Annotated in this window: 59 protein-coding genes and 1 tRNA gene (2 of these 60 only partly in view); 36 read left to right on the forward strand and 24 right to left on the reverse strand. The window is 72.9% G+C overall.

What is annotated here, in order from left to right; translation table 11 throughout:
- The 17 genes from PIR53_02780 to sodN all read right to left on the reverse strand — a co-directional run.
- Positions 1-105 carry the beginning of an RNA polymerase sigma factor SigF gene (locus PIR53_02780; protein WZH52927.1) on the reverse strand. It extends 852 nt beyond the left edge of the window, so the window shows 105 of its 957 coding nt (coding positions 1-105); the start codon lies at positions 103-105; its stop codon lies beyond the left edge, outside the window.
- Between the two features lies 1 nt (position 106).
- A complete protein-coding gene (locus PIR53_02785; protein WZH52928.1) occupies positions 107-517 on the reverse strand; it encodes an anti-sigma factor in 411 nt (136 codons plus the stop codon).
- Positions 518-757: 240 nt separating this feature from the next.
- Entirely contained in the window at positions 758-1966 is a 1209-nt protein-coding gene (serA, locus tag PIR53_02790; protein WZH52929.1) for a phosphoglycerate dehydrogenase, read from the reverse strand.
- A gap of 119 nt (positions 1967-2085) precedes the next feature.
- Positions 2086-2886 (reverse strand): ABC transporter permease, encoded by an 801-nt coding sequence (locus PIR53_02795; GenBank protein WZH52930.1) that lies wholly within the window; start codon positions 2884-2886, stop codon positions 2086-2088.
- Positions 2886-3842 carry an ATP-binding cassette domain-containing protein gene (locus PIR53_02800; protein WZH52931.1) on the reverse strand — a complete coding sequence of 319 codons (957 nt, stop codon included), beginning with the start codon at positions 3840-3842 and terminating at the stop codon, positions 2886-2888. The genes PIR53_02795 and PIR53_02800 overlap by 1 nt, the downstream gene beginning before the upstream one ends.
- Positions 3843-3895: 53 nt before the next feature.
- On the reverse strand, positions 3896-4543 hold the full coding sequence (locus PIR53_02805) for a helix-turn-helix domain containing protein (protein WZH52932.1): 648 nt from the start codon (positions 4541-4543) through the stop codon (positions 3896-3898).
- 99 nt (positions 4544-4642) lie between these two features.
- Positions 4643-5236, reverse strand: a complete 594-nt coding sequence (locus PIR53_02810; protein ID WZH52933.1) for a VTT domain-containing protein — start codon at positions 5234-5236, stop codon at positions 4643-4645.
- Positions 5233-6012, reverse strand: coding sequence for an MBL fold metallo-hydrolase (locus tag PIR53_02815; GenBank protein WZH52934.1), 780 nt, complete (start codon positions 6010-6012; stop codon positions 5233-5235). The genes PIR53_02810 and PIR53_02815 overlap by 4 nt, the downstream gene beginning before the upstream one ends.
- Positions 6009-8168 carry a phage holin family protein gene (locus PIR53_02820; protein WZH52935.1) on the reverse strand — a complete coding sequence of 720 codons (2160 nt, stop codon included), beginning with the start codon at positions 8166-8168 and terminating at the stop codon, positions 6009-6011. The genes PIR53_02815 and PIR53_02820 overlap by 4 nt, the downstream gene beginning before the upstream one ends.
- A 39-nt stretch (positions 8169-8207) precedes the next feature.
- Positions 8208-8612 (reverse strand): hypothetical protein, encoded by a 405-nt coding sequence (locus tag PIR53_02825; protein WZH52936.1) that lies wholly within the window; start codon positions 8610-8612, stop codon positions 8208-8210.
- A gap of 81 nt (positions 8613-8693) precedes the next feature.
- Positions 8694-9494, reverse strand: coding sequence for a hypothetical protein (locus PIR53_02830; GenBank protein WZH52937.1), 801 nt, complete (start codon positions 9492-9494; stop codon positions 8694-8696).
- 45 nt (positions 9495-9539) lie between these two features.
- Positions 9540-10214, reverse strand: coding sequence for a TetR family transcriptional regulator (locus PIR53_02835; GenBank protein ID WZH52938.1), 675 nt, complete (start codon positions 10212-10214; stop codon positions 9540-9542).
- A complete protein-coding gene (locus PIR53_02840; GenBank protein WZH52939.1) occupies positions 10180-10596 on the reverse strand; it encodes a DCC1-like thiol-disulfide oxidoreductase family protein in 417 nt (138 codons plus the stop codon). The genes PIR53_02835 and PIR53_02840 overlap by 35 nt, the downstream gene beginning before the upstream one ends.
- An 11-nt stretch (positions 10597-10607) precedes the next feature.
- The gene (locus PIR53_02845) at positions 10608-11045 is read right to left on the reverse strand and encodes a hypothetical protein (protein WZH52940.1); all 438 of its coding nucleotides are present in this window, start codon (positions 11043-11045) and stop codon (positions 10608-10610) included.
- Between the two features lie 156 nt (positions 11046-11201).
- A complete protein-coding gene (locus PIR53_02850) occupies positions 11202-11594 on the reverse strand; it encodes a hypothetical protein (protein WZH52941.1) in 393 nt (130 codons plus the stop codon).
- Between the two features lie 7 nt (positions 11595-11601).
- Positions 11602-12066, reverse strand: coding sequence for a DUF5709 domain-containing protein (locus PIR53_02855; protein ID WZH52942.1), 465 nt, complete (start codon positions 12064-12066; stop codon positions 11602-11604).
- Between the two features lie 117 nt (positions 12067-12183).
- A complete protein-coding gene (gene sodN, locus PIR53_02860; protein WZH52943.1) occupies positions 12184-12579 on the reverse strand; it encodes a superoxide dismutase, Ni in 396 nt (131 codons plus the stop codon).
- A 99-nt stretch (positions 12580-12678) separates the two neighbouring features.
- Here sodN and PIR53_02865 point away from each other — a divergent pair, with 99 nt between their 5' ends.
- The 4 genes from PIR53_02865 to PIR53_02880 all read left to right on the forward strand — a co-directional run bounded on the left by PIR53_02865 (position 12679) and on the right by PIR53_02880 (position 16148).
- Complete coding sequence (locus PIR53_02865; GenBank protein WZH52944.1) at positions 12679-13047, forward strand: S24/S26 family peptidase; 369 nt, start codon at positions 12679-12681, stop codon at positions 13045-13047.
- Positions 13048-13121: 74 nt separating this feature from the next.
- The gene (locus PIR53_02870) at positions 13122-14321 is read left to right on the forward strand and encodes an NADP-dependent malic enzyme (GenBank protein WZH52945.1); all 1200 of its coding nucleotides are present in this window, start codon (positions 13122-13124) and stop codon (positions 14319-14321) included.
- A 127-nt stretch (positions 14322-14448) separates the two neighbouring features.
- Positions 14449-15417: a zinc-binding dehydrogenase gene (locus PIR53_02875; protein ID WZH52946.1), complete on the forward strand. Its 969-nt coding sequence runs from the start codon at positions 14449-14451 to the stop codon at positions 15415-15417.
- A 2-nt stretch (positions 15418-15419) separates the two neighbouring features.
- Positions 15420-16148, forward strand: a complete 729-nt coding sequence (locus PIR53_02880; protein WZH54391.1) for an SDR family oxidoreductase — start codon at positions 15420-15422, stop codon at positions 16146-16148.
- A 9-nt stretch (positions 16149-16157) separates the two neighbouring features.
- Here PIR53_02880 and PIR53_02885 read toward each other — a convergent pair whose 3' ends face one another.
- Positions 16158-16814 carry a TetR family transcriptional regulator gene (locus tag PIR53_02885; GenBank protein WZH52947.1) on the reverse strand — a complete coding sequence of 219 codons (657 nt, stop codon included), beginning with the start codon at positions 16812-16814 and terminating at the stop codon, positions 16158-16160.
- A 175-nt stretch (positions 16815-16989) separates the two neighbouring features.
- Here PIR53_02885 and PIR53_02890 point away from each other — a divergent pair, with 175 nt between their 5' ends.
- From PIR53_02890 to PIR53_02910, 5 genes are all read left to right on the forward strand, one after another.
- A complete protein-coding gene (locus PIR53_02890; protein WZH52948.1) occupies positions 16990-18084 on the forward strand; it encodes an iron-sulfur cluster-binding domain-containing protein in 1095 nt (364 codons plus the stop codon).
- Between the two features lie 43 nt (positions 18085-18127).
- On the forward strand, positions 18128-19327 hold the full coding sequence (locus PIR53_02895; protein WZH52949.1) for a fatty acid desaturase: 1200 nt from the start codon (positions 18128-18130) through the stop codon (positions 19325-19327).
- Between the two features lie 10 nt (positions 19328-19337).
- Positions 19338-19583 (forward strand): hypothetical protein, encoded by a 246-nt coding sequence (locus tag PIR53_02900; protein ID WZH52950.1) that lies wholly within the window; start codon positions 19338-19340, stop codon positions 19581-19583.
- A gap of 81 nt (positions 19584-19664) precedes the next feature.
- Positions 19665-22007 carry a bifunctional serine/threonine-protein kinase/ABC transporter substrate-binding protein gene (locus PIR53_02905; GenBank protein ID WZH52951.1) on the forward strand — a complete coding sequence of 781 codons (2343 nt, stop codon included), beginning with the start codon at positions 19665-19667 and terminating at the stop codon, positions 22005-22007.
- Between the two features lie 106 nt (positions 22008-22113).
- Positions 22114-24492, forward strand: coding sequence for a protein kinase (locus PIR53_02910; protein ID WZH52952.1), 2379 nt, complete (start codon positions 22114-22116; stop codon positions 24490-24492).
- 25 nt (positions 24493-24517) lie between these two features.
- Here PIR53_02910 and PIR53_02915 read toward each other — a convergent pair whose 3' ends face one another.
- The gene (locus PIR53_02915) at positions 24518-24694 is read right to left on the reverse strand and encodes a DUF6104 family protein (protein WZH52953.1); all 177 of its coding nucleotides are present in this window, start codon (positions 24692-24694) and stop codon (positions 24518-24520) included.
- A gap of 108 nt (positions 24695-24802) precedes the next feature.
- Positions 24803-28621: a multifunctional oxoglutarate decarboxylase/oxoglutarate dehydrogenase thiamine pyrophosphate-binding subunit/dihydrolipoyllysine-residue succinyltransferase subunit gene (locus PIR53_02920; GenBank protein ID WZH52954.1), complete on the reverse strand. Its 3819-nt coding sequence runs from the start codon at positions 28619-28621 to the stop codon at positions 24803-24805.
- A gap of 207 nt (positions 28622-28828) precedes the next feature.
- Here PIR53_02920 and PIR53_02925 point away from each other — a divergent pair, with 207 nt between their 5' ends.
- Positions 28829-29323, forward strand: coding sequence for a DUF427 domain-containing protein (locus tag PIR53_02925; GenBank protein WZH52955.1), 495 nt, complete (start codon positions 28829-28831; stop codon positions 29321-29323).
- Positions 29324-29332: 9 nt separating this feature from the next.
- Here PIR53_02925 and purT read toward each other — a convergent pair whose 3' ends face one another.
- Together purT and PIR53_02935 are read right to left on the reverse strand one after the other, a co-directional pair.
- A complete protein-coding gene (gene purT, locus PIR53_02930; protein WZH52956.1) occupies positions 29333-30541 on the reverse strand; it encodes a formate-dependent phosphoribosylglycinamide formyltransferase in 1209 nt (402 codons plus the stop codon).
- Between the two features lie 81 nt (positions 30542-30622).
- Positions 30623-30695 (reverse strand) — tRNA-Arg (locus tag PIR53_02935).
- A 126-nt stretch (positions 30696-30821) separates the two neighbouring features.
- On the opposite strand from PIR53_02935, the gene argS reads away from it, so the two are divergent.
- The 22 genes from argS (at position 30822) to PIR53_03045 (ending at position 52557) form a co-directional block, all read left to right on the forward strand.
- Positions 30822-32504 (forward strand): arginine--tRNA ligase, encoded by a 1683-nt coding sequence (argS, locus tag PIR53_02940; GenBank protein ID WZH52957.1) that lies wholly within the window; start codon positions 30822-30824, stop codon positions 32502-32504.
- A 4-nt stretch (positions 32505-32508) separates the two neighbouring features.
- Positions 32509-33921 carry a diaminopimelate decarboxylase gene (lysA, locus tag PIR53_02945; GenBank protein WZH52958.1) on the forward strand — a complete coding sequence of 471 codons (1413 nt, stop codon included), beginning with the start codon at positions 32509-32511 and terminating at the stop codon, positions 33919-33921.
- A 172-nt stretch (positions 33922-34093) separates the two neighbouring features.
- Entirely contained in the window at positions 34094-35398 is a 1305-nt protein-coding gene (locus PIR53_02950) for a homoserine dehydrogenase (GenBank protein ID WZH52959.1), read from the forward strand.
- Positions 35395-36474, forward strand: a complete 1080-nt coding sequence (gene thrC, locus PIR53_02955) for a threonine synthase (protein WZH52960.1) — start codon at positions 35395-35397, stop codon at positions 36472-36474. Before PIR53_02950 ends, thrC begins: the two co-directional genes overlap by 4 nt.
- Position 36475: 1 nt before the next feature.
- Positions 36476-37483 (forward strand): homoserine kinase, encoded by a 1008-nt coding sequence (gene thrB, locus PIR53_02960; protein ID WZH52961.1) that lies wholly within the window; start codon positions 36476-36478, stop codon positions 37481-37483.
- Positions 37484-37709: 226 nt separating this feature from the next.
- Positions 37710-39752: a transcription termination factor Rho gene (gene rho, locus PIR53_02965; GenBank protein ID WZH52962.1), complete on the forward strand. Its 2043-nt coding sequence runs from the start codon at positions 37710-37712 to the stop codon at positions 39750-39752.
- A gap of 155 nt (positions 39753-39907) precedes the next feature.
- The gene (gene rpmE / locus PIR53_02970; protein ID WZH52963.1) at positions 39908-40132 is read left to right on the forward strand and encodes a 50S ribosomal protein L31; all 225 of its coding nucleotides are present in this window, start codon (positions 39908-39910) and stop codon (positions 40130-40132) included.
- Positions 40133-40230: 98 nt separating this feature from the next.
- Positions 40231-41316 carry a peptide chain release factor 1 gene (gene prfA / locus PIR53_02975; GenBank protein ID WZH52964.1) on the forward strand — a complete coding sequence of 362 codons (1086 nt, stop codon included), beginning with the start codon at positions 40231-40233 and terminating at the stop codon, positions 41314-41316.
- Positions 41317-41324: 8 nt separating this feature from the next.
- Entirely contained in the window at positions 41325-42179 is an 855-nt protein-coding gene (gene prmC, locus PIR53_02980) for a peptide chain release factor N(5)-glutamine methyltransferase (GenBank protein ID WZH54392.1), read from the forward strand.
- 83 nt (positions 42180-42262) lie between these two features.
- Complete coding sequence (locus tag PIR53_02985; protein WZH54393.1) at positions 42263-42910, forward strand: L-threonylcarbamoyladenylate synthase; 648 nt, start codon at positions 42263-42265, stop codon at positions 42908-42910.
- A gap of 11 nt (positions 42911-42921) precedes the next feature.
- Entirely contained in the window at positions 42922-44112 is a 1191-nt protein-coding gene (locus PIR53_02990; GenBank protein WZH52965.1) for an MraY family glycosyltransferase, read from the forward strand.
- 81 nt (positions 44113-44193) lie between these two features.
- Positions 44194-44667 carry a hypothetical protein gene (locus PIR53_02995; GenBank protein ID WZH52966.1) on the forward strand — a complete coding sequence of 158 codons (474 nt, stop codon included), beginning with the start codon at positions 44194-44196 and terminating at the stop codon, positions 44665-44667.
- Positions 44668-44754: 87 nt separating this feature from the next.
- Complete coding sequence (locus PIR53_03000) at positions 44755-44961, forward strand: hypothetical protein (protein WZH52967.1); 207 nt, start codon at positions 44755-44757, stop codon at positions 44959-44961.
- A 76-nt stretch (positions 44962-45037) separates the two neighbouring features.
- Entirely contained in the window at positions 45038-45829 is a 792-nt protein-coding gene (gene atpB, locus PIR53_03005; protein WZH52968.1) for a F0F1 ATP synthase subunit A, read from the forward strand.
- Positions 45830-45893: 64 nt separating this feature from the next.
- On the forward strand, positions 45894-46103 hold the full coding sequence (gene atpE / locus PIR53_03010) for an ATP synthase F0 subunit C (protein WZH54394.1): 210 nt from the start codon (positions 45894-45896) through the stop codon (positions 46101-46103).
- 35 nt (positions 46104-46138) lie between these two features.
- Positions 46139-46681: a F0F1 ATP synthase subunit B gene (locus PIR53_03015; GenBank protein WZH52969.1), complete on the forward strand. Its 543-nt coding sequence runs from the start codon at positions 46139-46141 to the stop codon at positions 46679-46681.
- On the forward strand, positions 46681-47487 hold the full coding sequence (locus tag PIR53_03020; protein ID WZH52970.1) for a F0F1 ATP synthase subunit delta: 807 nt from the start codon (positions 46681-46683) through the stop codon (positions 47485-47487). Before PIR53_03015 ends, PIR53_03020 begins: the two co-directional genes overlap by 1 nt.
- A 67-nt stretch (positions 47488-47554) precedes the next feature.
- Complete coding sequence (gene atpA / locus PIR53_03025) at positions 47555-49195, forward strand: F0F1 ATP synthase subunit alpha (GenBank protein WZH52971.1); 1641 nt, start codon at positions 47555-47557, stop codon at positions 49193-49195.
- 3 nt (positions 49196-49198) lie between these two features.
- Positions 49199-50125, forward strand: coding sequence for a F0F1 ATP synthase subunit gamma (locus PIR53_03030; protein WZH52972.1), 927 nt, complete (start codon positions 49199-49201; stop codon positions 50123-50125).
- Between the two features lie 5 nt (positions 50126-50130).
- Positions 50131-51588: a F0F1 ATP synthase subunit beta gene (gene atpD, locus PIR53_03035; GenBank protein ID WZH52973.1), complete on the forward strand. Its 1458-nt coding sequence runs from the start codon at positions 50131-50133 to the stop codon at positions 51586-51588.
- Between the two features lie 2 nt (positions 51589-51590).
- Positions 51591-51983 carry a F0F1 ATP synthase subunit epsilon gene (locus PIR53_03040; GenBank protein ID WZH52974.1) on the forward strand — a complete coding sequence of 131 codons (393 nt, stop codon included), beginning with the start codon at positions 51591-51593 and terminating at the stop codon, positions 51981-51983.
- A gap of 133 nt (positions 51984-52116) precedes the next feature.
- The gene (locus PIR53_03045; protein ID WZH52975.1) at positions 52117-52557 is read left to right on the forward strand and encodes a DUF2550 domain-containing protein; all 441 of its coding nucleotides are present in this window, start codon (positions 52117-52119) and stop codon (positions 52555-52557) included.
- Between the two features lie 144 nt (positions 52558-52701).
- Here PIR53_03045 and PIR53_03050 read toward each other — a convergent pair whose 3' ends face one another.
- Complete coding sequence (locus PIR53_03050; protein WZH52976.1) at positions 52702-53427, reverse strand: hypothetical protein; 726 nt, start codon at positions 53425-53427, stop codon at positions 52702-52704.
- Between the two features lie 42 nt (positions 53428-53469).
- On the opposite strand from PIR53_03050, the gene PIR53_03055 reads away from it, so the two are divergent.
- The gene (locus tag PIR53_03055) at positions 53470-53763 is read left to right on the forward strand and encodes a SelT/SelW/SelH family protein (GenBank protein ID WZH52977.1); all 294 of its coding nucleotides are present in this window, start codon (positions 53470-53472) and stop codon (positions 53761-53763) included.
- 62 nt (positions 53764-53825) lie between these two features.
- On the forward strand, positions 53826-54011 hold the full coding sequence (locus PIR53_03060; GenBank protein ID WZH52978.1) for a hypothetical protein: 186 nt from the start codon (positions 53826-53828) through the stop codon (positions 54009-54011).
- Positions 54012-54016: 5 nt separating this feature from the next.
- Here the strand turns inward: PIR53_03060 and PIR53_03065 are convergent, their stop codons facing one another.
- On the reverse strand, positions 54017-54592 hold the full coding sequence (locus PIR53_03065) for a cob(I)yrinic acid a,c-diamide adenosyltransferase (GenBank protein ID WZH52979.1): 576 nt from the start codon (positions 54590-54592) through the stop codon (positions 54017-54019).
- 199 nt (positions 54593-54791) lie between these two features.
- Between PIR53_03065 and PIR53_03070 the strand changes: the two genes are divergently transcribed.
- A complete protein-coding gene (locus PIR53_03070) occupies positions 54792-55163 on the forward strand; it encodes an STAS domain-containing protein (GenBank protein ID WZH52980.1) in 372 nt (123 codons plus the stop codon).
- Positions 55164-55264: 101 nt separating this feature from the next.
- On the forward strand, positions 55265-56141 hold the 5' portion of the coding sequence (locus tag PIR53_03075; GenBank protein ID WZH52981.1) for a protein meaA. The gene runs 1187 nt beyond the window's last position; only the first 877 of its 2064 coding nucleotides appear in the window; the start codon lies at positions 55265-55267; its stop codon lies beyond the right edge, outside the window.

The raw sequence follows: 56141 nt of genomic DNA on the forward strand, positions 1-56141 counted from the left end.
GACGAGGGCCGCGTCCTCGGCGGACGGCTCCTGCGGGGCGTCCGTGTCGGGATCGACCTCGGTCTCGCTCGGCTGGTCGGGACGACCGGGGAGGGTGGGAGTCATCTCAGAGGTCGGTGCCCGAGACGATCGTGAGGCGCACCGTGAACGAGTCCGCGGTGGTGACCTCCTCGGCCGAGGTGGCGATCGTGGTGAGGACCTGCCAGGCGAAGCTCTCGTAGTTGGGCTCGGGAGCGGTCGACGTGGTGACGCCGACCTCGACGGTCAGGGCCCGGTCACCCAGGTGGAACGCGCAGCGCAGGTCGCTCTCGGGATCGGCCTCGGGGAGCACGAGCGCGGTGGCCTCGCCGACCGCCATCCGCAGGTCCTCGATGTCGTCGATCGTGAAGTCGAGGCGCGCGGCCAGACCGGCGGCGGTGGTGCGGAGCACCGACACGAACGCGCCGTCGGCGGGGAGCCGCAGCTCGACGTCCGCACGGCCCGTGGGGAAGGTGGGCGCCGCACCGGGCACGGTCATGGGGAGCGTCCTTCCGAAGGGCGACGAGGTCCCGGCCGACTCTAGGACATCGGGCCCGCTGCCGACGGAGCAGCCCGCCGGGCGCGCCCCACCTCTCCGGACGTCATGCGAAGCGGCGGCCGCGACCGCCGGGACGCATGACGTCCCGGAGGGACCTGGCCCCCTCCCTCGCGGACGTCATGCGGAGCGCGGGCCGGGGCCACCGCTCCGCATGACGTCCCGGGAGGGGAGGGGGTGGGCTCAGACGACCTGGTTCGGCACCCAGGTGCGGACCCACCGCGTGTTGGCGTCGGCGCGCAGCTTGTCGAGGGTGTCCTGCGGGGTCGTGGAGTCGACGTCGGTCACGACGTACCCGAGCTCGCCGGCGGTCGCCAGCGCCTGGGCCGTGATGTTGCCGGTGGTCGCGAGCGTCTGGTTGAGCCGCGCGAGCACGCCGGGGGCGTTCTCGTGCAGCAGGCCGACCCGGGTGCCGACGGTCAGCGGCGCCGGCTGGACGCCGGGCAGGTTGACCGACAGGGCCGTGCTGCCCTGGCGCACGAAGCCCGTCAGCTTGCCCGCGACGAAGCGACCGATCTCCTCCTGCGCCTCCAGCGTCGAGGCACCCACGTGCGGGGTGAGGATGACGTTGTCGAGTCCCCGGAGCACCGACTCGAACGTGTCGCCCTGCGCCTTCGGCTCGATCGGGAACACGTCGATGGCGGCACCCGCGATGTGGCCCGACAGGATGTTGTCGCGGAGGGCCACGTCGTCGACGACCATGCCGCGGGAGGCGTTGATGAACAGCGCCCGGGGCTTCATCGCCGCGAACTGCTCGGCGCCGAAGAGCCCGGCGTTGCCCGGTCGCCCGTCGACGTGGAGGCTCACGACGTCCGCGTGCGCGAGCAGTTCGTCCATGGAGCGCATGCGCCGCGCGTTGCCATGGGCCGGACGGTCGGCGATGTCGTAGAACACGACGCGCATGCCGAGCGCCTCGGCGACGTTGGAGAGCTGGGTGCCGATGTTGCCGTAGCCGATGATGCCGAGCGTGCGTCCCCGCACCTCGTGGCTGCCCTTGGCCGACTTGTCCCAGATGCCGTTGTGGAGGCGCTCCGTCTTCTCCGTGAGGCGCCGGGCCAGCGCGAGGATCTCGGCGATGACGAGCTCGACGACGCTGCGGGAGTTGGAGTACGGCGCGTTGAAGACCGGCAGCCCGCGCTCGGCCGCGGCGGTGAGCGCGACCTGGTTGGTGCCGATGCAGAAGCAGCCCACGGCCTGCAGGTGCGGCACCGCGTCGAGGACGCGCTCGGTGACCCGGGTGTTGGACCGGATCCCGAGGAGCTCCACGCCGTCGAGCGCGGCGATCAGGTCGTCCTCGTCGAGCGAGCCCGGCCGACGGAGCACCTCGATCCCGGCGTCGTCGAAAACCTCCTGCGAGGAGGTGTGGATGTCTTCGAGCAGCAGCGCCTTCATCAGTCTTCCGTCGTCGGGGTCACGGGGGTCACGGGCACGGACGCGGTCCTGACGGGCGACGTCCGAGCACCGAATCTAATGTCTGGGCCCGGGGATCTGTTCCTCGGGCCGAGGGATGGTCAGCCGAGGTCGCGGCGCAGGGTGGTGAGCCGTCCCACGAGGGCGAGCCCCACGGCGTACGCCAGCATCACGAGCCCCGCGGCCCACCGCGGCAGGAGCTCGCTGTCGCCGAGCTCCCCGAAGAAGCTCGAGCCGATGAGGCCGTCGGCCGCGGCACCCGGCAGGAACATCGCGACGCGGCCGAGGCCGTCGAACGCCCCGAGCGCCACCCGGGCGACCGGCTCGACGAACTGGGTGAAGACGAGGATGACGACGATCGCAGCGACCTGCTGGGTGAGCACCGCGCCGAAGCCGGTGCCGATGACGGTCCAGAGCACCGTCGCGACGACCGTGAGCGCGATGACACGCCAGACCTCGCCGCTGTCCAGGTAGGCCCCGTCGCCGCGCCAGGCGAGCACCGGCGCGGCCGCGCCGACGATCCCGGCGACGCCGGCCAGCCCGTACACGAGCCCCAGCGGCACGCCGACGGCCAGCTTGGCGAGCAGCACGACCGTGCGACGCGGCTCGACCAGCAACGTCTGCGCGATCGTGCGGTGGCGGAACTCGCACGTCATCAGCAGGCTGCCCGCGAGGAGCGGGAAGGCGTAGCCGACGGCGTTGACGAGCCCGTAGACGGTCGTCGCGGCCGCCTCGCCCTCGACGGGGGCGACCGCTGCCGTGGAGTCGCCCGCGGCGACGGTGAGGGCGAAGGCCATGACGGCGCCGATGAAGGCCAGGTAGCCGAACATGGCCAGCGCCAGCACCCACCACATCCGGGTGCTGGTCAGCTTGGTCAGCTCCGAGCGGATCGCGGCGCCCATCAGCGGCCCCCTGCCGCGTGCAGGGGCGCCGGCGTCGTCGGGCTCGTCAGGCGCAGGAAGACCTCCTCGAGGTCGACGTCCCGCGGCTCGAGGCGGTGCAGCGGCACCCCGGCCGCGAAGGCGGCGTCGCCGACGCGCGCGGCCGCGACGTCCTGCACGAGCAGCCCGGACTCGTGCCGCTCCGCCCTCCACCCCTGCTGGGTGACGAGGCGCCCGAGGGCGGCCACGTCGGGGGAGGAGACGTACGTCGCGACCGCGGCCAGCTCGGCCAGGGCCGCCAGTGAGGACGCGTGCACGAGACGGCCGCGCGCGACGATCACGACGTCGTCCACGGTGTGCTGCACCTCGCGCAGCGCGTGGCTCGAGACGAGCACCGTGCGGCCCTCGGCCGCGAACTGGCGGAGGAGGTGGCGCAACCACACGATGCCCTGGGGGTCGAGACCGTTGGCGGGCTCGTCCAGCACGAGGACGGGCGGGTCGCCGAGCAGGGCGGTCGCCAGCCCGAGGCGCTGCCGCATGCCCATCGAGTAGCCGCCGACCCGCCGGTGCTCGGCGCCCTCCAGCCCGACGAGCGCGATCAGCTCCCGGCAGCGGGCCGGCCCCACGCCGCACGGTGCGGCGAACGACCGCAGGTGGTCGATGCCGCTGCGGCCGGGATGGAACCCGGGCTCGAGCGAGCTGCCCACGACGGTGGCCGGCAACCGGTGGTCCCGATAGCTCCGGCCGCCGATGAGGGCGCGCCCGGCGGTGGGCGTGGCGAGGCCCAGCAGCATCCGGATCGTGGTGGTCTTGCCGGCCCCGTTGGGGCCGAGGAAGCCGGTGACCGCACCGGGTCGCACGGAGAAGGTCAGTCCGTCCACGGCGGGCAGACCGCCGTAGACCTTGGTCAGCGCCTCGACCTCGATCGTGGGTGCGGACGGCCTGCTGGTGCTCGTGGTGCGGGTGGTCGACGTCATCGTCGGGTGGCTCCTTCCCCCGGGTGGTGTGCCGGGTCCACCCTCGCAGGCCCTCAGCCCAGGTCGAAGACCAGGTGGTCGAGCGCGCGGCGCACCCACGCGCCGTACTGCTCCGGCGTCCAGCCGTGGCGCTCGACGTAGCGGTGGTAGACCTCCGCCGACGCCACCACGTTCCACGTGCACGCGCGGTCCGCCGTGGGCACGTCACCGGTGAGCAGCCCCCGCTCGGCCGCCCAGGCCACCCCCGCGACGCACGCGTCGTCGTCCCGGGCGGCGATCGTCTCGAACAGGGCGGCCGCCTCGGGGTCGAGGCCCGCGGCGTCCCGCAGCGCGAACCAGAGGCGGACGGAGCGTGCGTGGTGGTCGGCCAGCCACGCGACGTACGTCGTCAGCGCCTCCTCCGTCGGCAGCGCCATCATCTGCTGGATGGAGGGCTCGTCGGTGATCGGTCGCACGTCCGCCTGGTCGCTGATGGTGCGCTGGTAGGCCTCGACGAGCAGGTGGGCCTTCGAGCCGGACAGGTTGACGCGCGGCACGGAGACCCCGGCGGCGTCCGCGATCGCGGCGAGCGTGGTGGCCTGGTAGCCCAGCGTCCCGAACAGCTCGCGGGCGCTGGCGATGATGCGGCCGTGGGTCGCCTCCAGGGCGGCCGTGCGCAGCGGCGACACGTAGCGGCGGCGCGGGCGGTCAGGATCGTTCACCGCGGGGACCTCGGATCGGTTGGTGCGGGCCGGCACGGGCGTGCCGCAGGGGCACGCTACTCCTGCGGTACCCACGGCGCGCGGGCTTCTGCGTGGACTTCACCCGGCGGTTCGCGCGGCCTGCGAGCGCAGCCGGAGTCGGCGCACCAGACCGGGCAGCACCCCCACGGCCAGCACCACGAGGACGACGAGCGCGAGAGCCAGGCCCGGGTCGGGGACGAGCCAGTTGCCGAGCACGCCGATGGCGGCGTACGCGACCGACCACAGCGCGGCGGCCGCGACGTTGGCCGAGGCGAACCGTGCGGTCGGGTAGCCCCCGAGCGCGGCCACCAGCAGCACCGGGATGCGGCCGCCCGGCACGAGGCGGGAGAGCAGCAGCGAGCGCACCTCGTTGTGCTCCAGGCGGGTGCGCAGGCGGCGCAGGGCGCCGTCCGGGTCCTCCGCGTGCAGCCAGCCCCGCCGCTGGGCCAGGGGGGTGCCGGCCCGGCGGAGCACGACGTAGGTGACGAGGTCGCCGGTGTAGGCGCCGGCGGCGCCGACCGCGACGACGAGCACGATCTCCCACGGACGCTCCACCGCCGCGAGCACGGCTCCGGCGCTGACGAGCGCCCCCGTGGGCACGACGGGCACCACCGCACCGAGGCTGACGAGCGCGTAGAGGCCGATCAGTCCGCCGAGCCCGAGGTCGGTCATCGCTCGACCCGCTCGCCGGGGGCCGGGACGACGACCTCGGCCGCGAGGCCCGCCTCCCGGGCCGCAGCGCGGAAGCGCCCGGGCGGGTCGACGAACAGCTCGCGGTGGCTGCGCGGGTGCACCCGGCGCAGGCCGACCGGCCAGAACGTCCCGTAGTGCACGGGCACGACGACCCGTGCGCCCACGGCTGCGACGGCGGCGACCGCCTGCACGGGGTCGAGGTGGTGCTCGCCCAGGCTCGGGCCCCAGCCGCCGATGGGCACGAGGGCCAGGTCGACGGGGGCCACGGCCTCGAGCCCCGGCAGCGGCCCGGTGTCGCCGGGGTACCAGCAGGACCGCCCGCCGTGCTCGAACCGGAAGCCCAGCGCCGGGGCGCCACGGCCACCGGGCACCCGTCCGCGGCGTACGTCGCGGTGGCCGTCGTGGTGCGCCCGCAGCACCTCGACGCGCACCCCCGCGACGTCGAGCACGTCGCCGGGGGCGGCCTCGATGCAGGTGAGACGCCGCAGTGCCGGCACCGCCCGCGGGGCGCCACGGGGCACGACGACGGGGACGCGGGTGCCGTGGCGTCGCAGCGACGGCAGGTGGAGGTGGTCGTGGTGGAGGTGGGAGACGAGCACCAGGTCGGCCTCGGCGGCCGCCGGCGAGGGCACCGGCGAGGTGCGGCGCAGGTGGAGGAGGCGCCGGCCGAGCAGCGGGTCGGTCGCGACCCGTGCCCCCGCCAGCTCGACGGTCGCGCTCGCGTGGCCCCACCAGGTGACGGCGAGCCGGGTCATCCGACGGGCTCCGCGGTCGGGTCGGGCCGGGCCTCGGGAGAGACGTCGGTCCCGGCAGCGATCCCGCAGACCGGTTCCGGCGTGCGGAGCCCGTGGGCCACGAGCCGGTCCACGAGGAGGCGGTGCACGTCGATGCCGCGCAGCAGCCGGTCGGGCACGGTCCAGTCGGCGGGGTGCACGAGGAGCGCCTCGGTCTGCCAGCCACCGAGTCCCCCGTGGGACCCGACCAGCTCCTCGAACGCCGCGACCTCGCCGAGCGCGGGGTCGTAGTCGCCGAGCACCACCACGTCGCCGACGTGGTCGCACCGGTCGAGGTGCCGCAGGTCGTCCGCGGCGAGGGAGCCGTACGGCGCGAGCGGGTCCTCGCCGTCGCCGTCGACCACCCCGTCGGGGCTGAGGGCCCGCCAGCCGGTCGCGCTCTCGACGACGAGGACCCCGTCGGCGCGGCGGGTCCGGACGACCCCCACGCCGTCGAGCGCACGCAGGCCGGGGAGCAGGGTGGGCAGGAGACGCTCGACGTCCTCGCGGCAGAGCCGGCCGGGGTGCTCGGGCAGGTAGAGGTGGGCGAGGCTGCCGGAGGCGGCGACCCGGACGCTCGTGCGGGGGACGGGGCTCGCGGCGTCCGCGGCGTCCGTCGCGGGACGGGCCGGGTCGATGTGCTCCGACCGGTCGGCCACGATCCGGCTCAGGGTCGGGCGCAGCAGCCCGGGCGCCCGGTTGCCCGTGGAGTGGAGCAGGTGGGCGGGGCCCACGGTCTCGCCCGACCCGGCTGCGCCGTCCACGACACCCGAGGTGAGGTCGCTGACCGCCTCGGCGAGGGTGCGGCCCTGGCGCTGCAGGAAGGTCGTGCCCTGCGTCTGGCCGTGGTCGGACACGACGACCATCTCGTAGTCGCGCCCCACCTCACGGCCGAGGTCGTGGAGGAAGCGGAGCACGCGGTCGAGGCCCTCGAGGGTGCGCATCGCCTCGGGGCGGGTCGGTCCCGCGTGGTGGGCGACCTCGTCGTAGTCGAGCAGGTCGACGTAGACCACCGGGGCGCCCCGTGCCATCTGGTCGGCGACGATGGCCACGCTGAGGTCCTTGAGGAGCACCGTGGTCAGGCCGCGGAGCACGACGAAGGCTCCTCCGCGGTGGACCCGGGGGAGCACCCCGCGACGCCGCTGACGCCGGCCCTGGAACCACTCCGCCAGCATCTGGCCGACGAACAGCACGACGGAGCGCACGAACCCCGACCGGGTGACGGCGAACTCGGCGGCCCCCCGCTCGGAGCCGGGCGGACGGGCGCGGGCCATCGTGAGGGCGGGGAGGGAGGCGTCGCCGGAGAAGAGGTTGCCGACGCTGGCGCCGTCGTCCGCGAGCAGCCCGCGCCCGGTGCTGAGCGCGGTCTGCGCCTCGGCCGCGTCCGCGGGGCGGCTGCAGACGAGCATCCGGCCCTGCTCCTTGTCGAACCACCGGAACGCGGGGATGGCCGTGTCCACGCCGTGCAGCAGCACAGCCTGCCCCGCAGGCGTCGTGGAGGGCGCCCCGGTGTGCCAGCCGCGGAGCCGGTGGCTGCCCGAGCGGAGCAGGCTGCTGAGGAACGGGATCGCTCCCGTCGCCGCGGCCTGGCGCACGAGCGGCTCGGCCACGCCGTCGAGCTGCACGACGAGGAGGCCGGGGCCGCTGACGTCGGTGCGCCGGGCCGTGCGCACGGAGCGCCCCATGACCTGCGCGAGGAAGACCTCGCTCGAGCTCGCGTCGACCACCCAGTCGAGCAGGGCGGCGACCACCGCGACCCCCCAGGCGATGAGCACCACGTCGAGGAAGTCGATCGGCTCGATGGCCGGAACCAGCGACAGTGCGACCGCCAGGATGAGGGCCTGGGCCAGGAAGCCGGACAGCAGCAACCCCACCACGCCGGTGAGCACGGTGAGCCGGGTGAGCACGGGGCGCAGCAGGGCGCCGACGAGGAGCACGGTGCCGACGAGCAGCGCCACCGTGAGGCTGCCGTTCTCGGGCACCTGCTCGCCGGGCACGAGCTGGAGGGTGACGGCCATCGCGACGAACGACAGCACGAACGACCGCAGGACCCCCAGGAGCCAGACCGCGGGACGCGCCGAGCGCACGCCGCGCCCCGCGAGGGCGACACGACGCCCGAACGAGGTCCGATGCTGCACGGGGTCAGCGTAGGGCGCCGCCGGTGGGACGGCGCGGGGTCACCCCGCCGACAGCTCGAAGCGGCAGCCGCCGTCCGTCGTGGCGGTGGACATCTCGACGACCTCGCCCACCGCGACCTCGACCTCGCGCTGGGTGTCGCGCAGGGAGATGCCGCCCGCGTCACCCACCGGCGCGAGGGACTCGTCGCTGCGCAGCAGCACGCGGTCGCGTTCGACGCCGACCACGGTCATCGTGACCCCGCAGCCGACGACGGTGTCCTCGCCCTCGGCGGGGAGCAGCGTCGACGTCGTGGTGGTGGGCTCGTAGTCCGGGTCCCAGCCGTTCCACGTCGTCGAGACGATCCGCACCTCGGCGAACTCGGGTTCGCTGGAGCAACCGACGAGAGGCAGCGGGGCCACCAGGGCGACGGGGAGCGGCAGGAGGGCGGCGAGGGAGGGGCGCATGGGGGTACGACGCGCCCCCGCCCCCCACGGTTCCTCGGCCCCGACGGTTCCTCGCCCCCGGGATGCCCGGTGGGCCCTGCCTCAGAAGGTGCGGTAGACGCCGTCGGGGTCGACGTTGTCGGCGTACTCGAAGAAGCTCATGTTGGCGATCGCCAGGTTCGCCTCGATCTCCGCGACCGCCCCGACGGTGCTGCGGAAGGAGCGCGACAGACCGTGCTCCGCCGCCTCGGCGGCCGTGGTCCACAGGTCGACCCAGAGGACGGTCACCTCCCCGCCCGCCGCGACCTCCTGCATCGAGCGCGCGTCGGCGAGCACCAGGTAGCAGCGCACGTCGGCGAGCCCGGTGAGGGCGGCGTCGGCGGTGAGGCCGTCCCAGGCGGGGTCGCCGGAGGACACGACGGCCGGTTGGTAGAGGTAGGGGTCCCCGCACGCGTCGACACTGCCGTCGAGGTCGACCTCCGCGGTGACCAGCTCGGCCAGCGTCGCCCAGGCGGCGTCGTCGGAGCGGTCGGTCCGCAGCAGCGCGGCCGTCGTGCCGTCGTCCGCGAACACCTGGGACAGGGCGGTCCCGGTCGGGATGCTCATGTCGATCTCCTCGGTCTCGCCGTAGCCCGGCTCGTCGCAGTACCAGTCGTCGACCCAGGGCCCCTCGCCCTCCCGCCACTCCTCGAGCGCGAGCTCGTCGATCTCCGCCTGCGTCAGGTCGTCCTCGCCCTCGACCACCCACGCCTCGCGGGTGGTCTCCGCTCCGGCTCCGGCCCGCACCGGGTCGGTGTCGCCCGGCCCGCCGACGTCCCCGCACCCGGTGGGGACGAGCAGGAGCACCAGCACGGCCGGCAGCAGGGCGGTCGCGGCGAGGTCGCGGGCGCGGCGCAGGGTCACGGGACCAGGGTGACGCGACGACACGGCCGCTGTCCCGCGAACGCCTCAGGCACGCAGCGACCGCACGAGGGCGACGACGTCGTTGGCGACGCCGCGCACGACGGGCAGCCGCGTCAGCCGGCACAGCCGGTCGACGAGCGGCACGACGCCGTGCACGAGGGCGCGGGTGCGCGCCTGGCCCTCGGACGCGTCGTACACCCAGAAGAGCACGACGCCCATCTGGAGCAGCCACAGCAGCTCCGGCATCTCCTCGCGGAGCGCGGGGGCGAGGCGGAGGTCCGAGCCGGCGAGCACCTGACGGTGGATGTCGACCGACGTCGCGCGGGCGGCCGCCGACTCGGGGGAGAAGGGCGAGAGGGGGCTGCGGGGGTCCGCCGCGTTGCGGAAGAAGGTCGCCGCGAAGTCGTGGTAGGGCTCCGCGAGGTCGATCCATCCCTCCAGCACGCCCGTCAGCCGTTCGGCGAACCCGGTCTCGGTGGCCAGCACGTCGCCGACGAGGTCGTGGTGCGCGCCCGAGAGCTGGTCGTAGAACCCCTGGACCAGGTGCTCCTTCGACGCGAAGTAGTAGTAGGCGCTGCCCAGGGACACCCCCGCGGCGTCGGCCACGGCGCGCATGGTGGTCGCGTCGTACCCGCCCTCGCGGAAGAGCCGCATCGCCGCCCCCACGATCGCGGCGCGGGTCGCCTCAGCCTTGGCGGAGCGGGGAGCAGGCGTCGGCACAGCCGCCAGGGTAGTCACCCCCTCCCGTGCGGGCCCCACCGCCGAGCAGGTGCCGCAGCCCCGCGGCCGAGCACGCCGCACCCCGGGCCAGTCCGCGTCCGAGCCCGGGGTGGGCGAGGCGGTGGGCCAGCGGGCGGTGCTGCCGCGTCGCCCACAGGGTCATCAGCCAGGCGGTGTCGTGGGTCCACACCTCGCCCCCGTCGCCCACGACGGTGATCTCCGCGCGGGTGGCGGCGTGGTCGAGGCCGGGGAACCGCGCGTGGGCCGCGGGGGAGTCGCACGGCACGAGCTCCAGGGGCACGAGCAGCGCCTGCTGCGACACCCAGCGGGCGAACGGCACGCAGAGGCGGCAGTCCGCGTCGTACAGCAGCACGAGACGCACGGCGCGACCGCTCAGCTGCCGGGGGCGGGGTGGGCGCCCGGGTACGGCGCGAACGCGCCCGGCACGACGCGGGTGGGCGCGACGGGCGGCATCGTCGACTGCTCGAAGCGGTGCCGACGGCGGATGGAGTTGAAGACCAGGACGTTCGTGAAGTGCACCGCGCCCAGCACGAGCAGCACCACGCCGAGCTTCACGCTCAGGCTCTCGAGCATCGCGCTCGCGCCGGTGACCGGCTCGCCGATGCGGAGGAAGAGGAGCACGAAGCCGACGTTCAGCAGGTAGAAGCCCACGACGAGCAACCGGTTCACGGCCCCGGCGAGGTCGTGCCGCCCCTCGAAGACGTCGGCCAGGAAGATCGTGCCGTTGGTCGAGAGGACGTGGGCGACCCACATCGTGAGCGGCACGGCGACGGCCAGGTAGGCGACGTAGGTGGCGACGGTCCAGTCCATGGTTCCTCCGGTTTGAACGTGTTCAAAAATGCGGACGGCGTGATCGTACGCCAGTTTTGAACGTGTTCAAAGTGAGTGGTCCCGTCGTAGTCCCTGACGTTCCGGTCGCGACACGCCGAGCGAGCGGACCGGAACGTCAGGGACTACCGGGAGGGACTACCGGACCTCGCGCCCGCGCGGCAGCGCCGCCTCGCGCTCGGCGAGCTCGACCCGCCGGCGGCGGGCGCCCCCGAGCGCGGCGACGTTCGCCAGGTGCAGCAGGCCGAGCACCAGCAGCACCACGCCGAGCTTCACGCTCAGCACCTCGACGGCGCCGGTGGCGTCACGCACCGGACCGCCGGCCCGCAGCAGCAGGAGCACGAAGCCGGTGTTGACGAGCCCGAACCCGAGGAGCAGGAGGTGGTTCACCGAGTGCGCCAGCCCCTCGCGGTGCGCGAAGGCGTCCGCCAGGAACGCGGTGCCGTGCCGGGCCAGCGACCGGGCGACGAGGAACGTCAGCGGCAGCGTGAGGAGGAGGTAGAGGAGGTGGGTCGCGAGCGTCCAGTCCACGGCGACCTCAGCCCGGGAGCTCGTCCTCGTCGACGACGTGCACCGCCGCCTCCTCCGCCCCCGCGGCCGCGCCGTCGATGCCGACGTCCTCGGCCACCAGGTCCTTCTCGGTGTCGGTGCGGACCCCCTGGTCCGGCGCGACGAGGCGGCCCGACCGCTCGTCGCCGACCTCGCGGTCCTTCACCAGGTCGTCGAGCCGGCCCTCGGCGGCCTCGCGCTCGGCCTGGGCGTACGGGTCGGACTCAGGCTCCTCCTGCTCCACGCGCTGCTCGAGCGACTCGCCGAGGCTCTCCTCGAGCGGGGTGTTGCCGAAGCGCTGCCCGGCCGACCACCGCTCGGGCGGCGAGTAGCCCTCGTCGAGCGGCTCGGCCAGCCCGCGGTCGTCGTCGACGAGGCTGTCCCCGGTGCTCTGCGGCTGGTCCTCGTCGTCCACCGAGTAGTCGTGGTAGGTCTCGCCGTCGGTCTCGCTCATGCCGCTCCTCGGGTCGGGGATGTCCGCCGACCGGTACCCGCCCGCCCCCGGACGCAACGACGCCGCCCGGTCCACCCCGGGGGGTGGCGCGGACGGCGTCGTCGGAGCCGGGAGGCGTCAGGCCTTCTTGGTCTCCCAGAAGATCTCGGCGATCTCGTCGATCTTGGCGAGGAGCTGGTCGGCGACCTCGGCGTCGAGGCTGCCCTTGGTGCCGGTGGCGCCCGCGAGCTTGGTGGCCTCGTTCACGAGGGTGTGGAGCTGGGGGTACTTCTCGAAGTGCGGGGGCTTGAAATAGTCGGTCCACAGCACCCACAGGTGGTGCTTGACGAGCTCGGAGCGCTGCTCCTTGATGAGCACGGCGCGGGTGCGGAAGTCGGGGTCGTCGGAGTCGGCGACCTTGGCGATGACGGCCTTGATCGACTCGGCCTCGATGCGGGCCTGGGCGGGGTCGTAGACACCGCAGGGCAGGTCGCAGTGGGCCGCGACGTCGACGGTGGGAGCGAACAGACGCATCAGCGGAGCATCCTCTCGGTCGTGGTGGGGGCCGCCTCGACGGCGGTCCCGCGGGTCCGGTCGCGGCAGGGCCGCGGCGTGGTTGCGACACTACTCCGCATGGCACGACGGCGGCAGTCCGGTCCGGGCGCCGAGCGCGCGGCCCGTCGCTCGCTCCTGCCCTGGGGCGCGGCACGCGTGACGGGTGACTCCATGCGCCCCGGCCTGCGTCCCGGCGACCGGCTCCTGGTCCGGTACGACGCGCCGGTCCGCCCGGGCGACGTCGTGGTGGCCCGGTTCGTGGACGGCACCGTCGCGGTCAAGCGCGCAGTCGAGGCGCGTCCGACGCGTACCGGCGCCCCCGGTTGGTGGCTGTTGAGCGACGCCCCGGAGGTCGGGGTGGACTCGCGGCACCGCGGCGTCGTGCCCGCGGACGCGGTGATCGGCGTCGTCCGCGCGCGGCTGTGGCCGCAGCCGCGTCGGGTGTGAGATCAACCACCTCGGAGGACGAGAGTGGTGTGGAACACTGCGGCAGTCCCCGCAGCCCCACCGAGAAGTAGGCCATGACCGCACACGTCGCACCCCAGCCGATCACCGACCACCCCTTCCAGGGGGACCCCGTCTTCGACGCCCACGTGGGCGGGAAGCTCGCGGTAGCGGCGACGGCGGCGGTCGACAGCCGCGAGGAGCTGTCGAAGGCCTACACGCCGGGCGTCGCCCGGGTGTGCGAGGCCATCCACGCTGACCCGGCGCTGACGCAGGTCTACACGTGGGTGCCCAACACGGTCGCGGTCGTCACCGACGGCACCGCGGTCCTCGGCCTCGGCGACATCGGCCCCGCTGCCGCGATGCCCGTGATGGAGGGCAAGGCCGTGCTGTTCAAGGAGTTCGGCGGCGTCGACAGCGTGCCGATCTGCCTCGCCACGACCGACACCGAGGAGATCATCGAGACGGTCGTGCGGCTCGCGCCGAGCTTCGGCGGCATCAACCTCGAGGACATCTCGGCGCCTCGCTGCTTCGAGATCGAGGACCGGCTCAAGGAGCTCCTCGACATCCCCGTCTTCCACGACGACCAGCACGGCACCGCGGTGGTCGCGCTCGCGGCGCTCGAGAACGCGCTCAAGCTGACCCGGCGCACGTACGCCGGCACCCGCGTCGTCATCTCCGGCGCCGGCGCCGCCGGGGTCGCCGTCGCGAAGATCTTCCTCGAGGCGGGCATCACCGACCTGGCGGTCACCGACCGCAACGGCATCGTCTCGGAGGACCGCGACGACCTGACGCCCATCAAGCGCACCCTCGCGGGTCTCACGTCGGGTCGCACGGTCCGGGGCGGCAGCCTCGAGGACGCGCTGGCCGGTGCCGACGTCTACGTCGGCGTCTCGGGCGGGACCGTGCCCGAGGAGGTCGTCGCCACGATGGCGGAGGACGCGATCATCTTCGCGATGGCGAACCCCAACCCCGAGGTGCACCCGGACGTGGCCCACCGCCACGCGCGGGTCGTCGCGACCGGTCGCTCGGACTTCCCCAACCAGATCAACAACGTGCTCGCGTTCCCCGGCATCTTCCGCGGCACGTTCGACGCGCACGCCACCGCCATCACCGAGGGCATGAAGCTCGCGGCGGCGCACGCCCTCGCCGGCCTGGTCGGCGACGACCTGCGCGAGGACCTCATCATCCCGTCGCCGTTCGACCCCCGCGTCGGCCCGACCGTCGCGGCCGCCGTCGCCGAGGCGGCCCGCAAGGACGGCGTCGCCCGCCGCTGACCCGCGGTACGGCGCGGGCCCGCCCCGCGCCGTACCCCCAGGTGCGACGACTACCCACCGGAGGGCACCCCGCTCTACCCGGTCGGGCACTGGACCGACCGCTCGCCCGCCCGGCTAGGTTGGCGTCATGTTCGCTGTGTACGCCGCGGGCTTCTCGACCGACGACCCGCTGAGCGGGTTGGTGGTGGGGGAGCGCCCCGACCCGGTCGCGCCGGACGGCTGGACGACCGTGACCGTCCGGGCCGCCGCCCTCAACCACCACGACCTCTGGTCGCTGCGCGGGGTGGGCCTCAAGGCCGAGCACCTGCCGATGATCCTCGGCTGCGACGCCGCCGGCCACGACGAGGACGGCAACGAGGTCGTCGTCCACGCCGTGCTGTGCGACCCGTCCTGGACGGGCGACGAGACGCTCGACCCGCAGCGCACGCTGCTCTCGGAGGTCCACCAGGGCACGTTCGCCGACAAGGTGGTCGTGCCGCGACGCAACGTGGTGCCCAAGCCCCCGTCGCTCTCGTTCGAGGAGGCCGCGTGCCTCCCGGCGGCGTGGCTGACGGCCTACCGGATGCTCTTCACGCAGGGCGCGTGCAAGCCCGGCGACACGGTGCTCGTGCAGGGCGTGGGCGGCGGCGTGGCGACGGCGCTCATCATGCTCGGGCGCGCGGCCGGCCTGCGGGTGCTGGCGACCAGCCGCGACGAGCGGAAGCGGGAGCGGGCCCTCGCCATCGGCGCCCACGAGGTGTTCGAGAGCGGCACGCGGCTGCCGGCGAAGGTCGACGCGGTGATGGAGACCGTCGGCCGGGCGACGTGGTCGCACTCGGTGCGGTCGCTGCGGCCCGGGGGCAAGATCGTCATCTCGGGCACGACCTCGGGTCCGCAGCCCGACGACGCCGAGCTCACCCGCATCTTCTACCGCCAGCTGCAGGTCATCGGGTCGACCATGGGCACGCGCGACGAGCTGGTCTCCCTCGTGTCGTTCCTCGACGCCACCGGCGTGCGGCCCCTCGTCGACCGGGTCGTGCCCATGGTCGAGGCCCGCGACGCGTTCGCCACGCTGGCCGAGGGCGACGTCTTCGGCAAGGTGGTGATGACCCGGTGACGATGCCTCCCGGGCCCCGAGGCTCGCAGGGCCCCGGCGGCCCCCACCGCACCCACGTGCTCACCGGCGCCGGGTCCGGCATCGGCGCGGCCGTGGCCGAGCGCCTGCAGGCCCGTGGCGACCACCTCGTCCTCCTCGCCCGCGACGAGGCGCGGGCCGAGGACCTCGCGGCGACCCACCCCGGCGCCGACGTCGTCGCCCTGGACCTCGCGGACCCCGCGGCGGTGGAGGCGTGGCGGCCGCCCGAGGGGCTCGACGGCGTCGACTCGCTCCTCCACGTCGCCGGCTACGTCGAGCTCGGACCGGTGGCGACGACCGACCGCGCGGTCTGGGAGCGCACGCTGCACGTGAACGTGACGGCGCCCGCCCTGCTGACCGGCACGTTGCTCCCGGCCCTCCGGGCCCGGCGGGGCACGGTGGTCTTCGTCAACTCCGGCGCCGGGATCAACGCCCACGCGCAGTGGGGGGCGTACGCCGCGTCGAAGTTCGCGCTGCGGGCCCTCGCCGACGCGCTGCGGGCCGAGGAGGCCCCCCACGGTGTACGCGTGTCCACCGTCTTCCCCGGCCGCACGGCGACGCCGATGCAGGCCCAGGTGCACGCGCAGGAGGGCGCCGACTACGACCCGGGGGCGTGGACCGCCGCGGGGACCGTGGCCGACACGATCCTGGCCTGCGTCGACCTGCCCGGTGACGCGGCCCTGGCCGAGGTTGTCCTCCGCCCTGGTCCCTGACCCGGCGGCTCAGGCGCGCGAGCGCCAGCGCAGCGCGCCGACGAGCATCATCCGCAGCTGGGTGCGCGCGCGCTCGGCGACGGCGTCCTCGGCCGACCGCCGCCCCTCGGCGGCGAGCAGCTCCTCGGCGGTGGACACCACGGCGCTGACGATGAGGTTGGCCAGCACGTAGAGGTCCTCGCTCGCCCACGCATCGGGGCCGGGCAGGCGCGCGAGGTCGGTCGCGAGCTCGCGCTCGCACAGCTCGATCTCGTGACGGATGGCCGACCGCACGGCGGCGGGCCCGGCGAAGCGCTCGCGCGCGATGAAGAGGAAGTGCCCCCGCTGGGCCCGCACGTGCTCGGTCAGCACCCGCACCGAGCTGTCGATGATGTCCTTGAAGGTGGGGTCCGCGGACCGTACGTCGCGCAGCATCGCCCGCAGGGACACGAAGGCCTCGTCGACCAGGGCGAGCCCCAGCTCCTCGATGGAGTCGAAGTGCCGGTAGAAGGCCGTGGGCACGATCCCCACGTCCTTCGCGACCTGGCGGAGGGAGACCGCCGAGAGCCCGCCCGTCTCGGCGAGCCGCAGGGCCGCGGCCAGGATCGACTGCCGGGTCAGCTCCTTGCGCTCGACGCGGCTGAGCCCGTCGGCGGCGGCGCCGGGACGTGCGGACGGGCTGGACACGGGGCTCATCGTCCCACGGACGGGTGGGCGCGCGCCGCACGGCTGCGAGCGTGGCCCGGGCCACGTGTGTCCTGGACCACCGGTCCTTGACCCGCGGGTAACCGTCTCGGCATCCTTGTCGGTGCACAAGCGTTCACTCAACGGTGGACGTCCCGCCGACCTCTGGAGCCACGCCATGAGCCTGACCAGCGCCCTCCTGCGGTCCCGTGCCGTCGCCGCGCTCACGTCGCCGCACGGCGTCGACCGCTACCTCGAGCTCGTCAACCCGATGTGGGCCGCCCGCGAGGTGCGGGCCCGCGTGGTCGACGTCCGGCGCGAGACCCACGGCGAGCACCCCGTCGCCACCATCACCCTCCAGCCGACGTCGACGTGGCGCGGGCACCGCGCCGGCCAGTACGTGCAGGTCGGCATCGAGGTGCCGGGCGCCCGCCGCACGACGCGCTGCTTCACCATCTCCTCGGCGGCCTCCGGCCCGGGGGAGCGGTTCACGCTCACCGTCCGCGCCCACGCGGAGGGTCTCGTCTCGAAGTACCTCGTCGAGCAGGCCCAGCCGGGCTTCCTCGTGCACCTCTCGCAGGCCCAGGGCGACTTCTGCCTCGACGAGAGCCCGGCGACGCCGACCAACAACCACCTGCTCTTCATCACCGGCGGGTCCGGCATCACGCCGGCGATGTCGATGGTGCGCACGCTGCTGCGGGACGGGTACGACGGCCACGCCGGCCGCAAGGTCACGTTCCTGCACTACGCACGCGGCCCCGAGGACCAGATCTTCGCCGACGAGCTCGCCGAGATCGCCGCCGCCGACAACGGCGTGCGGGTCGTGCTGCGGCACGAGTCGGCCGGCGACCCGCTCTTCAGCGCGATCGACCTGGCCCGCGAGGTGCCGAACTTCCGCGAGGTCGACACGTGGGTCTGCGGGCCCGCCGGCCTGATGGAGCGGGTCGAGACGGCCTACGACGGCTCGCCGCGGCTGCGCCTCGAGCGGTTCAAGCCCCCGGTCGTCACGGCCGGCACCGCCGAGGGCGACGTCGTCTTCGCCCGCTCGGGGGAGCAGGCGCCCAACTCGGGTGCCTCGATCCTCGAGCAGGCCGAGGCCGCCGGCCTGACGCCCGAGTTCGGCTGCCGCATGGGCATCTGCTTCTCCTGCACCGCACGCAAGAGCGAGGGCACGGTGCGCAACGTGCTCACCGGCGAGGAGTCCTCGCTCCCCGACGAGGAGGTCCGCATCTGCGTGTCGGCCCCCGTCGGCGACTGCGTCGTCGACCTCTGACCCCCACCGACCACCCGTCGTCACCCCACGAAGGGAGCACCCCATGACCGCCGCCCCCACCGAGGCACTGCGTCCCGCTCCGGCCCCCGAGCCGGGCGAGGAGTCCATCAGCCCCAACCTCCCGCTCACCCCGAGCCAGCTCGAGGCGTTCGGCGAGGAGATGGACGCCATCCGCCAGCGCATCATCGCCAGCCTGGGGGAGGAGGACGCGTCGTACATCCGCAACGTCGTGAAGGCGCAGCGCGCCTTCGAGGTCGCGGGTCGTGCGCTGTTCTACCTGCCGCCCGCCTGGCCGCTCGCCGTGGCCTCGCTCAGCATCTCCAAGATCATCGACAACATGGAGATCGGGCACAACGTCATGCACGGCCAGTACGACTGGATGGGCGACCCCGGCCTCAACTCGCGCATGTTCGAGTGGGACAACGTGTGCCCCTCGGAGCAGTGGAAGTACTCGCACAACTACATCCACCACACGTTCACCAACATCGTCGGCAAGGACCGCGACATCGGGTACGGCATCCTCCGGATGGACCCCGACCAGAAGTGGCACCCGTACTACCTGGGCAACCCGGTCTACGCGTTCCTCCTCATGATCTTCTTCGAGTGGGGCGTGGCGATGCACGACCTCGAGGTCGAGAACATCGTCGCCGGCAAGCGGAAGATCTCCGAGAACGCCGCCCTGCACCGCGGCATCATGCGGAAGGTGAAGCGCCAGGCCCTCAAGGACTACCTGCTGTTCCCGGCGCTGACCGGTCCGCTCTTCCCGCTCACGCTCGCGGGCAACGCGACCGCCAACCTGGTGCGCAACATCTGGGCCTTCAACATCATCTTCTGCGGGCACTTCCCGGCGGGTGTTGCCACCTTCTCGGTCGAGGAGTCCGACGAGGAGTCGCGCGGCCAGTGGTACCTGCGCCAGCTGCTCGGCTCGGCCAACATCACCGGCGGCCCGCTCTTCCACGTGATGAGCGGCAACCTGTCGCACCAGATCGAGCACCACCTGTTCCCCGACCTGCCGGCGCGCCGCTACCCGGAGATCGCGGACGAGGTGCGGGAGATCTGCGAGCGCTACGGCCTGCAGTACAACACCGGTCCGCTGCACCGCCAGCTGTTCAGCGTCGCCAAGAAGATCTGCCGCTACGCGCTGCCCGACGACGTGGCCGAGGTGCCCGGTGTGTCGCTGGTGCAGCGGCTCCTGGGACGCCGCAAGCCGGCCCCGGTTGCCGTAGTGCCGGACGCTGCCTGAGACTCGTCCCATGACCGACGAGCGCACGGGAGGCGACCGCCTCAGCAGGGCCGAGATCGCGAAGGACGTCGTGCAGACCTCGGTGGAGATCGCCGCCACCACGGTGGGCCGCGTCGCCTCCATCGTGACCGGTGCCGTGCGCGACGTCGCGAGCGCGGTGGGCGAGGGCGCCACCGAGGCGTTCGAGCTCCGCGACGCGGCCCGCCGGGCCACCGCCGAGCTCGACCCGGTGCGCAGCGAGGATCCGGACGCCTGACGTCGTACGGTTCAGGACGGCCCCGGCGGGGTAACCCCCGCCGGGGCCGTCGGTCGTCCCGGTGTCGTGGAGGAGGTGCCCGTGCTGCAGCCCGGGAGTGTGGTCGGTAGCTACGAGGTCGGCGAGAGCATCGGTCATGGCGGCATGGGCGTCGTCTACCGGGCCGTCCACCGCGACCTCGACCGCGAGGTCGCCCTGAAGGTGCTGGCCCCGCAGTTCTCCGGTGACGAGGACTACCGGCGGCGGTTCCTGAGCGAGGCGCGCACGCTCGCCCGCCTGGAGTCCAACCACATCGTCGCGATCTACGACGCGGGCGAGCACCAGGGCTCGCTCTACCTGGCGATGCAGCTCGTCACCGACGGCGACCTGTCGTCCTGGTCGCGCCGGTTCGGTCCGATGCCGCCGGTCATGGCGCTCGACCTGCTCCGCCAGGTCACCACGGGGCTGGCGACGGCGCACGACGCCGGGGTGCTCCACCGCGACATCAAGGCCTCCAACGTGCTCCTGCGGCGGCTCCCGGGCGGCGCCACCCGCGCCTACCTCTGCGACTTCGGCATCGCCCAGACCGCCGACGAGTCCCACACCCGCACCGGGGCCGTCGTGGGCACCTGGGCCTACCTCGCGCCCGAGCGGCACCGCGGCGTGCCGGCCTCCGTGAGCAGCGACCTCTACGCGCTGGGTTGCCTGCTGTGGGCCATGCTCACCGGGCACACGCCCTACCAGGGCAGCACCGAGATGGAGGTGGCCCTGGCCCACATGAACGCTCCGGTGCCCCAGCTCCCCGGCGGCTCCGGCGACGTCCGTGCGCTCAACCACCTGCTCGCGCGCCTGCTCGACAAGGACCCGGCCCGGCGGATCTCCTCGGCCGGCGAGGTCCTGGCGGAGATCGACCGGGTCGCGGCCGCCGTCCGCCCCGGCGGGCCGCCGCTCGCCGCCGGCGCCGAGCGGACCCGCACCGCGTCGTACGGCGGCCCGACCGGGGCGAGGAGCGACCTGCCGGCCGGGGGTCCCAGAGGCCCCGGGGGTCCCGGGCGCCCCGGCGCCCCCGGCGCCCCCGGCCGTGCGGGGGGAGCGCCCGTGCGGCGCCGACGTGGCCTGGTCGCGGGTGCGCTCGCGCTCGTCCTCGTCGCCGGCCTGGGCGTGGGCGTCTGGGCGCTGACCTCGCGCGACGACGACGGCGACGGGGGCGGCACGGGGGACGTGCCGTTCGCGGACGACACGGTGCCCGGCATCGTGGAGGGGGCGACCCTCACCACCACCCCGTGCGACGGCTCGACGGAGGGCCTGCGCGTCACCGGCGTGCTGCCGGAGACGGGCGTGCTGGCCCAGCAGGCACCCCCCGTGCTGGGTGGCCTCGGCCTCGCGGTCAGCGACATCAACGACGCGGGCGGCGTGCTCGGGCAGGACGTCTGCCAGGACGTCGTCGACAGCGGCGACGACGACACCGTCGCGTCGCTGCTGGCGGACGGCGTCGACACTGACGTCGTGGTCGGCCCGATCCAGTCGGAGCTCTCGGACACGCTGCCGCCGGTGCTCGACGACGAGGAGGTCGTCAACATCACGCCCTCGTCGTGGGTCAACGACCGCTCGGGGGTCTCGCGCTACGCGTTCCGCACGATCGGCGACATGGACACCATGGCGAACGCGCTGGTGCGCACGATGCTCGACCGGGTCAGCAGCGGTGACGACGTCGCGTTCGTGACGGCCGACGAGCCCTTCTCGCTCCGGTCGAGCGCCGCCATCGAGTCCGCGCTCGAGGAGGTCTCGATGGAGTGCCTCCTCGCCTGTCCGGGCGCCGGCCAGGACGTCCCCGAGTCCACGACCGACTTCACCGCCATCGCGCAGCAGGTGGCGACGTCGGGCGCCACCGCGGTCGTCGTGAACGGCTACCTCGACAGCTCGGCGCTGCTGGTGGCGCTCGCCGCGACCGACTTCGACGGCCCCGTCTACCTCTCGGCCGTCAGCGACACCGACTTCGTCGACGTGCCGGCCGACATCCTCGCGCGGACGTTCTCGGTGTTCCCGGCCGTGCAGTCCTCGGAGGACTTCCAGGCACGCGTCGCCGACTGGTACGCCCTCGACTCCGGCGGCACCGTGCCCACCCCGTTCCTCTCCGCCGAGTCGTACGACGCGGTGGTGCTGGCGGCCCTGGCCGCGGTGCGTGGCGGCGCGACCGACGGCGACACGATCGCCGAGAACATGGGCCCCGTCTCCGGCAGCGGAGGCGGCACCCAGTGCGCCTCCTTCCGCCGGTGCGCGGCCCTGCTGGAGGCCGGCGAGGAGATCGTCTACCGGGGTGTCGCGGTGCGGGGGCCGTTCAACGAGGACAACGACCTGACCGAGGCGTTGTTCAGCACCATCACCTTCGACGAGGCCGGCAACGCGGTGCGCGGCGACAACCAGGTCCTGGGCCGCCAGCGCTGACCGCCCGGTCGTCGCGGTCGGGCCGGGTTCGTGACAGGCTCTGCCGGGGTATCGAGCCCGGGCCGGGCTCCGACGCCCACCTGATCCACCAGACGAGGGGAGAGCCGTGCTGCCGCGACCGGGAGCCGAGTTCGGGAGCTACGACGTCGGCGAGCGCATCGGGCGGGGCGGCATGGGCGTCGTCTACCGCGCGGTCCATCGCGACCTCCAGCGCGAGGTCGCGCTCAAGGTGCTCTCCGAGCAGTTCTCCTCGGACGCCGACTACCGTGCCCGGTTCCTCAGCGAGGCGCGCACGCTCGCCCGCCTCGAGTCCCCCTTCGTCGTCACCATCCACGACGCGGGGGAGCGGGACTCCTCGCTCTTCCTGGCGATGCAGCTCGTCCCCGACGGCGACCTGGCGGCGTGGCTCCGCCAGTACGGCGCGCTGCCGCCCGCGATGGCCCTCGACCTCCTCCGGCAGGTGACCAGCGGACTCCTGGCCGCCCACGAGGCCGGCGTGCTGCACCGGGACATCAAGGCCTCCAACGTGCTGCTGCGCCGGCTGGGGGAGGGCGGCCTCCGGGCCTACCTCTGCGACTTCGGCATCGCGCAGACCGAGGACGCGGGCCACACGCGCACCGGCGGGGTCGTCGGCACCTGGGCCTACCTCGCGCCCGAGCGCCACCGCGGGGTCCCGGCCTCCGTGCGCAGCGACCTCTACGCGCTGGGTTGCCTGCTCTGGGTGATGCTCACCGGGCGCACGCCCTACGAGGCGGCCAGCGAGATGGAGGTCGCGCTCGCCCACATGAACGCGCCCGTGCCGCAGCTGCCCGAGCACGGGCCGCAGGAGCGGGCGATCAACGACCTCCTGCGTCAGCTGATGGCCAAGGACCCCGCCCAGCGCCCCGCCTCCGCCCGGGCGCTGCTGCCGATGCTCGACCGCGTGTCCCGCAGCACGGGCGGGCCGGGTCCCGCCCCCGCGCGCCCCGCGGTCGCCGAGGCCCCACCGTCCGCGCCCGCCCCCGCCGGCCGCACCGCGTCCGGCGACCTGCCGACCCAGGGCCGGCGGCGTGCGGAGCCCGGGCCTGGGTCCGCCCCGGCCCACGGCGAGCGCCGGACCACGTCGGGCACGGGCCGGGGTCGCTGGCTGCTGGCCGCCGGGCTCGCGGGCGTCGTGCTCGTGGCGGGCACCCTCGTGGGGGTGCTGGTCCTCGGCGACGACGACCCGGAGGGCGGCGACGGCACGGTGCCGCTCGCGGACGTCGCGTTCGCCGACGACGACCAGCCCGGGGTCGTCGACGCCGACTACACGGTCACGCCGTGCGGCGACGCCGGCTCCGCCACGGACGCCCTCCGCGTCGGGGGCCTGCTGCCGCTGCGGTCGAACGACTCGGCGTACCGCGGACCGACCACCGCTGGTCTCGGGCTCGCCGTCAGCGACATCAACGCCGCCGGCGGCGTGCTCGGCCGGCCCGTCTGCCAGTCCGTCGAGGAGGCGGGTGACGCCATCGATCTCGAGTCCGGGGAGGAGGGCGCGGCGGAGCTGATCGACCAGGGCATGTCCGTCGTGGTCGGGACGACGCGGTCCGAGGTCGCGGAGGCGGTCGTGCCCGAGTTCCGCGACGCCGAGGTCCCGCTCGTCGCGGTCGGTGCCGCGGACAGCGAGCTGTCGGGGATCTCGCCGTACTTCTTCCGCACGATCGGCGACACCACGACCTTCGACGCCGCGTTCGCGCAGCTGGCCCAGGAGAACACGGCCGACACCGTCGCCTTCGTCCTGCAGCGGGTGCCGGACCAGATCGAGGACCGCGACCGCCTCCGCGATGCCGTGGAGGCGGCCGGCTCCACGTGTGTCTGGGGCTGTGACGACACCGAGCTGGCCGAGGACACCGACTTCTCCGACGACGCGGCGGCGGTGGCCGCGAGCGGTGCCGAGACCGTCGTCGTGCTGACCGAGCCGACGTCGCCGTTCATGGACGCCTACGCCCCGGCCAAGACCGGGGCGAACGTGCTCACCGTCGGTGCCAGCTTCCAGCTGGCGGTCGAGGGGTACCCCGCCTTCTTCGGCACCGTCTCCGCGCTCGTCAACGGCGCCCGGCCGAGCGAGGCGTTCGTGGAGCGGCTCGGCGGCTGGACCGAGGCCACCGACGGGCCTGACCTGACGATCTCGACGCTCGCGGCCGAGACCTACGACGCCGTCGTCTTGTCCGCGCTCGCGGCGGTGCGGGGGGAGGCGACGGACGGCGTCACCATCGCGGAGAACCTACGGGCGGTCGCCGGCAGCGAAGGCGGCACCGAGTGCGTCACCTTCCGGCGCTGCGCGGCGCTGCTCGAGGGCGGTCACGAGGTGACGTACCGCGGGGTGGCCGTCGACGCGCCCATCGACGCGGACAACGACCTCGAGTCGGGCCGGTTCAGCGTGCTGGGCTACGACGAGTCGGGGGAGATCATCCCCGAGCCGATCGACGAGATCGTCGGCACCAAGCAGGAGCAGCCCGACGACTGACCCGCGGACCGGCCCCGCAGGGTGGTCAGTCCTCCGGGTCGTCCAGCCGCGCCAGCCACGTGGCGAGCCGCTCGACGGCCGTCTCGAACTCCGGGTGGGTGTCCACGAAGGCCTGCAGCTGCTCGGCGAGCCAGGCCAGCGTGACCTCCTCGTCGCCCCGTCGCTTCTCCAGCTCCTCGATGCCGCGGTCGGTGAAGTACATGCCGGACATTCTCCCCCCACCGGCTGCGGGACGACTCCCCGCACGCCCCCGGTACGACGACGGGCCGGCCACCCCGCGGGGGTGACCGGCCCGTCGTGCGTCAGTGCGTCAGGAGAACGCGCGGGCGAGGAGCTCCTTCTGCTCCTCGGCGTGACGCTTCGCCGTGCCGACCGAGGGGGACGACGACTGCTTGCGCGTCACCGGCTGCACCGTGAACTTCTCGATGAGCGGCCACGAGTTGAGCTGCAGGTGCGGCCACGGACCCATGTTCTCGGGCTCGTCCTGCACCCAGCGCACCTCCTGGAGGTTCGGGTACTTCGCGATCTCCTCGGCGATGGCCGTGTCGGGCGTCGGGTAGAGCTGCTCGACCCGGGCGATCGCGAACGACGAACCGTTGTCCCGCTTGGCGCGCTCGACCACGAGGTCCCACGTGACGCGACCCGAGCAGAGCAGCAGGGTCGAGACCTTCGCGGGGTCCGCCTCGGCGTCGCCGATGAGGGGCTGGAACGTGCCCGAGGTGAACTCGTCGGGCTGCGACGCGGCCTCCTTGCGACGCAGCATCGACTTCGGCGTGAAGACCACCAGCGGCCGGTGGCGCTCGCTCAGCGAGTGCTGCCGCAGCAGGTGGAAGTACGACGCCGGGGTCGAGGGCTGCGCGACGACGAACGCGCTCTCGGCGCACATCTGCAGGAAGCGCTCGATGCGGGCCGACGAGTGGTCGGGGCCCTGGCCCTCGTAGCCGTGCGGCAGCAGCAGCACGACGCCCGAGCGCTGGCGCCACTTCGTCTCGCTGGAGGAGATGAACTCGTCGATGACCGTCTGGGCGCCGTTGACGAAGTCGCCGAACTGCGCCTCCCACAGCACCAGCGCCTCGGGACGCGCGACGGAGTAGCCGTACTCGAAGCCGAGCGCGGCGTACTCGCTGAGCAGCGAGTCGTAGACGTGGAACTTCGCCTGGTCCTCGGTGAGGTTCGACAGCGGCGTCCACTCGTCGGCGTTGGTGCGGTCGATCATCGTCGCGAAGCGCTGCACGAACGTGCCGCGACGCGAGTCCTGACCGGCCAGGCGCACCGGGCGGCCGTCCATGAGCAGGGCGCCGAAGGCGAGGATCTCGCCGGTGGCCCAGTCGATCGGGCCGTTCGCGATCGCCGCGGCGCGACGCTGCAGCTGCGGCAGCACCTTCGGGTGCACCGTGAAGCCCTCGGGCGGCGTCGTGTAGGCGTCGGCGACCCGCTTCATCTCCTCGAGGGAGATCGCGGTCTGCGTCTCGCCCGCGGGCTTCTCCGGGTAGTCGGGGACCGTCGTCCACTCGGACGGCTGGCTGGTCGCCTCCCGCACCTCGGTGAAGACGCGCTCGAGCTGCTCCTGGTAGTTCCGCAGGACCTGCTCGGCCTCCTCGATCGTGATGTCGCCACGACCGATGAGGGACTCGGTGTAGAGCTTGCGCACCGAGCGCTTCTGCTCGATGAGGTCGTACATGAGCGGCTGCGTGAAGCTCGGGTCGTCGCCCTCGTTGTGACCGCGGCGGCGGTAGCAGACGAGGTCGATGACGACGTCCTTGTTGAAGGCCTGGCGGTACTCGAACGCGAGCCGGGCGACGCGGATGCACGCCTCCGGGTCGTCGCCGTTCACGTGGAAGATCGGTGCCTGGACCATGCGCGCGACGTCGGTCGCGTACAGGGTCGAGCGCGAGGAACCGGGGGAGGTGGTGAACCCGACCTGGTTGTTGACGATCACGTGGATCGTGCCGCCCGTGCGGTAGCCGCGCAGCTGCGACAGGTTGAGCGTCTCGGCGACGACCCCCTGGCCGGCGAAGGCCGCGTCGCCGTGCACGAGGAGGGGGAGCACCGGGAACGCGTCGCCGCGGTTCAGCACGTCCTGCTTGGCGCGCGCGATGCCCTCGAGCACCGGGTCGACGGCCTCGAGGTGCGACGGGTTCGCCGCCACGGAGACCTTGACCTTGTCGCCGTTCTCGGCGACGAACTCGCCCTCGGCGCCCAGGTGGTACTTGACGTCGCCGGAGCCCTGCACGGTGCGCGGGTCGATGTTGCCCTCGAACTCGCGGAAGATCTGGCTGTACTTCTTGCCGACGATGTTGGCGAGCACGTTGAGGCGGCCGCGGTGGGCCATGCCGATCGCGACCTCGTCGAGCGACGCCTCGGCGGCGGCCTCGCAGATCTCGTCGAGCACGGGGACGGTCGTCTCGCCACCCTCGAGGCTGAAGCGCTTCTGGCCGACGAACTTCGTCTGCAGGAAGGTCTCGAACGCCTCGGCCTGGTTGAGCTTCAGCAGGATCCGGAGCTGCTCGTCGCGCGGCGTCTTCCGGTGCGGCTGCTCCACGCGCTCCTGGATCCACCGACGCTGCTCGGGGTCCTGGATGTGCATGTACTCGATGCCGATCGTGCGGCAGTAGCTGTCCCGCAGGATGCCGAGGATGTCCCGCAGCTTCATGAAGCGGCGACCCTCGCCACCGAAGGACCCGGTCGCGAACTCGCGGTCGAGGTCCCACAGGGTGAGGCCGTGCGTCTCGACCCGCAGGTCGGGGTGGCTGCGCTGCTTGTACTCCAGCGGGTCGGTGTCGGCCATGAGGTGGCCGCGCACGCGGTAGGCGTGGATCAGCTCGAGGATGCGCGCCTGCTTCGAGATCTCGTCGTCGTGCGACGTCGCGATGTCGTTGCTCCAGCGGATCGGCTCGTAGGGGATCCGCAGCGCCCGGAAGATGTCGTCGTAGAAGTCGTCGGCGCCGAGCAGCAGCTGGTGCACGCGCTTGAGGAACTCGCCCGACTGCGCACCCTGGATGACGCGGTGGTCGTAGGTCGAGGTCAGCGTCATGACCTTGCTGATGCCGTTGCGGGCGATGGCCTCGGCGGAGGCGCCCTGCCACTCCGCCGGGTACTCCATCGCGCCGACACCGATGATGGCGCCCTGGCCCTTCATGAGCCGCGGCACGGAGTGGACGGTGCCGATGCCGCCGGGGTTGGTCAGCGAGATCGTGGTGCCCTGGAAGTCGGCGATCGTCAGCTTGGAGTCGCGCGCCTTGCGCACGATCTCCTCGTAGGCCGTCCAGAAGGCGGCGAAGTCCATCGACTCGGCGGCCTTGATGGACGGCACGAGCAGCTGGCGCTGGTCGCCCTTCTGGATGTCGATCGCGAGCCCGAGGTTGATGTGGGCGGGCGTGACCAGGTTGGGCTTGCCGTCGACGACCTCGTAGCCGACGTTCATCTCGGGCATGGTCGTGAGGGCCCGCACCAGCGCGTAGCCGATGAGGTGGGTGAAGGACACCTTGCCGCCGCGGGCGCGGGCGAGGTGGCTGTTGATGACGGTGCGGTTGTCCCACAGGAGCTTCACGGGGACGGCGCGCACGGAGGTCGCCGTCGGCACCTCGAGCGAGGCGTCCATGTTCTGCACCGTGCGGGCCGGGGCGCCGCGGAGCACCGTGTACGTCGGGGTGTCGGACGTGGCCGCTGCGGCAGTCACGGGGTTCTCCTTCGCGACCGGCTTGGTGCCGCCCTGGCCGGGCTCGGGGGCCTGGCCCGCGGGGCGCGGCTTGGACTGCGGGGTGGGGGCGGACTTCTCGGGCGCCTTCGCGGGGGCCTTCTCCGCCGCCTTCTCGGAAGCCTTCTCGGCGGCCCTCGCGGGCGCCTTCTCCGGTGCCTTGGCGGGGGCCTTGGCCGGTGCCTTCGCGGGTGCCTCCGCGGGTGCCTTCGCCGGGGCGGCGGCGGGCGCCGAGGCCGTCGAGGCGGACGGGGCGGGGGTCGAGCCGTTGCCGTTCGAGCCGTGCGTGGTGCCCGTCGTGAAGTACGCCTTCCACTCCGGGGTCACGCTGTCCGGGTCACGCTCGAACTGCTCACGCATCTCGTCGACGAGCCACTCGTTGGCTCCGAAGTCGACGGTCGATGTGGATGGGCTGCCAGGGGACTGCGGCACGGCTAGGTTCGCCTCTTCCGGGAGTACGCGACGGGGTGGGTTGCGGCCACCCAGGCTAGTCCCTGACGGCAACAATTGCAGGGACCGGGTCGCTGGCCGGTCGCCCTACCCGTCGGTACTGGCCGGACCCGTCCGATTGGACCGTTCATCGTGGCGGAGATCACGCCGTTGCGGGCGGTCCGTCGACCCCCGACCTAGCCTGGCGGCATGCGTCCTCGCCCCGAGAAGCCCGGTCCCGGTCAGGAGTCGGTCTGGGACTACCCGCGTCCGCCGTCCCTGGAGCGCTCGACCGAACAGGTCGAGGTGTGGCTCGGCGGCGTGCGGATCGCGTCGACCGACGCGGCCTGGCGCGTGCTGGAGACGAGCCACCCGCCGACGTACTACCTGCCGCGCGAGGCCTTCGTCGACGGGGCGGTCCGGCCGGCCGAGGGCACCAGCACCTGCGAGTGGAAGGGACAGGCGGCGTACTTCGACCTCGTCGGCGGCACGCGCACGGCCGCTCGGGCGGCGTGGACCTACCCCGAGCCCACCCCGCGGTTCGTCGACCTCGTGGGCACCCTCGCGGTCATGCCCGGGGCCGTCGACCGCTGCACGGTGGACGGCGAGGAGGTCGAGCCCCAGCCGGGCGGTTTCTACGGCGGCTGGATCACCTCGCGGGTCGTCGGGCCGTTCAAGGGCGGCCCGGGCACCTGGGGGTGGTGAGGGGACCCGTCACTCCGTCACGGTGATCCGGGACGCGGCCCGGCGTGCGGTCGCGCGGGCGGACTCGACGTCGTCCCCGAGGGCCAGGGTGACGGCCATCCGCCGACGTCCCGCGACGGTGGGCTTGCCGAACACCCGCACCGCCGTGTCGGGCTCGGTCAGGGCGGCATCGAGGCCGGCGTACCGGGGTGCGGTCAGCTCGCCCTCCAGCAAGACGGCGCACGAGGCGGCGGGGCCGCGGTCGCGCACGTTCGGGATGGGCAGCCCGAGCACGGCGCGCACGTGCAGCGCGAACTCCGAGAGGTCCTGCGAGACGAGGGTGACGAGACCGGTGTCGTGGGGGCGGGGCGAGAGCTCGGAGAACACCACCTCGCCGCCGGCGACGAACAGCTCCACGCCGAAGAGCCCGCGGCCGTGCTCGCCGCACAGCTCGCGGACGACGGCGGCGGACACCTCCTGGGCCCGCGCGAGCACGGCGTCGTCGAGGGCCTGGGGCTGCCACGACTCGCGGTAGTCGCCGTCGACCTGCACGTGGCCGATGGGGGCGCAGAAGGAGATGACGTCCGGCCCGCCGTCGGCCGCGGCGTGCTTGACCGTCAGCAGCGTGATCTCGACGTCGAAGTCGACGAACCCCTCCACGATGACCCGCCCCGCACCCGCGCGGCCGCCCTCCTGCGCGTAGCGCCACGACGTCTCGACGTCGGCCGGGGTGCGGACGACCGACTGGCCCTTGCCCGACGACGACATCACCGGCTTGACCACGCACGGGGTCCCGACGGCCTCGACCGCCGCCGCGAAGTCCTCGAAGGTGTCCGCGAACCGGTACGGCGAGGTGGGCAGCCCCAGCTCCTCGGCGGCGAGCCGGCGGATGCCCTCCCGGTCCATCGTGAGGCGCGCCGCGCGGGCCGTCGGCACCACGGTGACGCCCTCGGCCTCGAGGTCGAGCAGCGTCGGGGTGTGGATGGCCTCGATCTCCGGGATCACCCAGTCGGGCCGCTCGAGCTCGACCACGCGCCGTACCTCGGCGCCGTCCAGCATGTCGATCACGTGGCTGCGGTGGGCGACCTGCATGGCCGGGGCGTCGGCGTACCGGTCGACGGCGATCGTCTCCACGCCGAGGCGCTGCAGCTCGATGGCCACCTCCTTGCCGAGCTCGCCGGAGCCGAGGAGGAGGGCGCGGGTGGCGCCGGGGGAGAGGGGGGTGCCCAGGATCGTCACGCGCCCAGGGTAGGGGGAGGGCGCGGTGGGCCGGTACGACGAAGGGCCCGGACCGCACGCGGTCCGGGCCCTTCGGTGCTGCACCCCCGGCAGGATTCGAACCTGCGACTCCTGGTACCGGAAACCAGTGCTCTATCCCCTGAGCTACGGAGGCCCGCCCGACCGGTCGCGACCGGTCATGGGGCTGGGACGACCTTACAACCCCGCCAGGGCCGCGGCGAATCAGGTCGGCCCCGATATCGATGCCGGGCCCGGCGCCCGGCATCGATACGCTGGGTCGGTGACCCCCGAGCAGCTCTCCACGACCGTCCGCGACGCCCTGGTGGCGCTCGTCGCCGACGGTTCCCTCGCCCTGGCCGACGCCGACCTCCCGACGACGGTGACGATCGAGCGACCCCGCCAGAAGGGCCACGGCGACTACGCGACCAACGTCGCGCTCCAGCTCGCCAAGAAGGCGGGCACCAACCCGCGCGCCCTCGCGGGGCTCCTGAGCGAGCGGCTCGAGCGGGCCGCCGGTGTCGCCGGCATCGAGATCGCCGGGCCCGGCTTCCTCAACATCACGGTGGACGCCGGGGCCCAGGGGCAGGTCGCCGCCGACATCGTGGCCGCGGGCGCGACGTACGGGCGCTCGCACACGCTCGACGGCCTCACGGTCAACGTCGAGTTCATCTCCGCCAACCCCACCGGGCCGCTGCACCTGGGCCACACCCGCTGGGCCGTGCTCGGCGACGCGATCGGTCGCGTCCTCGACGCCGCCGGCGCCCAGGTCACGCGCGAGTTCTACATCAACGACCGCGGCGTGCAGATGAACCACTTCGCCGACTCGATCATCGCGGCGGCGCTGGGCCAGCCGGCCCCCGAGGACGGGTACGCCGGGGCGTACGTCGCGGAGCTCGCCACGGCCGTCGAGGCGGCGCGGCCCGGGATCTTCGACCTGCCGCCCGACGAGCGCCGGGCGGCGGTGCGCGCCGAGGGGTACGCGCTCCAGCTGCGCGAGCAGCAGGAGACGCTCGAGGCGTTCCAGACGCACTTCGACGTGTGGTTCTCGGAGCTCTCCCTGCACGAGTCGGGCTCGGTGCCCGAGACGCTGGCGCGCCTCAAGGACCTCGGCCACGTCTACGAGTCGGAGGGGGCGCTCTTCATGCGCACCACCGACTTCGGCGACGACAAGGACCGCGTGCTCATCAAGTCGGACGGCGAGCTGACCTACTTCGCGTCCGACACGGCGTACTACCTGAACAAGCGGGCGCGCGGGTTCGACCGCTGCCTGTACCTGCTGGGCGCCGACCACCACGGGTACGTCAACCGCCTGCGCGCCATGGCCGCCTGCGTGGGCGACGACCCCGACCAGACCCTCGACGTGCTCATCGGCCAGCTCGTGAAGATCCTGCGCGACGGGGTCGAGGTGAAGCTGTCGAAGCGCAAGGGCACGATCGTCACCCTCAACGAGCTCGCCGACGAGATCGGTGTCGACGCGCTGCGCTACTCGCTCGCGCGCTACCCGGCCGACTCGCCGCTGACGCTCGACATCGCCGAGATCACGCGGGCCTCCGCGGACAACCCGGTCTACTACGTGCAGTACGCGCACGCCCGCACCTGCCGGATGATCGCGAACGCCACGGACCTCGGCATGCGGCTGCCGGACGCCCTGGGCGACGACTTCGACGCGGCGCTGCTCTCCCACGAGCGCGAGGGCGAGCTGCTGCGCGCCCTCGCCGAGTTCCCGCGCGTCGTCGCGACCGCGGCCGAGCTGCGCGAGCCCCACCGCATCGCGCGCTACCTCGAGGACACCGCGTCGGTGTTCAACAAGTGGTACGACACCAAGGAGTGCCGCATGCTGCCGCAGGGCGACGAGCCGGTCTCGCCGACGAACGAGGCGCGCCTCGTGCTGGCCCACGCCGTGCGCCAGGTCGTCGCGAACGGCCTCGGCCTGCTCGGCGTCTCCGCTCCCGAGAGGATGTGACGAGGTGGTCCGCGCCCACGAGGCCGGCTGGGCCCACGCCGAGGGTGCCCTGCGCGGCCCGGCCTGGCTCCGCGAGCCCGCCGACACGAACGCGCTCGTCGACCACCTGTGGTCGGCGAACGTCGCCAAGGACGCGTCCGGCGAGCTGACCGTGGCGGGCGTGCCGGTGTCGCGCATCGCCACCGAGCACGGCACGCCGGCGTACGTGCTGGACGAGGACGACTTCCGCGACCGCGCCCGGGCCTTCCGCGACGGCTTCGCCGGCTGGGACGTCTACTACGCGGGGAAGGCCTTCCTGTGCACCGCGGTCGCGCGCTGGGTGGCCGAGGAGGGGCTCTGCCTCGACGTCTGCTCCGAGGGCGAGCTGGCCGTCGCCCTGCGGGCGGGCGTCGACCCGGCGCGGATCGGGTTCCACGGCAACAACAAGTCGGTGCGGGCCCTCCGGCGCGCGCTCGAGGTCGGCGTGGGCCGCATCATCGTCGACTCGTTCCACGAGATCGAGCGGCTCACGGAGCTGACGGCGGGCGCCGAGCGCCGCGCCCCGGTGATGATCCGGGTGACCGCCGGCGTCGAGGCCCACACGCACGAGTACATCGCCACGGCCCACGAGGACCAGAAGTTCGGCTTCTCGATCACGTCCGGCGACGCCCTGGAGGCGGCGCGGCGGGTCCTGGCCGCCGACGGTCTGGAGCTGCGCGGGCTGCACAGCCACATCGGCAGCCAGATCTTCGACTCCGCCGGGTTCGAGGTCGCGGCGAAGCGGGTGCTGGCGCTCCACGCCCGCGTGGCCGCCGAGCTGGGCCACACCATGCCCGAGACGGACCTCGGCGGCGGGTTCGGCATCGCCTACACCACGCAGGACGACCCCTCGACCCCCGCGGTGCTCGCGGCCGAGATGCGGGCGATCGTGGAGCACGAGTGCCGGGGGCTCGGGATCGCCGTGCCCCACCTCTCCATCGAGCCCGGCCGGGCGATCGTCGGTCCGTCCACCTTCACGCTCTACGAGGTCGGCACCGTCAAGGCCGTCGCGCTCGACGGTGGCGCGAGCCGCACGTACGTCTCCGTCGACGGGGGCATGAGCGACAACATCCGCACGGCCCTGTACGACGCGGACTACTCCTGCACCCTCGCCTCGCGCAGCTCGGACGCGGCGCCGGAGCTCGCCCGCGTCGTCGGTCACCACTGCGAGGCCGGCGACATCGTGGTCAAGGACGAGTTCCTGCCCGCCGACGTGGCGCCGGGCGACCTGCTGGCCGTGCCCGCGACGGGCGCCTACTGCCGGTCGATGGCGTCCAACTACAACCACGCGCTGCGGCCGCCCGTGATCGCCGTGCGCGACGGCGAGAGCCGCGTCGTCGTGCGCCGCGAGACGCTCGACGACCTCCTGGCCACCGACGTCGGCGGGTCCGAGGCGTGAGCCGGCACGGGCCCGATCCCGTGCGGGGGGCTCGGGCCGGATACGGTGCGGGGACTCCCCGCACCCTCGAGGCCGTCATCGAGACCGCCGCCGAGGCGGTCGCGGGGCCCTCCCCGAGCGAGCCACCCCGGCGCCGCGGGCCGTCCGGCCGGCGGTGGAAAGGTTGAGAACGATGCAGACCAAGGACGCCCTCCGCGTCGCCGTGCTCGGCTGCGGGTCGGTCGGCTCGCAGGTCGTGCGCCTGCTGACCGAGCAGGCCGACGACCTCGCGATGCGCGCCGGTGTCCCCCTGGAGCTCGTCGGGGTCGCCGTGCGGCGTCTCGACGCCCCGCGTGACGTCGACGTCCCGAGCCACCTCCTCACGACCGACGCGACCGCGCTCGTCACGAGCGGCGTCGACCTCGTGGTCGAGGTCATCGGCGGCATCGAGCCGGCGCGCTCGCTGATCCTGGCGGCGCTCGAGAGCGGCGCGTCGGTGGTGACCGCCAACAAGGCGCTGCTCGCCGAGGACGGCGCGACGCTCTTCGAGGCCGCCGAGAAGGCGGGCCGCGACCTCTACTACGAGGCCGCCGTCGCCGGGGCCATCCCGATCATCCGGCCGCTGCGGGAGTCGCTCGTCGGTGACACCGTCACCCGGGTGCTCGGCATCGTGAACGGCACGACGAACTACATCCTCGACAAGATGGACAGCTCGGGCGCCGGGTTCGCCGACGCGCTCGGGGAGGCGCAGGAGCTCGGGTACGCCGAGGCCGACCCCACCGCGGACGTCGAGGGCTTCGACGCCGCGGCCAAGGCCGCGATCCTGGCGTCGCTGGCGTTCCACACGCGGGTCACCGCGGCCGACGTCCACCGCGAGGGCATCAGCGACGTGACGGCGGCGGACGTGCGCTCGGCCGCAGACATGGGCGCCGTGGTCAAGCTGCTCGCGATCTGCGAGCTGCGGGACGGTCCCGACGGGCAGGCGGTCTCCGCCCGGGTGCACCCCGCGATGATCCCGCGCAGCCACCCGCTCGCGTCGGTCCGCGAGGCCTACAACGCGGTCTTCGTCGAGTCGGAGGCCGCCGGGCGGCTCATGTTCTACGGTCCGGGCGCCGGCGGTGCGCCGACCGCCTCGGCCGTGCTGGGCGACCTCGTCACGATCGCCCGCCACCACCGTGCGGGCACGCGCGGCGCGGGGGAGTCGGCGTACACGGCGCGGCCGGTGCTCCCGATGGGGGACACCCTCACGCGCTACCACGTCGCGATCGACGTCGAGGACCGCGCCGGTGTGCTGGCGCTCGTCGCTACGGCCTTCGCCGAGCACGGCGTCTCGATCCAGACGGTCCGCCAGGAGGGCCGCGGCGCCGACGCGCAGCTGGTCGTCGTCTCGCACCGGGCCACGGACGCCCAGCTCGCCGCCACGGTGGCACACCTGCAGCAGATGGACATCGTCCGCGAGGTCACCTCGGTGATGCGCGTGGAGGGGGAGACGGAATGAGCACCACGACCGCGCGCCCGCAGTGGCGTGGAGTGATCGACGAGTACCGCGAGCTGCTCGACCTGCCCGCCGGGCTGCCCGCGGTGACGCTGCGCGAGGGCGGCACCCCGCTCGTGCGCTCCGGCTGGCTGTCGGGCCTCACCGGGGCCGAGGTCTGGCTCAAGGTCGAGGGCAACAACCCGACCGGGTCCTTCAAGGACCGCGGCATGACGGCGGCGATCTCGCTGGCGAAGCACGAGGGCGCCCGCGCCGTCGTCTGCGCCTCGACCGGCAACACGTCGGCCGCGATGGCGGCCTACGCCGCCCACTGCGGCCTCACGCCGCTCGTGCTCGTGCCCGAGGGCAAGATCGCGGCCGGCAAGATGGCGCAGGCCATCATGCACGGCGCGCAGGTGCTCATGGTGCGCGGCAACTTCGACGACTGCCTGACGCTGGCGCGGCAGCTCGCGGACTCCTACCCGGTGGCGCTCGTGAACTCCGTCAACCCGGCGCGGCTCGAGGGCCAGAAGACCGCCGCCTTCGAGATCGTCGACTTCCTCGGCGACGCTCCCGACGTGCACGTGCTGCCGGTCGGCAACGCCGGCAACATCTCGGCGTACTGGCTCGGCTACACCCAGTACGCCGCGGCCGGCCACGCCACGCGCCGTCCGGTGATGCGCGGGTTCCAGGCCGCCGGCGCGGCCCCGCTCGTCAACGGCGCCCCGGTGGCGGACCCGGAGACGAAGGCGACCGCGATCCGCATCGGCAACCCGGCCTCGTGGAAGCTGGCCGTGGCCGCCGCCGAGGAGTCGGGCGGCCGGTTCCGTGCCGTGACCGACGAGCAGATCCTCGGTGCCCAGCGCGAGCTCGCGCGGCGCGACGGCGTGTTCGTCGAGCCTGCCTCCGCGACCGGTGTCGCCGGCCTGCTCGACGACCTCGACCGCGGGGAGTCCTACGCGGGGCTCACCGTCGCGGTGACGGTCACGGGACACGGGCTCAAGGACACGGTGACCGCGCTCGAAGGTCTCGGCGACGTCGTGGACTCCGTGGTCGACGCCGACGTGGCCGACGTGGCGCGCGCAGCCGGGCTCGCCTGACGTGGGGGCCATCGACGCCCCGCTGGACCGCACGGACCCGGGTGCCGCCTTCGTGCAGGGGCCGGTCTCGGTCTCGGTGCCGGCGACCTCGGCGAACCTCGGTCCCGGCTACGACACCCTCGGCCTGGCGCTCGCCCTGCGCGACGTGCTGACCGGCGAGGTGATCGCGCCGGCCGACGGCACACCGGCGCGGGTCGAGGTGGAGGTGGTCGGCGAGGGTGCCGGCGACGTGCCCCTCGACGAGTCCCACCTCGTCGTGCGCGCGATGCGCTGCGCCTTCGAGCAGATGGGGCTGGCGCAGCCCAGCCTGCGCCTGCGGTGCGAGAACGTGCTGCCCCACAGCCGGGGCCTGGGGTCCTCCTCGGCCGCGATCGTCGGCGGCCTGGCGCTCGCGCGCGCCCTCGTCGCCGACGGCGCCCAGCGGCTCGACGACACCGACCTGTTCACCCTCGCGGCCCGGCTCGAGGGCCACCCCGACAACGTCGCCCCCGCGGTCTTCGGCGGGTTCACGGTCTCGGGCTCGGAGGGCGGCACGTTCTTCGCGGTGCCCTCGCCGGTCGCCGCCGGCGTCTCCGCCGTCGTCTTCGTGCCCGACGAGCCGGTGTCGACGGAGGTCGCCCGCGGTCTGCTGCCGGCGACGGTGCCGCACGCCGACGCCGCCGCCAACGCGGCACGGGTCGCGCTCCTCGTGCTGGCGCTCGCCCAGCGCCCGGAGCTGCTGCCGGCCGCCACGCGGGACTACCTCCACCAGGACTACCGCGCCTCGGCCATGCCGCGCAGCGCCGAGCTCGTGCGGTCCCTCCGTGCCGACGGGGTGGCGGCGGTCATCTCGGGCGCCGGCCCCACGGTGCTGGCGTTCGTCGGGGACGCGGACCCCGACGACCACGTCGAGTCGCCCGCCGACGCGCGGCGCGCGCTCACGAGCGCGGAGGCGCTGCTCGCGCGGTGCCCCGACGGGTGGCGCGCCCACCACCTCGCGGTCGATCCGCGGGGTGTGGTGGTACGGTAACCAGCGCGTCACCGATCGGTCTGCTCCGATCGTGCGGCGCGGCGCCCACCGGGATCATCCCGCGCGGTGCAACCTCCTCCACGTCCCCGACGCGGATCCACTCCTGCCCGTCCGGCTCGCCCGCGAGCCGTGACGGGTCGGCCCTGCGGCGTGGAGGCCATGACCCCAGCTGGCGGTGCGGACCGCGCGTTCTCCGCCCAGCGCACAAACGTGGGAAGGACCTCACGTGACTGAGACGATCGATTCCGCCGCAGCCGAGCAGACCCCGAAGAAGCGCGGCGGGCTCAACTCCCTGCTGCTCGCCGACCTGAAGTCGATGGCGGGCGGCCTGGGGATCGCGGGTGCGAGCGGCATGAAGAAGGCCCAGCTCGTCGACGCGATCAAGGCGGCCCAGTCGGGCGGCGGTGCGTCCGCGTCCGGCACGGCCCCGGCGCGCCGCGCCCGGAAGACCACCGCGCCCGCCGAGCCGTCCGCCGCCGCGCCCGAGCAGGGCGCCCCGGCCGACGCGGCGGCGGAGCGCCCCGCGCGCGCCCGTCGTGCGCGCAAGGTGGAGGGCGACGCCCAGCCCGCCACCACCAGCGAGACCGTCGCCCCGGCGTCGGAGGCGCCCGACGCGTCCGCGGCCACCGACCGCGCCGAGCGGCCGGCGCGCCGCCGTGAGCGCCAGCAGCCGGACGGCGGCGAGGCCTCCGGCACGAACGACGACTCCGGCCGCGCCCAGGGCGACGCGCAGCGCGAGCAGCGCGGCGACCAGCGCGAGGGTCGCGGCAACCGGGACGGCCAGGGCAACCAGGACCGGAACCAGGACCGCAATCAGGGCGGGAACCAGGGCGGGAACCAGGACCGGAACCAGGACCGGAACCAGGACCGCAACCAGGGCAACCGGAACCAGGACCGCAACCAGGGCCAGGACCGCACCCAGGACCGCAACCAGGACCGCAACCGGAACCAGGGCGGCAACCAGGACCGCGGTGGCAACCAGGGCCCGCAGTCCAACCGCGACGACGAGGGCGGTCGGCGCAGCCGGCGTCGTCGGGGCCGCGACCGTGACGGCGGCGGGGGCGGCAACAACCGCGACCGCGGCGGCCGGGGTGGTCGCGAGCCCGACACCACGATCCTCGAGGACGACGTCCTGGTGCCCGCAGCCGGCATCCTCGACGTCCTCGACAGCTACGCCTTCGTCCGCACGAGCGGCTACCTGCCGGCGCCCGAGGACGTCTACCTCTCGCTGCCCATGGTGCGGAAGATGGGTCTCCGCCGCGGCGACGCGATCGTCGGCCAGGTGCGCCAGCCCCGCGAGGGCGAGCGCAAGGAGAAGTTCAACCCGATGGTGCGGGTGGACTCGGTCAACGGCGACGACCCCGAGAAGGCCCGCAACCGGCCCGAGTTCGCGAAGCTGACGCCGCTCTACGCCTCCGAGCGCCTGCGCCTCGAGACCGACCAGCACAACCTCATCGGTCGCGTCATCGACATCGCGGCGCCCATCGGCAAGGGCCAGCGCGGCCTCATCGTGTCCCCGGCCAAGGCCGGCAAGACGATGGTGATGCAGTCGATCGCCAACTCGATCACGCGCAACAACCCCGAGTGCCACCTCATGGTCGTCCTCGTCGACGAGCGTCCCGAGGAGGTCACCGACTTCGAGCGCTCCGTCAAGGGCGAGGTCATCTCCTCGACCTTCGACCGGCCGGCCGGCGACCACACGACGGTCGCGGAGCTGGCGATCGAGCGGGCCAAGCGGCTCGTCGAGCTGGGCCACGACGTCGTCGTGCTCCTCGACGGCATCACCCGCCTGGGTCGCGCCTACAACCTCGCGGCCCCGCCGAGCGGACGCATCCTGTCCGGTGGTGTCGACTCGGCCGCGCTCTACCCGCCGAAGAAGTTCTTCGGTGCGGCCCGCAACATCGAGAACGGCGGCTCGCTCACCATCCTCGCCACGGCCCTCATCGAGTCCGGCTCGAAGATGGACGAGGTGATCTTCGAGGAGTTCAAGGGCACCGGCAACATGGAGATCCGGCTGCGTCGCGAGTTCGCGGAGAAGCGGATCTTCCCGGCGATCGACGCCGTGCAGTCGGGAACCCGTCGCGAGGAGCTGCTCCTCGGCAAGGACGAGCTCGCGATCATCTGGAAGGTGCGCCGGCTGCTGTCGGGCCTCGACGGCCAGCAGGCGCTGGAGCTCCTGCTCGAGCGGCTCAAGAAGTCGCAGAGCAACATCGAGTTCCTCATGCAGGTGCAGAAGACCATGCCGGGCGCCGGCGAGAACGGACACTGAGCCCCGCCCACGGGCGCTCACCCACCCGTCGCCACCGGGGGAACACACGGATTGGTCTCCGTGTTGACCCCGGTGGCACAATCCATCGCTGGCTCCGGTTCACGGCCTCCCACCGGGGGAGGACGACCCGGCGGCCGAGGAGAAGAGGACACATCATGCAGAAGGACATCCACCCCGACTACGTCGTCACCCAGGTCACCTGCACCTGTGGCGCGAAGTTCGAGACCCGCAGCACCGCGACGTCCGGCTCGATCCACGCCGACGTGTGCTCGCAGTGCCACCCGTTCTACACGGGCAAGCAGAAGATCCTCGACACCGGCGGCCGCGTGGCCCGCTTCGAAGCGCGCTACGCGAAGGCTGGCGCGGCCAAGAAGAACTGAGGCCCGTCTCAGCGCCGGCTGGCTCCTCTCGGTCTCCATGTCGAGGGAGCCAGCCGGCGCTGTGCATTTCCCGCCCCTGAACCGATCGAGGAGCCCCCGTGTTCGAGGCCGTCGAGGCCCTGGCCGCCGAGCAGGCCGAGCTCGAGCGCACCCTGGCCGACCCGTCGCTGCACGCCGACCAGGCGGCGGCCAAGCGCGTCAACCAGCGGTACGCCGAGGTCAGCGCCGTCGTCCGCACCTGGCGCGAGTGGCAGGACCTGGGGGACGACCTCGGTGCCGCCCGTGAGCTGAGCGCGGACGACGAGGCATTCGCCGCGGAGGCCGAGGAGCTCGCCGTACGCCGCGAGGAGGCCGCCGAGCGCCTCCGGCGGCTGCTGGTGCCCCGGGACCCGGCGGACGGCAAGGACGCGCTGCTGGAGCTCAAGTCGGGGGAGGGCGGCGAGGAGTCGGCGCTGTTCGCCGGCGACCTCCTCCGGATGTACGCCCGGTACGCCGAGCGCCAGGGGTGGACTACCGAGGTGCTCGACGCGACGCCGTCCGACCTCGGGGGCTACAAGTCCGTCACCGTCGCGGTGAAGGCGAAGGGCACGCCCGAGCCGGGGACGGCGCCGTACGCGCTCCTGAAGTTCGAGGGCGGGGTGCACCGGGTGCAGCGGGTGCCCGTGACGGAGTCCCAGGGTCGTGTGCACACGAGTGCCGCGGGCGTGCTGGTGCTGCCCGAGGCCGAGCAGGTGGACGTCAGCATCGACGAGAACGACCTGCGGATCGACGTCTTCCGCAGCTCGGGCCCCGGCGGCCAGAGCGTCAACACGACGGACTCCGCCGTGCGGATCACCCACGTGCCCTCGGGCATCGTGGTGAGCTGCCAGAACGAGAAGAGCCAGCTGCAGAACAAGGAGCAGGCGCTGCGCATCCTCCGCGCCCGGCTCCTCGCCGCGGCGCAGGAGGCAGCGGCCGCGGAGGCCAGCGACGCCCGACGTTCCCAGGTGCGCACCGTGGACCGCTCCGAGCGCATCCGCACCTACAACTACCCGGAGAACCGGATCTCCGACCACCGCACGGGCTACAAGGCCTACAACCTCGACGCCGTGCTCGACGGCGACCTCGGCCCCGTCGTCGGGTCCGCCGTCGACGCCGACCTCGAGGCGCGGCTGGCGTCGGTCGAGGCGGGTCCGGCCCGGTGAGTGGTCCGGTGACCGGCGCGGAGCCCCTCGCCGCCGTCCGTCGGCGTGCGGGGGCCGTGCTCGCCGCGGCCGGGGTGGCCAGCCCGGAGCGGGACGTCGAGCTGCTGCTCGCGCACGTCCTCGACGTGCGCCTGGGCAACCTCGCGCTGGTGCGCTCCCTGGAGGCGCCCCAGGCCGCGGTGCTCGACGAGCTCGTGGCCCGCCGCGCCGCGCGCGAACCGCTGCAGCACCTCACCGGCTCGGCCGCGTTCCGGCACGTCGAGCTGGCGGTCGGCCCGGGCGTCTTCGTGCCGCGACCCGAGACGGAGCTGCTCGCCGGCTGGGCCGTCGACCGCGCCCGTGAGGCGGGGGAGCGGCCGGTCGTCGTCGACCTCTGCACGGGGTCCGGCGCGATCGCCCGCGCGCTGGCGGACGAGGTGCCCCACGCCCGCGTCCACGCGGTCGAGCTCGACCCCGACGCCTTCACCTGGGCGCAGCGCAACCTGGCCGGAACAGGCGTCGACCTCCGCCAGGGCGACCTGGCCGACGCGTTCGTCGACCTCGACGGCACCGTCGACGTGGTGGTGAGCAACCCGCCGTACATCCCGCTCGAGGCCTGGGAGTCCGTCGCCCCGGAGGCCCGGGACCACGACCCCCACCTGGCGCTCTTCTCCGGCGACGACGGGCTCGACGCGATCCGCTCCCTGGTACGTCGTGCAGCAGCGCTGCTCCGCCCCGGGGGGCACCTCGGCTTCGAGCACGCCGACGAGCAGGGGGAGAGCGCACCGGCGGTCGTCGTCGCGGACGGTCGCTGGAGCGACGTGCGCGACCACCTCGACCTGGCAGGTCGTGCGCGCTACACGACGGCGAGGCTGGCACGATGAGCCCCGTGAGCGAGCCGCAGACCCCCGAGGACCGCACGCCCGAGACGCCCCGCCTGGAGAAGGCGGCGACGCCGAGCCGCGTCCTGCCGACGACCACCCCCGAGGAGCGCGAGTCGGCCGTCGAGGCCGCCACCCTCGCCGTACGCCGCGGCGCGGTCGTCGTGCTCCCCACCGACACGGTGTACGGCGTGGGCGCCGACGCGTTCGACCCGACCGCGGTGGCGAAGCTGCTCGCCGCGAAGGGTCGCGGTCGCGACATGCCGCCGCCGGTGCTCATCAGCTCGGCGGTGACGGCCGACGCCCTGGCCCGCGAGGTCCCCGGGTGGGCCCGCGCCCTGATGGACGCCTTCTGGCCCGGTCCGCTCACGATCGTGTTCCACCAGCAGGCCTCGCTCCAGTGGGACCTCGGCGACACCCGCGGCACCGTCGCGCTGCGGATGCCCGACCACGAGCTGGCGCGCGAGATCCTCGAGCGCACCGGCCCGCTGGCCGTGAGCTCCGCCAACCTCACCGGGCGGCCGGCCGCCACCACGGCGCAGCAGGCCGACGGCATGCTCGGGGACGCGGTGGAGGTGATCGTCGACGGCGGCACCTCGCCGGGCGGCAGCGCGAGCACCATCGTCGACGCGACCGGTCCGCAGGGCCGGGTGCTGCGCCTGGGGGCGCTCAGCCTCGAGGAGCTCAACGCCGTGCTCGAGCCCCAGGGCGCCACGCTCGTCGACAACGGCTGAGAGGGGCGCGCGTGCGGGAGTACCTCCTCGTCGTCCTGGTCGCCGCCGCCGTCACCTACCTGGCGACGGTGGTGGCGCGCGAGCTCGCGCTGCGCTGGGGCGCCGTCGCGAAGGTGCGGGGGCGGGACGTGCACGTCACGCCGATCCCGTACTTCGGCGGGATGGCGATGCTCGTCGGCATCGTCGCGGCGTACGCCGTGGCCCGCCAGCTCCCCTTCCTGTCCTACCGGGGCTCGGAGTCGATGTTCCGCGACGCGGGGGTCGTGGTGCTCGCCGGCGCGGTCATCTGCCTCGTCGGGATCGCCGACGACCTCTGGGAGATCTCCCCGCTCATGAAGGCGGGCGCGCAGGTGCTGGTGGCGTCGGGCCTGGTGCTGAGCAACGTGCAGTTCTACTCGGTGCCCCTGCCCGGCGGCGGCATCTTCGTCATGGACGAGCTGCAGGGCGCGCTGCTGACCGTGATCATCGTGGTGGTCACGGTCAACGCCGTGAACTTCGTCGACGGCCTCGACGGCCTCGCGGCCGGCGTGGTCGGCATCGGAGCGCTGGCGTTCTTCTGGTTCTGCTACCAGCTCGCCAACGTCAACGGCGCGACCCTGGCCAACACGGGGGCCCTGCTGAGCGCGCTGCTCGCGGGAGCCTGCCTCGGCTTCCTGGGCCACAACTTCCACCCGGCGCGGCTGTTCATGGGGGACAGCGGCTCGATGCTCATCGGCCTCATGCTGTCGGCGAGCGCCATCACCCTGACGGGCCAGTTCCCGGCGACGGAGCTCACCGCGGGGGCCGACGGGGGTACGGCGAGCCTGCTGCCCGTGCTGCTCCCCGTGCTGCTGCCGGTGGCCATCCTCATCATCCCGCTGACCGACCTGGTGCTCGCCGTGCTGCGGCGGGCGAAGAAGCGCGTCTCGCCCTTCGAGGCCGACAAGCAGCACCTCCACCACCGCCTGCTCGAGATCGGGCACTCCCACCGCCGGGCGGTGCTCGTCATGTGGATGTGGGCCGCGCTCGTCGGTTTCGGCACGGTGACCATGAGCCTCTACTCCGGAGCGCTCGTGGCGGCCGTGCTGGCCGTCGGATTCGTCGCGACGCTCGCCGTCACGCTGGTCGTGCGTTCGGCGGAGCCGGTCGACGAGGTCGCCCTGGCGGCGCCCCCGGAAGAGCTCGCGACGCCCCCCGAGGAGGGCTCGGGGGAGGGCTTGTGATAACTTTCACGAGCGCTCGGGCCGCCGTCTGACCGCGTTTTCCGCACCACTCCCGCACCCCCGACGAGAACGGCCGCCCTGATGACGACCGCCCCCGCCGCCGGCACGCAGCGCCCCCGCGGCGCCGCGCGCCTCGTGCTGCGGACGACCGTCCCGGTGGCTCTGTCCGTGCTCGTCCTGACGCTGGTCGGTGCCGTCGTGGGCGGCTCACCGGCCGCGCTCGGCGCGCTGGTCGGGGGAGTCCTGCTGCTGGTCGTGCTCACGTCCAGTGCCCTCGTCGTGGACGTGGTCGCCTCGGCGGCCGGCGCCCCCGTCTTCCTGGTCAGCCTGATGACCTACGCGCTGAACGTGTTGCTCGTGCTGGTCGCGCTGCTCGCTGTGCGCGAGTCCGGCCTCACCGACTCGGTCCTGAGTGCTCGGTGGCTCGCCGGCGCAGTGGTGGTTGCGGCCCTCGCCTGGACCGTGGCGCACGTGGCGGTCACGGTGCGGGCCCGTATCCCGCTCTACGACCTGCCCGACCGAGCGGTCGTCCCGTCGGAGAGGGCAGGTGCGTGATGACCGCTCCTGCCTGCTATCGTCCGGGGCGCGATGACACCGCACCAGCCTCCCTTGGAACCCTCGAGGGCAACTCCCGACGGGCCGATGGCCGACCCCTGGCGGTCGTTCAGCTACATGACGTCGGGTGTGCTGATGTACGGGCTGCTGGGATGGCTCGCCGACCGATGGCTGGGCACGACGTTCCTGGTCGCGATCGGCATCCTGGTCGGCGCGGGTCTGGGCATCTACATGACGTTCGCACGCTACAACCGGGCTTCCCCCGAAGCCCCCACCGACAAACCGACGACCTGAACGCGGGCGGTCCTGGCTGGACCGCTGCGATCGACCACCCGGACCTGATGGCCGACCTCACGAAGGAGCACACGCGTTGAGCGTCAACGTTCTGGCCGCGACGGAGGACCCGTACATCCCGGGTCCCTCCAGCTTCGACCTGCCGCCGATCTTCGGTCAGGGCACGATCGTCACCAAGCCCATGGTGCAGATCGTCCTGTTCGCCGTGCTGGCCTTCGCGTTCCTCTACTTCGCGTCCCGCAAGCGCGCCCTCGTGCCCGGTCGGCTGCAGTACGTCGGCGAGGCCGGCTACGGCTTCGTCCGCAACTCGCTGGGCCGCGACATCATCGGCAGCCACGACTTCCAGAAGTTCGTGCCCTACCTGGTGTCGATGTTCTTCCTGCTGCTCTTCAACAACTGGGCCGCGGCGATCCCCTTCATCCAGTTCCCGACGTTCTCGCGGGCCGGTCTCGTCTACGGCCTGGCCGCCATCAGCTGGCTGGTCTACAACTACGTCGGGATCAGGAAGCACGGCCTCGGCGGCTATCTGAAGCTGCAGTGCATGCCGAGCGGCGTGACGGGCCCCATCCTGCTGCTGATCGTGCCGCTGGAGTTCTTCTCCAACATCGTGGTCCGCCCGGTGACGCTGGCGCTGCGTCTGTTCTGCAACATGTTCGCCGGCCACCTGCTGCTCATCCTCTTCGCGATGGGCGGGTACTGGCTGATCTTCCAGAGCGGCGTGCTCGGCTACGTGCCGGTCGGCATCCTCGCCTGGGTGCTGTTCACGGCCATCTTCTTCCTGGAGCTGCTGATCCAGTTCCTCCAGGCCTACGTCTTCACCCTGCTCAACGCGATGTACATCGCCGGCGCCCTCGCCGACGAGCACTGATCTATCCCGCTCAACCGCCCCAGCACTTCTCCGCAGCAACCGCGGGGAAACCAACCGAAAGGAAATCGCCGTGGACGGCAACCTCAACATGATCGGTTACGGCCTGGCTGCCATCGGCCCGGGTATCGGCATCGGTCTGATCTTCGCCGCCTACATCAACGGCGTCGCCCGTCAGCCGGAGGCCCAGAGCCGCCTCCAGACCATCGCCATCCTGGGCTTCGCCCTCGCCGAGGCGCTCGCGATCATCGGTATCGCCCTCGCCTTCGTCCTCTGACGTAGCCGAGCGGCACTCTCACCGAAGGACAGCCCATGAACTACCTTCTCGCGGCAGCGGAGGGCGAAGAGCCGAACCCGCTCATCCCGCACATCCCCGAGGTGGTCCTCGGCGTCGTCGTCTTCGCCCTGCTCTTCGTGCTCGTCAAGAAGTTCGTCGTCCCGAACTTCGAGGCGACGTTCGCCGAGCGCACGTCGGCGATCGAGGGCGGCCTGGCCGCGGCCGAGACCAAGCAGGCCGAGGCCGACGCCAAGCTCGCCGAGCTCGAGCAGCAGCTCGCGGAGGCCCGCCACGAGGCGGCCCGCATCCGTGAGGAGGCCCGCGAGCAGGGCGCGACCATCGTCGCCGAGATGCGCGAGCAGGCCCAGGCCGAGTCCGCGCGCATCGTCGAGGCGGGCAAGGCGCAGATCGAGGCCGAGCGCCAGCAGGCGGTCACCTCGCTCCGTGCCGAGGTCGGCACCCTCGCGACCGGTCTCGCCGGCCGCATCGTCGGGGAGAGCCTCGAGGACGAGGCTCGCCAGAGCCGCGTCGTCGAGCGCTTCCTCGCCGATCTCGAGTCCTCCGGCGGGGTCAACTGATGGCCGACTTCCGTGGCACGTCGGCCGACGCGCTCGCGGCGCTGACCGTCGAGCTGCGGGCCGTCGCCGAGAGCGACCTCGCCCGTGTCGGTGGCGACCTCTTCGCGGTCGCCGGCATCCTCCGCGGCGAGCCGGCCCTGCGCCGGGTCGTCACGGACGTGTCGGTGCCCGCCGAGGCGAAGCAGGGCCTGCTCCGGCAGATCCTGCAGGGCAAGGTCGCCGAGGGGACCCTGCCGCTGGTCGCCTCCGCCGTCGGGCACCGCTGGACGGTGGGCCGGGACCTCGCCGACGCCATCGAGCGTCTCGGTGAGATCGCGGTCGTCCGCTCCGCGGGGGCCGACAGCACCCGGCTCGAGAACGAGCTGTTCGAGCTGGGGCAGGTCGTCAAGGGCGAGCCGTCGCTGCGCGACGCGCTGTCCGACCCGGCCCGCTCGGTCGACGACAAGGCCCGCCTGGTCGACGACCTGCTCGGCGGCAAGGCGCTCCCCGCGACCGTCGCGCTGGCCAAGCAGGCACTGGCCGGCAGCTATCGCACGGTGAGCGCCGCACTCGCGACGTACGAGCGGGTCGCCGCTGACGTGAACGGCGAGCGGGTCGCCTCGGTGACCGTCGCGAAGCCGCTCGCCGAGGGCGACCGCGCTCGACTGGTCGACGTACTGTCGCGACAGTACGGACGCCCGGTGCACCTGAACGTCGTCGTGGACCCGTCCGTGGTCGGGGGTGTCCTCGTCGAGATCGGCGACGACATCATCGACGGCACGGTCTCCGGGCGCCTCGACACCGCACGCCGCCGCCTCGCCGGCTGACCCCGGCCCCGATCCCAGCCGCACCCGCGCCCTCCACCACCCGGGCCGAGAACCAGAAGGAAGAGTGATGACGGAGCTTTCGATCCGTCCGGACGAGATCCGCGACGCGCTCCAGCGTTTCGTGTCGGACTACACGCCCGAGACCGCCAGCCGTGAAGAGGTCGGCGTCGTCGCGGAGGCCGCCGACGGCATCGCCCGCGTGACGGGGCTGCCGTCGGCCATGGCCAACGAGCTCCTCGAGTTCGAGGACGGCACGCTGGGCCTGGCGCTCAACCTCGACGCCCGCGAGATCGGTGTCGTCGTCCTCGGCGACTTCGACAAGATCGAGGAGGGCCAGGCCGTCAAGCGCACGGGCGAGGTCCTCTCCGTCCCCGTGGGCGACGGCTACCTCGGCCGCGTGGTGGACCCGCTCGGCAAGGCCATCGACGGTCTCGGCGACATCGAGACGACCGGCCGCCGCGCCCTCGAGCTGCAGGCGCCCACCGTGGTGCAGCGCAAGTCGGTGCACGAGCCGCTCTCCACCGGCATCAAGGCGATCGACGCCATGACGCCGATCGGCCGCGGCCAGCGCCAGCTGATCATCGGTGACCGCGCGACCGGCAAGACCACGATCGCGATCGACACGATCATCAACCAGAAGCAGAACTGGGCCTCGGGCGACCCGTCCAAGCAGGTCCGCTGCATCTACGTGGCGATCGGCCAGAAGGGCTCGACCATCGCCTCCGTGCGTGGCGCCCTCGAGGAGGCCGGCGCGCTGGAGTACACGACGATCGTCGCCGCCCCGGCGTCCGACTCGGCGGGCTTCAAGTACCTGGCGCCGTACACGGGCTCGGCCATCGGCCAGCACTGGATGTACGAGGGCAAGCACGTCCTCATCGTGTTCGACGACCTGACCAAACAGGCCGAGGCCTACCGCGCCGTGTCGCTGCTGCTGCGCCGTCCGCCGGGCCGTGAGGCCTACCCGGGTGACGTCTTCTACCTGCACAGCCGGCTCCTCGAGCGCTGCGCCAAGCTGAGCGACGAGCTCGGCGCGGGCTCGATGACGGGCCTCCCGATCATCGAGACGAAGGCGAACGACGTCTCGGCGTTCATCCCGACCAACGTCATCTCCATCACCGACGGCCAGATCTTCCTGCAGTCCGACCTCTTCGCGGCCAACCAGCGGCCCGCGATCGACGTCGGTGTGTCGGTCTCCCGCGTGGGTGGTGCGGCGATGACGAAGGCGATGAAGGCCGTCACCGGCTCGCTCAAGGTCGACCTGGCGCAGTTCCGCGCCATGGAGGCCTTCGCGATGTTCGCGTCCGACCTCGACGCCGCCTCGCGTCAGCAGCTCGACCGCGGCCAGCGCCTCATGGCCCTGCTCAAGCAGCCGCAGTACTCGCCGTACCCCGTCGACGAGATGACCGTCTCGCTCTGGCTGGGCACGTCGGGTCGCCTGGACAAGGTCCCCACGGACGACGTCCTCCGCTTCGAGCAGGAGTTCCTGGACTACCTGCGCCGCTCGCACGACGGCGTCCTCGCCGGCATCCGCGAGAGCCTCAAGTTCGAGGACTCGACCGAGTCGTCGCTGAACGACGCCTACGAGTTGTTCCTCGACCAGTTCGAGACCTCCGACGGCCAGTCGATCAAGGCCGGCAAGGAGTCGCACGAGGCGCTCGAGGACGACGAGCTCGGCCAGGAGCAGATCGTCAAGCAGAAGCGGGGCTGACCCATGGCCGTTTCGCTGCGTGAGTACCGCGCGCGGATCCGATCGACCGAGTCGATGAAGAAGATCACGCGCGCCATGGAGCTCATCGCTGCGTCCCGCATCATCAAGGCGCAGCAGCGGGCGCAGGCCGCCGCGCCGTACGCCCGCGAGCTCACCCGCGCCGTGTCGGCGGTGGCGACGTTCTCCAACGTCGACCACCCGCTGACGACGGAGCCCGAGAACCCGACCCGGGCCGCGGTCCTCATCGTCACGAGCGACCGCGGTCTGGCCGGTGCCTACTCCTCGAGCGTGCTCAAGGAGGCCGAGCGCCTCATCGAGCGCCTGCGGGGCGAGGGCAAGAAGGTGGACGCGTTCATCAGCGGCCGCAAGGGCGAGGCGTACTTCAAGTTCCGTCAGCGCCCCATCGCGCGGGCGTGGACGGGCTACTCCGACCAGCCGTCGTACGACGACGCCCGGGCCATCGGCCAGGCGCTCATCTCGGCGTTCCTGACGGAGACCGGCGAGGTCGTGGACGACATCACGGGCGTCGACGAGGTGCACGTGGTCTTCACGCGCTTCAAGTCGATGCTCGTGCAGGAGCCGCAGGCGATGCGCCTGCTGCCGCTGGAGGTCGTCGAGGGCACCGAGGCGCCGGCGAAGGACGAGCTGCTCCCGCTGTACGAGTTCGAGCCGTCCGGCACCGAGGTGCTCGACACGCTGCTCCCGAAGTACGTGCAAAGCCGGATCTTCTTCGCCCTGCTGCAGGCGGCGGCGTCGGAGCTGGCGGCCCGTCAGAAGGCGATGAAGTCGGCGACGGACAACGCGGACGAGCTCATCAAGAAGTACAAGCGGATCGCCAACCAGGCCCGCCAGGCTGGCATCACCCAGGAAATCAGCGAGATCGTCGGTGGCGTCAACGCGCTCGCCGACGCCCAGGCCGGGAGTGAGTGAAGACAATGACTGCCACTGTTGAAGAGACCCAGGTCGGCGGGGCTGCTGGTTCCGTCGGTCGCATCGCCCGCGTCATCGGCCCGGTCGTGGACATCGAGTTCCCGTCCGACGCCATGCCGGCGATCTACAACGCCCTCAAGGTCACGTTCGACCTCGGCGGCGAGTCGACCACGATCACGCTCGAGGTCGCCATGCACATCGGCGACGGCATGGTCCGCGCCATCTCGATGAAGCCGACCGACGGCCTCGTGCGTGGCCTGCAGGTCACGGACACCGGTGAGTCCATCACCGTGCCGGTCGGCGACGTCACGCTCGGCAAGGTGTTCAACACCACCGGCGACTGCCTCAACCTGCCCGAGGGCGAGACCCTCGAGGTCAACGAGCGCTGGGGCATCCACCGCAAGGCGCCCGCGTTCGACCAGCTGGAGTCGAAGACCCAGATGTTCGAGACGGGCATCAAGGTCATCGACCTGCTGACGCCCTACGTGACCGGCGGAAAGATCGGCCTGTTCGGCGGCGCCGGCGTGGGCAAGACCGTGCTCATCCAGGAGATGATCGCGCGTGTGGCCCGCAACCACGGTGGTGTGTCGGTGTTCGCCGGCGTGGGTGAGCGCACCCGCGAGGGCAACGACCTCATGGTCGAGATGGAGGAGGCGGGCGTCTTCGGGCAGACCGCGCTCGTCTTCGGCCAGATGGACGAGCCGCCGGGCACCCGGCTGCGCGTCGCCCTGTCCGCGCTGACGATGGCGGAGTACTTCCGCGACGTGCAGAAGCAGGACGTGCTGCTGTTCATCGACAACATCTTCCGGTTCACGCAGGCCGGTTCCGAGGTGTCGACGCTGCTCGGCCGCATGCCCTCCGCGGTGGGCTACCAGCCCAACCTGGCCGACGAGATGGGTCAGCTCCAGGAGCGGATCACGTCGACGCGTGGTCACTCGATCACCTCGATGCAGGCGATCTACGTGCCCGCCGACGACTACACCGACCCGGCGCCGGCGACGACGTTCGCCCACCTGGACGCCACCACGGAGCTCTCGCGCGACATCGCGTCGCTCGGTATCTACCCGGCCGTGGACCCGCTCACGTCGACCTCGCGGATCCTCGACCCGCAGTACATCGGCAAGGAGCACTACGACTGCGCCATCCGCGTGAAGCAGATCCTCCAGCGCAACAAGGAGCTGCAGGACATCATCGCGATCCTCGGAGTGGACGAGCTCTCCGAGGAGGACAAGGTCGTCGTGCACCGCGCGCGTCGCATCCAGCGCTTCCTCTCGCAGAACACCTACGTTGCCAAGCAGTTCACGGGCATCGAGGGTTCGACGGTCACCATCGCCGACACGATCGAGGCGTTCAACAAGATCGCCGAGGGCGAGTACGACCACGTCGCCGAGCAGGCGTTCTTCATGTGCGGTGGCCTCGACGACGTCGAGGCCAAGTGGGCCGACATCCAGAAGAGCCTCTGACGATGGCCGGCTCCCTGCACGTCGAGCTGGTCAGCGCCGAGCGCGTGGTGTGGTCGGGCGAGGCCGTCCGGGTCATCGCCCGCACGGTCGCGGGTGACGTCGGCATCCTGCCGGGTCACGCGCCGCTGCTGTCCGCGCTGTCGCACGGTGTGGTCGACATCCAGTCGACCGAGGGCGAGACCTGGATCGCGGCCGTCTCCGACGGGTTCCTGTCGGTGGCGGACGACCGCGTCTCGGTGCTCTCCGAGTACGCCGAGCTGTCCCACGAGATCGATGTCGAGAAGGCGCGCGCCGACGTGGAGCGCGCCAAGGCTGCGGGCGAGGACGACACGGAGGCGCTCGACGTCCTCCGCACGGCCGAGGCCCGCATCCGCGCGGTCGAGGTGGCCTCCTGAGAGGCTCGCTCGCCCCGCGTCGTACGACGCTCTGAGCTGCTGCCCGGCCCCCGCCACTGTTGGCGGGGCCGGGCAGTAGTCTTTCCCCGTCCCGCTCCGACGAGGCGGGTCGACCCGTCGAGGAGGAGATCGCATGCCGCTGTGGCAGTGGCTGCTCGACGGTGTCGCTGTCCTCGTCGTCCTGGTCGTCCTCTACGGCGTCGCACTCGTGGTGCGGCGCCGTGCCGTCTCCCGGCACGGGGCCACCTTCGAGCTGAGCGTGCGGCTCCGCCAGGACCGGCCCGGTCGCGGCTGGGTGCTCGGGCTGGGGCGCTACCAGGGCGACACGCTCGAGTGGTTCCGCATCTTCTCCGTGTCGCCGCGGCCGAAGCGCCTGTGGCGGCGTTCGGAGCTGGAGTACGTCGGGCGTCGGGTCCCGACCGGTCCCGAGTGCGCGACGCTCTACGCCGACCACCTCGTGGTGGAGTGCCGCACGCCCGACGGCACCGTCGAGCTCGCGCTCGCACCGTCCTCCCTCATGGGCCTGCAGGCGTGGATCGAGGCCGCCCCACCGGGAACGGCCGAGCACATCTGACGCCGTCCGTCGCCCTACCCTGCTGGCGCCGCCGCCCGCCCCTCGCCGTGTAACGCGGTGTCCGTGCTACTTGTGCGGTGGTCGACCACGTGTTGAGTAGCCCGGACACCGCGTTACACGGGCCGGTGCCAGGGCCGGGGCGCGTCAGGCGTCGAGCGTGGGGGCGTTGAGGCGCAGCACCCACTCGACGACCGGCCGGCAGAGCGGCCACGTGGCCGTGACCACCGGCGTCTCCTGCGCCGCCCCGCCGTCGATCGCCCGCGTCACGGACGCGACCCAGGCGTCCGGCGGCAGGGCCGCCACCTCGATCGCGTCGCCCGCCTGGGAGCGCGCCTGGGCGACGACGTCGTCGACGGAGAGGGGCAGCACCACGGCGTCGAGCACGTGGTCGCCGCTCGCGCGGTCGACGATCACGGCCGTCGTGAGGGCGGTGCCGTCCGGCAGACGCACCCCGGCGAGGTGGTCGACCGCGTCGCCGCCCACCTCGGTGATGGTCCACGTGCTGTCGGCAGGCCGAGTGCCCCCCAGGCTCCGCAGCCAGCCGGGGACGTCGTCGGTGCGGCGGGCCACCTCGGCCGCCACGCGGTCGGCGTGGGGGAGGGCCGGGTGGAGCTCGCGCAGGGCGAGCAGGGCGGCGGTGGTCTCGGCGTACGGGGTGTCGACGAACGACAGCACGAGGTCGCCGAGCGTCGGCCCCAGCGCGCGAGCAGGGTCGCCGTGGCGCGCGTCGATGCTGTCGAGGAGCGAGCCGACGCTGACGAGGAGGTCGAGCGGCCGGCCCGAGGCGAGCGCCCGCCGGAGCGCCTGGAACAGCTCCTGCCCCTCAGCGTCCGAGATGCGGTGGGGGCGCTCGTCCTGGGGGCTCTCCATTCCCCCGACCCTAGGCCCCCGCCGTCTGGGAGGATCGGGGGCGTGGCGTCGGTCCGGATCACCTACTGCACGCAGTGTCGCTGGCTGCTCCGCGCGACCTGGTACGCCGGCGAGCTGTTGCAGACCTTCGAGGGGGACCTCGACGAGGTCGCGCTCGCCCCCGCCACGGGCGGCGTGTTCCGGGTGGACGTGCTCGTCGACGGTCAGCGCCACCGGGTGTGGAACCGCAAGACCGACGGCGGGTTCCCCGAGATCACGGAGCTGAAGCGGCGGGTGCGGGACCTGGCGGCGCCGGGCCGGGACCTCGGCCATGCGGACCGGGTGCGCGGCGACTGAAGTCGCCCGCGACGCGACCATGGTCGCTCGCATCGGCGGTCGAACCGGGCGAGGCTCGAGCCGTGACCAGGACCATTCAGACCGCCGTCGGAATCCTCCTCCTCGCGGCCGGTGCCGTGCTCGTCCTGGGGCTGTCCGATGCCGAGCTCTGGTGGGACGGTCGGCCGCTCGGGATCGTCCTCGTCGCGGTCGGGGGGCTGCGCGTCGCCGACGCGCTCCGGGAGCGGCGCTCCGAGAAGCGGTCGTGATGCCGTCAGCCGCGCTCGCCGCCCGGCACCCACAGCACGTCGCCGTTCACGCGGTTCGCGTGCCGCGCCAGGATGAAGAGCAGGTCCGAGAGCCGGTTGAGGTACTTGATGGCGACGTCGTTCATGGATTCGGCGTACTCGTCCCAGGCCGCCCAGGCGGCGCGCTCGGCGCGGCGCACGACGGTGCGGGCCACGTGGAGGTGGGCGGCGGCGGGGGTGCCGCCGTTGAGGATGAACGACCGGAGCTTCGGCAGGTCCTCGTTGTAGTGGTCGCACCAGCCCTCGAGGCGCTCGACGTAGTCGGGCTCGATCCGCAGGGGCGGGAACTCGGGCTCCTCGACGACCGGCGTGCAGAAGTCCGCGCCGACGTCGAAGAGGTCGTTCTGCACGTGGGTCAGCACCGCCACGACGTCCTCGTCGAGGCCGCCCGTCGCGAGCGCCACGCCGATGTGGGCGTTGGCCTCGTCGACGACGGCGTAGGCCTCGAGGCGCGCGTCGGTCTTGCTGGTCTCGCTCATGTCGCCGAGCCGGGTGCGGCCGGCGTCGCCGGTGCGGGTGTAGATGCGCGTCAGGTTGACCATGGCTCGACCGTAGGTCATCGACCCGGACGCACGGAGGGCGCGCCGCGCGCAGGCTGCCGGCACCCGGGTGAGCCGCGTCGTACAGTGTGTGCCACGTCACACCATGTCGCTCCAGCGGTCCGGTGCAACCGATCCGCCTCTCGGGACGTCTGTGCTTGTGGGAACGCGATCCGGAAAGACCGGGGAACGAGGCATCGACATGGCTGACACGGCGGCGACCGGGACGACCGGCACGATCGCACGGCGCACGAGCACGGGGAACCGCCTGCAGATCGTCATGGACGGTCCGCGGCTGGAGCTCGTCGGCGACTTCGACGCGCGCAGCACCTCGCAGGTGCGTCCGGTGCTCCACGGGGCGATGGCCGCCCACGAGCGGGTCGTGGTCGACCTCGCCGGTGTCGCGAACGTCGACCTGACGGCCCTGCGGGTGCTGGCCGCGGCCAGCCGCCGGGCCCACCACGAGGGGCGCCACCTCGTGCTGAGCTCCCCGCGTCCCGTCGTCGTGCGCCTCATGCACCTGTCCCACCTCGCCCGCCTGCTCGAGGTGGAGCGCCTCGCCGTACCGGCGTGAGGGCCGGCGGCCGACCGTGGGGTAACTGACCGGACGGGGAGGTGATCCATGCCCCACGGGAGGTGGTTACCGATCGGTCGCTCGCGTCATACTCTGCGATCATGAGCGACTCCTCGAACGGCGCCGTCGACGCCGCCGCCGCGCCGACCCCCGCCGCCGTGCCCGAGCGGCCGGCGAAGGACCGGCCGTGGGTGATGCGGACCTACGCGGGCCACTCGACCGCCGAGGCGTCCAACGCGCTCTACCGCTCGAACCTCGAGAAGGGCCAGACCGGCCTGTCGGTGGCCTTCGACCTGCCGACCCAGACCGGCTACGACCCCACCAGCCCGCTCGCGCGGGGCGAGGTGGGCAAGGTCGGCGTGCCCGTGCCCCACCTGGGCGAGATGCGCAAGCTGTTCGACGGCATCCCGCTCACGTCGATGAACACGTCGATGACGATCAACGCCACCGCGATGTGGCTGCTGGCGATGTACCAGGTGGCCGCCGAGGAGCAGAACCCGGAGCTCGACCCGGCCGAGGTCGCCCAGCAGCTCGCAGGCACGACGCAGAACGACATCATCAAGGAGTACCTGTCGCGGGGGACCTACGTGTTCCCGCCGGAGCACTCCCTGCGCCTGATCAGCGACATGATCGCCTACACGGTCCACCAGATCCCGAAGTGGAACCCGATCAACATCTGCAGCTACCACCTGCAGGAGGCCGGGGCCACGCCGACCCAGGAGCTGGCGTACTCGCTGTGCACCGCCATCGCCGTCCTCGACGCGGTGAAGGCCGCGGGCCAGGTGAGCGAGGACGACTTCGAGAAGGTCGTCGGGCGCATCTCGTTCTTCGTCAACGCCGGCGTGCGGTTCGTCGAGGAGATGTCGAAGATGCGCGCCTTCGTGCGCCTCTGGGACGAGATCACCGCGGAGCGCTACGGGGTGAAGGACCCGAAGATGCGTCGGTTCCGCTACGGCGTGCAGGTCAACAGCCTCGGGC

It is taken from the genome of Nocardioides alkalitolerans, from assembly GCA_038184435.1.
Classification (GTDB): Bacteria; Actinomycetota; Actinomycetes; order Propionibacteriales; family Nocardioidaceae; genus Nocardioides; species Nocardioides alkalitolerans_A.

Coding starts and splice junctions, on each gene's coding strand:
- PIR53_02915 (WZH52953.1), bottom strand. CDS start 24,694: ATGTACTTCACCGACCGCGGCATCGAGGAGCTGGAGAAGCGACGGGGC.
- PIR53_03070 (WZH52980.1), top strand. CDS start 54,792: ATGGCTGACACGGCGGCGACCGGGACGACCGGCACGATCGCACGGCGC.
- PIR53_03015 (WZH52969.1), top strand. CDS start 46,139: ATGAACTACCTTCTCGCGGCAGCGGAGGGCGAAGAGCCGAACCCGCTC.
- PIR53_02845 (WZH52940.1), bottom strand. CDS start 11,045: ATGGACTGGACCGTCGCCACCTACGTCGCCTACCTGGCCGTCGCCGTG.
- PIR53_02995 (WZH52966.1), top strand. CDS start 44,194: ATGACGACCGCCCCCGCCGCCGGCACGCAGCGCCCCCGCGGCGCCGCG.
- thrC (WZH52960.1), top strand. CDS start 35,395: ATGAGCACCACGACCGCGCGCCCGCAGTGGCGTGGAGTGATCGACGAG.
- PIR53_02825 (WZH52936.1), bottom strand. CDS start 8,612: ATGCGCCCCTCCCTCGCCGCCCTCCTGCCGCTCCCCGTCGCCCTGGTG.
- PIR53_02795 (WZH52930.1), bottom strand. CDS start 2,886: ATGGGCGCCGCGATCCGCTCGGAGCTGACCAAGCTGACCAGCACCCGG.
- PIR53_03050 (WZH52976.1), bottom strand. CDS start 53,427: ATGGAGAGCCCCCAGGACGAGCGCCCCCACCGCATCTCGGACGCTGAG.
- PIR53_02900 (WZH52950.1), top strand. CDS start 19,338: ATGACCGACGAGCGCACGGGAGGCGACCGCCTCAGCAGGGCCGAGATC.
- rpmE (WZH52963.1), top strand. CDS start 39,908: ATGCAGAAGGACATCCACCCCGACTACGTCGTCACCCAGGTCACCTGC.
- PIR53_03045 (WZH52975.1), top strand. CDS start 52,117: ATGCCGCTGTGGCAGTGGCTGCTCGACGGTGTCGCTGTCCTCGTCGTC.
- PIR53_02800 (WZH52931.1), bottom strand. CDS start 3,842: ATGACGTCGACCACCCGCACCACGAGCACCAGCAGGCCGTCCGCACCC.
- PIR53_03020 (WZH52970.1), top strand. CDS start 46,681: ATGGCCGACTTCCGTGGCACGTCGGCCGACGCGCTCGCGGCGCTGACC.
- PIR53_02890 (WZH52948.1), top strand. CDS start 16,990: ATGAGCCTGACCAGCGCCCTCCTGCGGTCCCGTGCCGTCGCCGCGCTC.
- atpD (WZH52973.1), top strand. CDS start 50,131: ATGACTGCCACTGTTGAAGAGACCCAGGTCGGCGGGGCTGCTGGTTCC.
- PIR53_02880 (WZH54391.1), top strand. CDS start 15,420: ATGCCTCCCGGGCCCCGAGGCTCGCAGGGCCCCGGCGGCCCCCACCGC.
- PIR53_03065 (WZH52979.1), bottom strand. CDS start 54,592: ATGGTCAACCTGACGCGCATCTACACCCGCACCGGCGACGCCGGCCGC.
- PIR53_02870 (WZH52945.1), top strand. CDS start 13,122: ATGACCGCACACGTCGCACCCCAGCCGATCACCGACCACCCCTTCCAG.
- PIR53_02810 (WZH52933.1), bottom strand. CDS start 5,236: ATGACCGACCTCGGGCTCGGCGGACTGATCGGCCTCTACGCGCTCGTC.
- PIR53_02925 (WZH52955.1), top strand. CDS start 28,829: ATGCGTCCTCGCCCCGAGAAGCCCGGTCCCGGTCAGGAGTCGGTCTGG.
- atpA (WZH52971.1), top strand. CDS start 47,555: ATGACGGAGCTTTCGATCCGTCCGGACGAGATCCGCGACGCGCTCCAG.
- PIR53_02895 (WZH52949.1), top strand. CDS start 18,128: ATGACCGCCGCCCCCACCGAGGCACTGCGTCCCGCTCCGGCCCCCGAG.
- PIR53_02950 (WZH52959.1), top strand. CDS start 34,094: ATGCAGACCAAGGACGCCCTCCGCGTCGCCGTGCTCGGCTGCGGGTCG.
- PIR53_02785 (WZH52928.1), bottom strand. CDS start 517: ATGACCGTGCCCGGTGCGGCGCCCACCTTCCCCACGGGCCGTGCGGAC.
- sodN (WZH52943.1), bottom strand. CDS start 12,579: ATGCGTCTGTTCGCTCCCACCGTCGACGTCGCGGCCCACTGCGACCTG.
- serA (WZH52929.1), bottom strand. CDS start 1,966: ATGAAGGCGCTGCTGCTCGAAGACATCCACACCTCCTCGCAGGAGGTT.
- PIR53_02815 (WZH52934.1), bottom strand. CDS start 6,012: ATGACCCGGCTCGCCGTCACCTGGTGGGGCCACGCGAGCGCGACCGTC.
- PIR53_03030 (WZH52972.1), top strand. CDS start 49,199: ATGGCCGTTTCGCTGCGTGAGTACCGCGCGCGGATCCGATCGACCGAG.
- PIR53_03000 (WZH52967.1), top strand. CDS start 44,755: ATGGCCGACCCCTGGCGGTCGTTCAGCTACATGACGTCGGGTGTGCTG.
- PIR53_02865 (WZH52944.1), top strand. CDS start 12,679: ATGGCACGACGGCGGCAGTCCGGTCCGGGCGCCGAGCGCGCGGCCCGT.
- PIR53_02875 (WZH52946.1), top strand. CDS start 14,449: ATGTTCGCTGTGTACGCCGCGGGCTTCTCGACCGACGACCCGCTGAGC.
- PIR53_02855 (WZH52942.1), bottom strand. CDS start 12,066: ATGAGCGAGACCGACGGCGAGACCTACCACGACTACTCGGTGGACGAC.
- PIR53_03040 (WZH52974.1), top strand. CDS start 51,591: ATGGCCGGCTCCCTGCACGTCGAGCTGGTCAGCGCCGAGCGCGTGGTG.